This window comes from Mycoplasma phocimorsus (assembly GCF_030077875.1).
GTDB classification, from domain to species: domain Bacteria; phylum Bacillota_I; class Bacilli_A; order Mycoplasmatales; family Metamycoplasmataceae; genus Mycoplasma_H; species Mycoplasma_H phocimorsus.
In genome coordinates, this window is sequence record NZ_JASEJT010000010.1 from 57,672 (window position 1) to 115,342 (window position 57,671).

The following is a 57,671-nucleotide window of genomic DNA, read 5'->3' on the forward strand; positions in this document are numbered from 1 at the left end:
TTTAGCTAATCAAAATTTTTATTTAGTTAACGAAAAAAATATGCCTTTTTATGCGCTTTCAGAACAATTTTCAAGAAATAAAATTAGAAGTGTAAATTTCGAAAGTTATGGAAATGATATTCTTGGTATATTATTTTTAGAATTAACTATTTCTTATAAAATAGAAAATTCTTCTAAAGAATTCACAAAAAAATTTTTCTATCAAATAGAAGGATTTAAAAAATTTAAAGATGTTCAAAAAGGAAGTAATATTCAAAAAGAATTAGCAAGACAGGCTGATGAAATTGAAAAAATTGATTTAACTAGTGATGTATCTAAATATAAAAATATTAAAAATAACAAACAATTAGAAGAAAAATTAATCAATAAATCATTATTAGAAGATCAATTTACTGATTGAAGCGTTGATGATGTAAAAATTGTTGAAGATAAAATTATAATGAGTGTTACACCTAAACTAAATTATAAAAATTATTATTTAGTTAATAAAAAGTTAAAACATGCAATTGTTACATTTGTTGGCGCAACGCAAAAAATTGTTCTTGATTTTAAAAAATATGAATATTTAAAACAAATGTCACAATTTGCACCAAAAATAAAGCCAATTAATAAAGATATTAAAGAGTTTGAAAATACATTTTTTCAACCAAAATTTCAAAATATAAAAATTTATGATAATTATAAAGATGATTTTCCTAATAAAGACATTCAGCTTGAACTTGATCGTAATACGCTTTCTTCACTAGATATTAATTGAGAAAACATTAATAATTCTGAGCATAAAATAACTCAAAAATTTAAAAATTATAATAATGAATTTGGTTATGCGACATATGAAATTATAATTAAAAATGCAAAAAATTTTATTGCTAGTTTTGAAGTTAGATTCAATAATTTCAAAACGCTTCTTTCGAATGAATTAAATGAATTAAATGAAAAATATTCTAAAGACAAATCACTTTTAGCATTTAAATTTGTTAATGAAGGTAACTATAAAAAATACACTTTAAAACAATTAGTTAATAATGCAGATGAAAATGGCAAAGAAATTTATAATAAAGAATTTTTTAATATTAATGCATTTATAAAAGTAATTGATGCTAACATTAAGAGCCCAATTTTAAACCGCAATTATGATATACAAGTAAAAATTGTCGAAGATAGTTTTAAGCTTGAAAAGGGCGACAAAAATAAAGCTTCATTTAAAGTTAAATTTTACTTAAGAAATAATAAAGAGCGTTATTTTGAAATTGAATTTAATAATGTTGATATTATTTAAAATTATTTCAATAAAGCAAATTATTGTATATTCAAATAAAATACTAAATTGACAAGAAAATTAAATATAAAAAATTTCAAAGTTACATTTGAGATTTTTTTATTTGCAAATTTAAAAATAGAAAAATGATAATTTGAAACATTTTTATTTTTTTTACTAAAAGATATTTAAAATGTATGTTCAATATTTTAAAACTTTTTTAAAAATTCAAAAATAAATATTTTTGTAATATTTACATTTGAAATTAAGCTAAAATTAAAACATTTTTTTAGTTATTTTATTAATAATGTAATATTTAAATATTTTTAAAAAGATATATTTTTAAACTTTTTAATAAGATTTTTTATTATTAATTTTTTTAGAGATGCTTTATTATGGGTGGTAAATTTATTTGGAAGGATAATATGTTTAAAAAAAATAAATTAACACTTCTTTTTTCAAGTGTAATAGGATTATCGACTACTATTATTAGTTGTAATTCAAACATAAATAAAAAAGAAGTGCAAAAAGAAATTAGCAAGAAACTAATTAATCAAGAAAAAAATAAGTTTAAATTTAATAATAAGCAAGATTTAATTTTTGGTCTAATAAAAGATAATCAAGAATTAAATAATTTTCCAACCATTGATTCAAATTTAGTAGAAAAAAATAATTTTGAAAATATTGAAGAAGAAAAAGAAAAAAAATCTGATATTAATACAATTTTAAAATCTAAAAATATATTTACAACTTGAAAGAAAAAAGCAAAACAAACACTAAGAAAAAAAGAATTAGAAGCAGCTAATAAAAAGAAAAATGCTTATATTATAGCGGGTTCAACAATTTCAGCGCTTTTAGTAGCGGGAGGTGTTATTGGAGCCGGCATATATTTATTTAAGTATAATAGAGATCCATTACACAAAACTAAAGCTTATTTTACTGATCTTGCTTTTAAAACATATTTAAAATATAAAGGCATTGATGTAGATTTTGAAAATTCATTTAAAAATTTAATTTTTTATTTATATAAAGAAAATGATCAAGAAAATAAAAAACTTATTGATTTTTTATTTAAAAAAGCAAAAGAAATTATTTTTGATAAAAAAGATATTAAAAGTATTTTTAATAAAGAACAAATAAATAACTGAATTAAAGAGTTTAGCAAAAATGAAAACAATGCTAATACATCAATAAAAAATAATCCAATATCATATTTTATTAAAATACTTAAAGGCGATAATAGCGAAAAAATTTTAAAAGAATTTTTATGAATATTAAAAATAACGTTTAATGAAAAAGCAAAACTAGAAAATATTCCTGGCTTTAGTGGCATTAAATCTTTTTTTGAAAAACAAAAAAATGCAGAAGGAATTTTATCAAGTATAACATCAATTTTTGCAGGATTAAGTACAGTTAAAAATGGTGTAGAATTTATAATAACAAATGGTAAAGATTTTCTTGATGAAGAAAAAAAAGGGCTTTTAACAGTTTGAATTCAATTTATTGATGTTTTAAGAAAAATAATTAATGAAAATAATTTTAAAGAAAAACATAAAGAAGAACTCGAAACTTTATATAATTTATTTTATAATGTTATTAAGTTAATTTTTGAAGATAAAAATTTAAATATAACAAGCCAAAATAGAGAAGGGTTTTTTAGTTTGTTTAAATGAACAATTAGCAATTTAATTAAAAAAACGTTTAAAATTACAAATATTATCACGCCTAATACAATAAAAGAATGAATTGAAAATAATAATAAAATGAGCAAGTCTTAATTTTATATATATGTATATATAAAATTTTTATTTTTATTTTTTGAAATATATGAATTTTGCAAAATATTAAATTAGATAAAGTTATTTTATTAATTTCATTTTTAAAAAATAATTACAGCACATTTTTTGCTTTAAAATGTGCTGTATTTAAATATATAATTAAAAATATTTTATTATAAGCCTAAATATTAAATTTAATCTTAATTTATTAAAATTATTATATATATAATAAAACTTAAAATTTATTATAATTATTATCATTATGATATATGTAAATAATTTAAGGTTCAAATATAATAAAAAAGAACCATATGTTCTTGATGATGTAACTCTACATATTCCAAAAGGAAAATATATTGCTATTATGGGGCATAATGGAAGTGGAAAATCAACACTTTCAAAATTATTAGTAGCACTTTATAAACCAGAATCAGGAATTATTTCTATTGATGGAATTAAAATTTCAAAAGCTACTCTTAAAGATATTAGAAAAAAAATTGGAATTGTTTTTCAAAATCCTGATAATCAATTTATTGGAGCTAGTGTTGAAGATGATATTTCTTTTGGTCTTGAAAATAAAAGAATGAATCGCGAAGAAATGAGAAATATTATTTATGATTTGGCTCAAAAAGTAGGAATGAAAGACTATTTAGAAGTAGAACCTCACAATCTTTCAGGAGGGCAAAAGCAAAGAGTAGCTATTGCATCAGTTTTAGCTCTTTCGCCTGAAGTAATTATTTTTGATGAAATTACTTCAATGCTTGATCCTAAAGGAAAAAAAGAAGTTTTAGATTTAATTAAAGAAATTCAAGTTAGAGAAAATAAAACACTTATCTCCATTACACATGATATGGAAGAAGCTATTAATGCTAATTATTGTATTGTTCTTTCTGAAGGAAAATTATTAGCACAAGGAAAACCAGAAGATATTTTAAATAATAAAGAAATTGTAAGAATTGCTAAAATTGACTCTCCTTTTATTTATAGAATTAGTGAAAGATTAAATGGAATTAGCCCAACATATAAAGAAGAGGAGTTGTTAGAAGAAATATGCAAATAAAAATTGAAAAATTAAATTATATATACAATAAATCTACAATGATTGAAAAACATGCCATTAAAGATGTTGATGTAAGTTTTGAACAAGGCGAATTTATTGGCGTAATTGGTCCTACTGGTTCAGGAAAAACGACTTTCATTGAACAGTTAAATATTTTAACTACTCCTACTTCTGGAAAAATTACTTGAGTTTTCCAAAATCAAAGCAAATTAAGCAAAAAAATGGCTAAAAAATATAATGTTGAATATGTGAATCGCAATATTCAATATGAATATGAAGATACTCAAGTATTTTGTGCCCCTTTTAAAGATAAAAACCTTAATAAAAAATTAAATTTTGTTAAGGAGAAACCAAGATCATTCGCTGATATTAGAAGAAGAGTTGGTGTGGTTTTTCAATTTGCTGAGTACCAATTATTTGAAGAAACTATTTTAAAAGATGTTGCTTTTGGCGCAAAAATGTTTGGATTATCAAATCAACAAGCTGAGGAAAGAGCTAAAAAATACTTAAAATTAGTAGATTTACCAGAAAAATTATGAAATCATTCGCCCTTTGGTTTATCAGGTGGACAAAAAAGAAGAGTGGCATTAGCAGGAATTCTTGCAATGGAACCAGAATTTTTAGTTCTTGATGAGCCAACTGCTGGTCTTGACCCTGCTGGAGTAATTGACATTTTAAATATTTTTAAAAAACTTCATGATGAAGGCAAAACAGTTATTGTTATTACTCATGATTTAGATAATATTCTTGAGTTTTCAACAAGATGTTTAATGTTTAAAGATGGTAAAAAAATATATGACGGGGATACTTACGAATTGTTAAAAAATACTGAATTTCTTTATAAAAATGAAATGAAGCCGCCTCGCATTTTAGAGTTTGTAAGTAAACTTGAAGCAAGAGGAATTAATGTTCCTAAAATAACTAATGAAAATGAATTAGTTGAATTTCTTAATAAATATTTAGAGAATAAAAAGGAGATATAATGAAAGCAATGCTTGGTAGATACATGCCAGGAAAGTCAACAATCCATAGCTTAAACCCTATATTAAAAGTTTTATTTAATATTTTTTATATTGTTTCCGCTTTTCTCGCTAAAGATATTATTACTTTTTTTGTGCTTTTAATTCCTCTTTTTATTATGTATTTAATATCAATTAAAAGAGTAAGACCATTATTTAGAATGCTAAAAATTCCCTTCTTTATTGCCGCATTTCTTTTATTAATCAATTTTTGATTGTTAAAAAATGTTAATTTATATGAATCAATTAGAATTTTCCAAAATAATACTAATACATATAATATTGTTACTAATGTTAATGAAATTATTCAAAATAGCAAAGAGGTCGGAACTGCTGCCTTTAAAGATGCCATTAAAGGTGAATGATACCAATATTTTGTTTGATATTCAAATGAAAGTGTTGCCTTTTCATTATTTGCTGTTATCAGATCATTAGCAATCTTTTTAAGAATTTATATTATGATTCTTTCAACAACAATTCTTACATTAACAACCAAACCAATTATGCTTACAAAAGCGCTTGAAGATATTATCTGACCACTTAAACTTGTTGGCGTTTCAACACAAATTGTAGCAATAACAATATCAATTGCTCTTCGTTTTGTTCCAACTTTACTTGATGAAGCTTCAAGAATCATGAAAGCACAATCAAGCCGTGGTGTAGATTTTAAAAAAGCTAAACTTAAAGAAAAAGCAAAATCAATGATTACACTTGTTGTCCCTTTATTTGTATCTTCATTTGCAAAAGCAGAAGATTTAGCAAATGCAATGGAAACAAGAGGATATGATCCATATGCTAAACGTACAAGATACAGACAAATAGGATTTAATAAATATGATATTATGCTAGCTATTTTTTCTTTAATTATTTTTGCTGGAATTATAACGCTTAATACTTTTCACAACTATTATCCTGAGCAAATTTTTGAATCAGCAAGATGATATGCTTATTTAGTAACAAGGTATTAATATGATTAAAATAGGCTCACATATTACTTTTAAGGCGCCAAATTATCTTTTGGATGCAGGTAAAGAATCATTAAAAAATAATGCTAATACTTTAATGATTTATTTAGGAGCGCCACAAAATACTAAAAGAGTAGAAAAAGAAAAGTATAAATTACATGAGTTTGAGCAATTAGTTAAAAATAAGATTAATAATGAAGATATTATTGTTCATGCACCCTATATTGTTAACCCATCAAATCCTACTAAATCGCAATTTGCATGCAATTTTTTAATTAGTGAGATTAAGAGGATGAATTACATAAAAGCTAAATATTTAGTTTTACATCCTGGAGCATACACTTCTTTTGATGTTCAACAAGCATTAGATACTTTAATTAATAATCTTAAATTAATTCTTTCAAAAACTAAAGATGTTGTAATAGCCATAGAAACAATGGCTGGAAAAGGCACTGAAGTAGGAATTAATTTTGAACAAATTATGTATGTAATTAATAAAGTCAATTCAGAACGAATAAAAATTTGTTTAGATACATGCCATGTTTGAGATGCTGGTTATAATTTGAAAAATTTTGAAGAATTTATTGATTTTTTAAAAGAAAAAAACTATTTAAAATATATCAAAGTAATTCATTTAAATGATTCTAAAAATGATTTAGGATCTCATAAAGATCGTCATGAAAATATTGGAAAAGGTTTTATAGGGTTTGATACTCTAGCTAAATTTGTTCATTGTAAAGAGTTTGATAATATTCCTATCATATTAGAAACTCCATGAACAGATGAAGGACCTATTTATGATCAAGAAATCAAATTATTATTAAATGCAAAAAAAATAAAAAAATTTAAAATAATTATTTAACTTTATTTAAAATGAAGTAAAATATTTATATATGCAAATGTAGTTCAATGGTAGAACATTAGCTTGCCATGCTAAATACGGGAGTTCGATTCTCCTCATTTGCTCCAAATGTAATATCACCACAAAACAACATTATTAAATGTTGTTTTTTTATAAAAAAACATTGCAATTGCAATGTTTAATCTTTTTTAATTTTAAGATATACTTCATCTAATTGTTCTTCAGTTATTTCACTAGGAGAAGAAGTAAGAACATCTTGCCCATGTGAATTTTTAGGAAAAGCAATAACCTCTCTTATTGAATTTGAGCCTGTTAAAATCATAATTAAACGATCAATTCCAAAAGCCATACCTAAATGAGGAGGCAATCCATAATCAAATACATTCATAAAGAAACCAAATTTATTTTGAACTTCTTGTTGGCTTAAATTAATTAACTCAAACATTTTTTCTTGTGTTTCTTTATTAAAAATTCTTACACTACCACCAGCAACTTCATAACCATTTAAAACTAAGTCATATGCTTGTGATTTTGCACTTTTAGGATCTAAATTATCTAAATTTTTGCCTTGAAAGTTTGTAAATGGGTGATGAGCGGCAACATATTTATTATTTTCTTCATCATATTCAAACATTGGTCAATTTTCAATTCAAACAAACTTAAATTTTGAATCAGTAACCATTTTATATTCAAACATTTCTATCGCTTTTACTCTAACAGCGCCAAGCGCACTTGATGCTTTTTCATATGTATTCGCAACAATTAAAGCACAACCATTTTTGATATTATTAGTAATTTGTTTAAGTAATTTTTGTGTTGAATTTATATCTTTTGTAGCAAAGTTTGAAGTAGTAATTTCACTATTTTCAAAATTAAAATATCAAAGAATATTAGCTCCATTTTTCTTAGCAATTTCTTCTAGTTGAATAAATTCTTTTTTAGTAATAACATGTGGAAGTAATAACATTCTTTTACTTTCAGCATTTGCAATAATTTCAAAATTAGATTCATTAAAAAATTGGCATACAGAAGAAAGTTTTAAATCGTATCTTAAATCAGGCTTATCGCTTCCATATAAATTAAAAGCAACATCATAGTCCATTCTTTCAAACGGAATTTTAATATCAATTCCTAATTTTGTAAAAGTTGTTTGCATCATTTTTTCAATATGATTTTGAAATTTTGAAAGATCCATAAAGCTTACTTCAATATCAAACTGAGTAAATTCCGGTTGACGATCTTTTCTTGAGTCCTCATCTCTAAATACTTTTGCTACTTGAAAGTATCTTTCAAATCCAGAAGCCATTAGCATTTGCTTAAATAGCTGAGGAGATTGAGGAAGAGCAAAAAATTTTCCTCGATCTCTAGTTGCAACCAAATAATCTCTAGCACCTTCAGGAGTTGATTTGCCCAAAATTGGAGTTTCAATTTCAAGAAAATCATGATCTTCTAAATATCTTCTCATCGCACTAATCACTTTGGCTCTAGTAACAATATTAGAATGCATCTTAGGTCTTCTTAAATCTAAATAACGATATTGCATTCTTAAATCTTCATTAACATTAATATCATCCCTAATAACAAAAGGCAATTCTTTTGAAGTTGAAAGTATTTCATATGAATCGACAATAATTTCTATTTCACCTGATTCAAGCAAAATATTAGCTTCTTTTCTTAATTCAACTTTACCAGTTGCTTTAAGAACAGATTCTTTTGAAATATTTAAATCTATATTATTAAAAACTAGTTGAACAATTCCATAAGCATCTCTTAAATCAATAAAAGTAGTTTTTCCAAATCTTCTTTTATTTTGCACTCAACCATAAACAGTTATTTTATGATTCAATAATGTCTTATTAATTTCATTATTTTTTATATTCTTCATAATCAACTTCTTTCTTATCATTTTCTTCATTCATTAGAGCAATAAATTTTGATACTTTATCAACATGTCCAACAAATGTTATAGCGTCATTTTTCTTAAGAATTGTATTACCAGTAGGCAAGAAAGTAGAATTATCATCTTTTACAACAATGACATTAATCCCAACTTCATAAAAATTAAGATATCTTAATTTTTTATTTTCAAATCTTGAATTATTCACTTTAGTAGTTCCAATTACATACCCACTACCAATTTCCTGTAAATTTTTTGAGTAATTAATAAAGTTTTTATTTGTAGCAATAATTGCTGTTCTAATTCCCGATTCATATTCAGGGCGAACAATTAAATCTACACCAATTTGTTTAAGAACTCTAGCATGTCTTTTTGAGGTAGCGCGAGCAATAATATTCTCAACTTGCAATTCTAGCAATGCGGCTACCACTTCTAAATTATTTGGCATACAAACAATTACAGTTTCATAGTTTTTAATTCCTATTGAATTAAGCGCTCTCATATCAGCAGCATCCATAACATAAAGAGTATCAACAAGCTCTGAAACGGCCTGTAATCTTTTTTCATCATTATCAATTGCTACTATATTTTGATTCAATTTATTAAGCTGAGTAATAACTGCTTGACCATATCTACCAGCACCAATTACGCATATATTTTGTTTTACCTTCATTAATTCTCCTTTATTAAGAAAGAGCAATTTCTTATATATTTAATAATAAAAATTATAATAAATTAATTATTAATATAAAATAATTTTACTATGTTTAATAAATTTATAAGCAAGACAAATGAATTAAAAAACAGAAAAAAAACTTCAAAAATTAGATATATTTTTTTGATTTATTTTTTAATTATTTTATTTTCCTCTTTAATACTTTTCTTTCCTTGAGTAAAAAAAGTAACACCCGAAAATTGATGAAATTACAATAATTATATTGATTCACTTTTTACATCAGTAAGCGCATTTAGTGATACAGGATTAGTAACATTAGAAACACAAGCAACATGAAATATTTTTGGTCAAGCAGTAATTGCGACATTAATTTTTGTTGGTGGCACAGGTTTTTTTGCTCTTAAAATTTTTATTCTTAATTATCTATTTAGAAAAAAATTTTATAATATTGATAAAGAATTATTATTAGCTGAAAGAGGAGATATTAAAAATCAAACTTCAAATTTAGTAATTTCTAGTCTTAAATTTATTATTTCTATATTAATCATTTCTGGTTTTATTTTAACTTTTTATTTTTACTTAGCAATACCGACACCACCTTTAGGAGAAGAAATGAATGTGATTTTGCCTTCTTCTCCACAAGGCGATTGATCTTTATCATTTAGATTCGGATTTTTTCATGCTATTAGCGCACTTAATAATGCAGGATTTGATATCATGGGCGGAAAAAGTTTAATGCCTTATTATGGTAATTTTTGATTACAATTTATTATTGTTGTACTTTTTATAATTGGTGGAATAGGTTATCCAATTATTTATGATATTAATTCATGAATTAAATTTAAAATTAAATATCGTGATGAAAGAAAATATCATTGGTCATTAATTACAAAAATAAGTGTAACGACATATTTTGTTCTTTCAATTTTTGCTTTAGCTGTAATTATTCCGCTTGAAGTTTTTAGTAAAAATCCCACTTCATTTTGAAATCATATGATTGCTGGAAAATACAAATATGGCGGACCTCTTCAAAAAATTTGAACAGTACTTTTTACAGTTTTTTCTACTAGAAGCGCAGGTTTTGCAACAATTGATTTAAATTCATTTTCTTCTTCTACACTAATTATAATGACAATTTTAATGTTTATTGGTGCAGCGCCAGCCTCTACTGGCGGTGGAATTAGAACAACTACATTTGCTATTATATTTGTTGCACTTGCTTCAAGAATTTCTGGAAGCAAGACTACAAGAATGTTTAGAAGAAAAATTAGCTCTGATAAAGTAGTTATGGCTTCAAATGTATTTATTATAAGTATTATATTATTAATGCTAGGAACAATTATTCTTAATACTTCTGTACAAAATTACTCAGGCAATTTAAATAATAATACTAACAGTTTAACAATGCTTTTTGAAACATCTAGTGCTTTTGGAACAGCTGGACTTTCCTTAGGTATTACTCAGGATTTAAATTTAGGTTCGAAATTTATTTTAATATTTATAATGTTTATTGGACAATTTGGTATCTCTTCAACAATTATTGTTTGAAGAGATAAAATTACAAGATCAAATAGTTATGAATATATTGAGGAAGATGTATTAATAGGATAGTTAAATTTGAATTAATTATTATAAAATTTATACATTTAAATAAAAATATCAGAGCTTTTTCAGTTCTGATATTTTATTATTCCTCTATTTGAGCTGTATTAATAATACTATATGATTTCAAGAATTCATTTCCTTTAAGTTTAATTGCCTTAACGCCTTTAGCATTTCTGCTTACATCAGGTAATTGACTTATATGGGTTCTTAAAGTAATATTTTTATTATTAACTAAAAATAATTCATCATTTTTATTTACAAACGAACAACCAATTAAAGTGCCTGCTTTTTTAATATTCATCGCCAATACACCTCTGGCTCCACGTTTAGTTTCGCGGTACTGTTCCTTATTTGTTAGCTTAGCAAATCCTAAAGTTGACATAGATAATATTAATTCACCTTCTAAACTATGTGAAGCTGAAATTACATAAGCATCATTTTCTAATTTAATTGCAATAACACCAATTGCACTTCTACTCATATCGCGAATTTGAGAAATATTAAATTTAACTACATGTCCTGAAGAAGAAGCAATAATAATACTTTCATCTTCTTTAACAATCATTGCTCTAACTAATTCATCATCTTCTTTAAGTCCCATTGCTTTTTTTCCATTAGCATTAATTCTAATAAAGTTTTTAATTGAAGTTTTTTTAATAATACCTTTTTTGGTAATAGTTATCAAATATTCATTATCTTCATATGAATCAGTAGCAATCATTGAAATTACATTTTCATTCTCTTGTAAATCAAGTAAGTTTATAAAAGGTAATCCTTTTGATTGTCTTCCTTGATCAGGAATTTGTAGCGCTCTCATTCTATAAATTCTTCCTAATGAAGTAAATAGAAGTAAATCAATATGTGATGAAGTGACAATCAATTGTGAAAGATCATTACCTTCATAAATTTTCATTCCTTGCGTACCTACTCCACCACGTTTTTGTAATCTATATTCAGATAAATCCGTTCTTTTTACATAACCATTTGAACTAATGCTAATAACAATTTCACGTTGTTTTACTAAATCTTCATCAGAAATTGAGATAGAAGCATTTTCATTAATTATAGTACGACGTTCATCGCCATATTTATTCTTAATCTCTTCTAATTCATCAATAATTAATTGCGTTAATAGTTCTCTTGAGGCAAGAATTGCTTCAATTTTTGAAATCTCTGCCATAAGAAGCGCAATTTCTTCATTCATTTTCTCTATAGCAAGACCAGTTAATCTTCCTAATCTCATATCAACAATTGCTTTAGCTTGAACTTCAACTAAATTAAATGATTGTTTTAATCTTTCAATAGCATTAGCATCATTAGAAGAAGATTTTATAATTTTAATTACTTCATCAATATTATCAACTGCAATTTTTAAACCTTCTAAAATTAATAAACGATATTGCGCTTTTTCTAAATCAAATTTTAATCTTCTAGTTACAACCTCAAATTGATGCTGTAAATAAACTTCTAACATTTGTTTTAAATTTAATAATTTAGGTTCTCCATTAACGAGAGCGACCATATTGGCATTATAATTAGTTTGTAAAGGAGTTTGACGATAAAGTTGATTTAAAATAATAGCAGGGTCAAAATTCTTTTTAATAGAAATAACAATTCTAATTCCATCTTTATTAGATTCATCTCTTAAATCTGAAATTCCTTCAATAGCTTTATATTTAACTAATTCAGCTATTTTTTCAATAATAGTTATTTTTTTAAGTTCATAAGGAATTTCAGAAATAATAATTTTACTTTTTCCACTGATGCCAGTTTCTATTTTAGCTTTTGAACGAACAGAAATTGTCCCTTTACCAGTTAAATATGTATCAATAATTCCTTTTGTACCTAAAATTTCAGCACCAATAGGAAAATCAGGTCCTTTAATATGTTCCATTAATTGAGTAATAGTTATTTGTGGATTTAAAGCTAATGCTTTAACAGCATCAATTGTTTCTTTTAAATTATGTGGAGGAATGCTAGTTGCCATTCCTACCGCAATACCAGTAGCACCCATAATTAAAATATTTGGGAAACGAGAAGGAAGTACAACAGGCTCTTGCTCTGAAGCATCATAGTTAGCAATAAAATCTACAGTATTTTTATTAATACCATCTAACATCTCGCTAGCAATTTTACTCATTCTAGCTTCAGTATAACGCATAGCAGCAGCGGGATCACCATCAATACTCCCAAAATTACCATGGCCATCAATGAGAGGATATCTTAAAGAAAAATCCTGTGCTAATCTCACCATAGCTTCATAAACAGATGAATCACCATGTGGGTGGTACTTCCCTAAAACATCTCCGACAATTCTTGCTGATTTTTTATGCGCTGATGAATGCGTAATACCCAATTCATTCATTCCAAATAAAATCCGACGATGTACAGGTTTCAATCCATCGCGTACATCTGGTAACGCTCTAGAAACAATAACACTCATAGCATACTCAAGAAATGAATCTTTCATCTCTTTTCGTATTTCTTGCGGATATAATCCGCCAGTAGGAGCATCAATTATTTTTGATTCTACAATATAACCTTCTTTATTTTGAGGAATATATTCATCTTCATCTTCTTCTATTACTTCCTCTTCATTAAAAATAGTATTAACACTTTCATAATCATCTTCAAAATCTTCTTGCTCTACTTTTAATTGTTCTTTTTCTTTATCTTCATCAAAAAATAACATTTTTCTCCTTTATTAAAATTAATAATTATTTAAATTATAATTTAAAAGGCAAAATTAATGCACATTTACACCGATATTTTGAAACATGTCTTTATTTTATGTTTAAATATCTTTTAACATTACTTTTTTAGTTTTGGTGTATTATATTATGTAGTATTTTAAATAGAAATTTATACTTAAAATTTCCCAATTTATATTTATTTAAATAATGTAAATAATTTTATTTATATTATTATTTTTAATTTATAATTAGGTAACTTTAATTAAAGAAATAAGGAGGAATTATGGCTATAGTACCAAAGAGAAAAACATCCAAACAACGTAAACATAAAAGAAGAACGCATGATTCTTTAACAGCACTTGCAACACGTTCATGTACAAACTGCTCAAAACAAATTGAACCGCATGTAGTTTGTCGTTTCTGTGGATTTTATAAAGGTAAAAAAGTTAACGGTTATAAACCCTCAAATACTAAATAATTCTACTTATTAATGCCGAAAGGCATTTTTTTTATTTTTTAAGAAAAAACGCTTCTTTTTCTCATTTTTGTTCTTATTTTTATATTTTTTTAATTTTTTAAATAATTGCATAATGGAGGAAACAATGAAAGTATATCAATTTGGAAAAGTTGTTTATAAAGCAAAAAATTATATTATTCTTGAAAGTAATTTTACTGGTTATATGATTTATGTAGCCAATGTTGAACGTTTTACTGAAAATAAAAATAGTAAAATTTTTGTTTATGAACATAAAAATGAATATGGTGAATCAATGTATGGATTTACTAGCTTTAAAGAAAAAATTTTATTTGAAGATTTAATTTCTTTAAATGGAATTGGTCCTAAAACGGCAATTGAAATGTTAAATAAAGATTGGAAAAATATTGCTAAAGCAATTAGTGACGGCAATAGTTCTTATTTATCGGATTTTAAATATATAGGAAATAAACTTTCTAGACAAATTATTTTTGAATTTCAAGAAAAATACACTAAATTGCTAGAAGGCGTTAATGTTGAAATTAATATTTCAAGCAAGCAAGAAGTTATTGAAACATTAAAACTTCTTGGCTTTAAAAATAAAGAAATTAATAGTGTGATTAATTTAATTAAAGAGCAAAACGATACTGAAGCTATGGTTGAAGAAGCTATTGAAATAATTACACAAAAACCACAACTTTATGCTGAAAATAACTAATTTTGATTCGTATATTGGCCAAAATAATATTAAAAAAACTATAAATATGATGATTAAGTCATCAGAAATTCAAAATAAAACACTAGACCATATTTTAATTTGTGGTTTAGCTGGAACTGGAAAAACAACTTTAGCTAAAATTATAGGTAATATGCAAAATAAAAAAACGCATTTTGCTCAAGGATCATTATTAGAGAAAAAAAGTGATATTGTAACACTATTTAGCAATATTCAGGAAGGAGATATTATTTTTATTGATGAAATTCATTCTATCAATAAAAATGTAGAAGAATTACTTTATACAATTATGGAAGAATTTAAAATTGATGTAATGTTAGGTAGTGGAACTAATTCTAAAATTATTAGAATTAAAGTAAAGCCTTTTACATTAATTGGCGCCACAACAAAAGTTTATAATTTATCAAATCCACTTAAAGAGCGTTTTGGTTTTATAGCTAAAATGCAAGCATATACATTAGAAAATATTAAAGATATTATTAAAATGCACGCATATAATTTACAACAAAATGTAACTGAAAATGTTCTTGAATTTATTGCTCAATTTTCAAGGTTAAATCCAAGAATAATTATTAACTTATTTAACAGAATTGTTGATTTTTCAATAGTAAAATCACAGAATGAAATTACTATTGATTTAGTTAAAAAGGCTTTAAAAACAATGGGTATTCATAAATATGGCTTTAGTGAAGAACATATTGAATATTTAAAATGTTTTAAAGGTTTTGGCAATTCTCGTTTTATGTCTTTAGATTTTATATCAGGAATCACAAACTTTAATAAGGAAGATATTTTAAGCGAAATAGAACCAATTCTTCTTTCGTATAACTTAATACAAAAAACTTCTAAAGGAAGAAAAATAACTCAATTAGGAGAAAGATATTTACTCGAGTGTAATAATTATTAATTATTAATAAACTTTATTATGTTAAAATTAAATTTATGAATAAAGTAAAATTTTTCTTTAAATCGCTATTTAATATGAAAAATTGAAAAAGATGATTAATTATTTCAATAACTTTCATCTTAACAATTCTATCAATTGTATTTGGTAGCGTTTTTTCTGTTTCTAAAAACATTAATAAATCGATTGAATATGGAGGCGGTATCAGTGTTACTGTTCAAGTTAGAAATGAAGATGGTTCCGAACTTGATCCTAAAAATGAAAGCAATAAAGAGCTTGTTCAAACCATTTCTAGATCATTACAAAATCGTTTAACTGGCGGAATTGGACTTAATGGTATTACAACAACTGTTGATGGTAATGATAAAATTACTGTTCAAAAAAGTGGTGTATTAACTTCACAACAAATTTCGGAATTTAAAAAAGAAATAAGTAAAAAACCAATTCTTACAGTAACTGATATTAATTTAAGACCAATATTTGTTAATGGAAAATTTAATGATGATTTTATTAATAATACTGATTATAATTCTTTATTAAATGAAAAAAATTATTCTAGATTATCAGAATTTGTTCCGCCCCTTGAAGCTAACCAAGCTAGAGCAAATATAGAAGCAGGTTCTCAAAGAAATATTGTTGATATTCAGTTAATTTCTGATGATAATCATATATATGAAAAAGAATGAACGAAAGCAACAAAATTTCTTGCTGAAAATCATTTGCCAATTTTAATGTGATTGAATCTTGATGAGTTAAGAGAAATAGCAATTACAAAATATAAAAGAGAATGAGAAAATGCTCAAATGAATCCATATAGATTTGTGTATGTTAATGAGCAACCTAATCCCAATACAAATGATCCAAACTCTCAAAATTCATTTTTAAGTGGTGAGTTAAAGAAAAATGTTTTTGACGCTGAATTATATTTAATTTCTGTTGCTAGCGTTTCACAACCGTTAACAGGAAATAGATTTAATATAAGTGGTAATTTTACTCAAGATCAAGCAAAAAAATTAGCCCTTGATATTAATTATGGTGTTGCTCCTTATAAATTAGAAGCAAGATCAGAACATTTAATACCAGCAGGAGCTCAAACAAATTTTGATTCAGCTATTTATGCAGGGTTAATTGTATTTTTATTAATTTCATTATTTATGATTTTTAATTATGGTTTATTTGGATTATTAAGTGCTCTTTCAATCGGATTATATATTTTCTTCACATTATTAATTTTTCAACAATTAGGCGGTGAATATTCACCTGCTACAATTGCTTCATTAATAATTGGTATTGGTCTTAGTGTAGATGCTAATATTATTACTTATGAACGATTTAAATCTGAAATTAAAAATGGAGAAAGCATTGTAAAATCAAATAAAAATGCTTACAAATTTTCTCTTTCTTCAATTTTAGATGCAAATATTACAACATTAATTGTTTCATTTATTTTGTTCTTTTTTGGTTCTATTACAATTAAAAGTTTTTCTATATCTTTAATTTTATCAATTACATTTACTCTTTTAGTAATGTTATTATTTAATAAATTTTTAGCAACTTTACTAGCCGGAATTACAACATTACAGAATAAAAAATGATTATTTGGAATTTATTGATTATCAAAACCTAAAGAAAAAATACTTTTAAATAGAACAAAACGATTTATTAATTATTTTAAACTGGGTAAAGTAATGTTCTTTTTATCATTTGGATTTATTTTTGTAATGCTATTTGTTTATATGGGTTTTGCAATTTATAGTAAATCATTTGGTGGGCCATTTAGTTTATCGCTTGAATTTACAGGAGGAACAGAATTATTTATAGAAAAAAGTAAAGAATCATTTGAATTACTTTCATTTGAACAAGCTCAAGTATTACAACAAGATATAATTAATCGTTTTGCAAATGATTTTGTATTAAATGCTTCTAATTTTCGGATAACAGAAAATGGATCTACTGATAATTATGCACTTATTCTTAGAACCGTAAATATAATTCCCGATAGTTATATTCAGTATTTAAGAGGTAGTGGTTTTGTACCTAATAATCATACTATTTCGCCATTTGAAGCAAGTGAATTAGTTAAAAATGCTATTTTAGCTATTAGTCTTTCATTTATTGGAATTATTATTTATACATTATTTAGGATGAGATGAACATATTCAATTGGAGCTATTATCGCTTTAATTCATGATTCTTTATTCGTACTTGCATGTATTTTAATGATTCAAGTGCAAGTAAGCCCAATTATTATTGCTGCCATACTTTCAATTGTTGCTTTTTCTATTAATGATACTATTGTAATTTTTGATAGAATTAGAGAAGTTATTGAAAATGAATATTCAAATATACAGTATACAAAAGAAGATTTAAGAAAAATCATCAATACTTCAGTAGCTCAAACTATTAAAAGGTCTATCCTCACATCATTAACAACAATTTTATCAGTAGTAATTCTTCTTATTTTTAAAAATGCTTCAAATTTCTCATTTAATATTATTATGTTATTTGGATTAACAGTTGGAACATATTCTTCAATTTTCATTGCGACACAAGTTTGATATTTATTTGAAAAAATAAGAATAAATAAATCACAAAAAAGAATGCGTGACAATTATTGAAAAACATCAGATATTGCTGAGCAAGTATTTCCAACAATTAATGATTTCAAACAATAAATAACACCTTTATGGTGTTTTTTTCTTTTATAAAAAATATTAATAATTTGTAATTGATTGTTAAAATAATAAATATATTTTTAAACCGATATATTCTAAGGATGGTAAAAATGATAAATAATAATTTAAAAATTATTTCCTTAAATTTTAAAGAAAATACATTTTATTTTTCAGTTTTTATGCCTTTTATTAAATTAGAGAATTACGAAAAAGCCCAGCTATTTGAAATACATTCTCTTGAATATAAAATTTCCCAAAATTTTTTTAATAATTTTCTTTTAAATATTAAAAAGAAAGATTTTTTAAATTATAAATTGCCAAAAGAAAAAACAAAAAAACAATTAAATGAATTAAAAACAAATATTAGCATATTTTTTGGTAAAGTTTGAGCAAAATTAGAACCTATTAAACCAGTTTTGTTAAGTGTATTTTACAATACTCTTGCCCCTGGTGTTAACTTTCAAATTTACAGTTTAAATCATAAAAAAATAAGCAACAAACAAGAAAGAACAAATTTAATTAATAAAAACACTAAACATATAAACAATAAAAATAACACTAAATTGTAAGCCTGGCACTTTTTTTAAAAATTTAATTTATTTTGGCAGTAAAAAATATAAATATGTCAAAATTAATAAATATAAAACAAAAGTATTATTAATATTATATTTTCAACTTATGTAGGTAAATTAAATATAAAAAACCAAATACAAAAATTACAAAGTTTGTATTTGGTTTTTTAATAATATTATGAAAAGTTGAAAAAGCAAAAAATAACTTTTATAACTCATTGCCTTGTTTTATTAGTTCTAAAGCAATATTATTTTCTCATTGACTATGTGCAGCTTTTTTAACTAATATTAACTTTGAATTTTGAAGTTTTTGATGTAATTCATAAGCACCAATTGGAAGGCAATCAATATCATATTCACCATGAATAATAGTAATTGGTAGATGAGTAATTTTTTGTATATTTTTCAGAATAAAATTTTCTTCCATAAAACAATTATTTTTAAAATAAAAATTTTCAAAAAAAGCAAGTTGAATAATATTTTTTTTATTATTCTTATCTAATTTAAGTATAGATTTAGTTTTATTAATACTTACTAATGAATTTTCTCAGTTATATCATCTTAAAGCAGCTTTTTCAATTTTGCTTTGATTATTAGAATTAAAAATTTGATAATACTGTTGTACGATATCGCCTTCTTGATCGATATTTTCCACAAAAGAAGAAAATTCAATAGGTTTTAAAAATCTCGCTCCATAACAAAATCAATTAATGTCAAATATTCTTGCTAAAAATATTCCTCTTAATAACATTTTGCTAATATTTTCAGGATATTTAATAGCATAATAAAGTGCTAGAGTTGTACCTCAGCTGCCACCAAATATATTAATTTTGTCAAGATTATTTATTTTTCTTATTTCCTCAATATCTTGTGCTAAATCTTCAATTGTATTATTATTAGTTTCAAGTCAAGGTGTAGATTTGCCGCATCCTCTTTGATCTATTAAAACAAACATATACTTTTCTGGATTAAAAAATCTTGTTGATTTATTATTATTTCCGCCGCCAGGGCCACCATGAATAATAAATAGCGGTTTACCATTTGGATTACCTAGTATTTGATAATATATATTATGATTATCACGTTTTAAAAAACTTTCTTTTATTAAATTGGCAGTTTTATACAAATATTTTTTATTAATCATAAATAAATTATAACAATTAAATAATTAAGCAATTTACAATAAAAAGCACTTTTTTGCATATAATATCAATATGAAATTAAAAGAAATTATATTTAAAGATAAACGTGTTATTGAAGAATTAAGTAGAATTAAAGCTAGTTATAAAGAAGTAGAAATTTATTGAGAAGAAGTTGTTGCATATTTTAATCAATTACAAGCGAATGACATTTACGATTCAGGAATTATCCCCTCTTTAAAAAGAAGAGCAGATAACTCTATTTATTATTTATTTAATTTTTCTTCAAGTGATGATGTTTTAAAACAATATAAATCAATTAATTTTATTTACAATTTTTTAAGCCCAATGTTTAATAATCCTGCTTATAATAAAGCTAATATTTTTCAAGTAATGAAAAATGCAACAAGTTGAGAACTTGAAAATAAGGATAATATAGAAAGATTTTTAAGTTCATTTTTTATTAATAATAATTTTAATAAGGATTTGTTTATATTTGGAGAATTTGGTTCTGGCAAAACATATTTTTCAAGCGCAATTGTAAATGAGCTGGTAGCAAAAAATAAAAGAGTGGCATTTATCAATACAATTAAAGCGTGTCAATATTTAAGACAAGATCGTAGTAAAGAAAGTGAATTTATTGAGGATTTAATTGATATTGATTTACTTATTATTGATGATTTAGGTAAAGAACCAACTAATAAATATTATTCATGATTTTCTTTAGAAGTTATTTATTCAATTTTAATTGGTCGTCAAATTAGTGGAAAAAAAACACTTATTAATTCAAATCTTACTATAGATAAATATCTTTCATTAATTCAACAAACTGAAGTATTATCAAATTCATATGGTATTGTTGATCGCATGAGAGAATATTTTAAAAATAATACTATTAGTATAATAGCCAATGGGAACATTAGAAAAGAACAATAAAAAAAGCAAATTAATGATTTGCTTTTTTTCTTCTTATTATTCAATTTTTAATTAATGTCGATAACTCAAAAATTATAAAAACAGCAATTAAAGGCACAAATGATATTTCAACTAATTTAATATTTGTTAAAATTTCATCACTAAGCTTGAATATTCTTGCTAAAGCAGGTATAAAAAGAACTAGTAAAAATCAAAACATTGAAAAAATAACTGAAATATAAACAAGTTTGTGTTTAAGTGGATTTGAAGTAATGATATTTTTACTTGACATTAAATTTAATGAAGAAAGCACTGCTGATATTCCCAAAATAACAAACGCTGCAGTAGAACCATACTCACTAACTTTTTGCGGCATATTTAAATCAATTGCTAATTTAGCAGCAAAATAGTATGCTATTAATGAAATTAAACCAATAATAATACCATATATTAAAACTTCAATGCCCATACCTCTTGCAAAAATATTTTCATTTTTATTAATAGGTTTTTGATTCATATAATTAATATTATTTTTTTGCAATCCTAGAGCTATGGCGGGAAAACCGTGTGTAAATAAATTGATTCATAATAGCTGTGTTGCCGAAAGAATATAAAACTCTGTTTTAAGATTCGCTATTTGTTCTTTAAAAATGATGTTAAATATTATTAAACCAAAAAATACAAGAATAATTTCTGCTAATGAAGTGATTAAAAGATTTTTAATAACTGTTCTAATTGTTTCATAAACACTTCTACCTTTAGATACCGCTTTTACTATAGTAGCAAAATTATCATCAACTAAGATCATATCGCTTGCTTCTTTCGATACTTCAGTACCAGTTATACCCATGGCACATCCAATATCAGCTGCTTTAAGTGCTGGAGCATCATTAACTCCATCACCTGTCATGGCTACAACATTTTCTTTTTTTTGCAGTATTTTAACAATTCTTATTTTATCTTGTGGAGCCACTCTAGCAAAAACTGAACAATGGTCAATTTTACTTGATAATTCTTCATCAGTCATTTTTGCTAATTCAAAACCTTGAATAGCAAAATCACCATTTTTAAATATTCCTAATTGTTTAGCAATAGCTACAGCTGTAGTTGCACTATCTCCTGTTATCATAATTGTTTTTATTCCTGCTTTTTTACAAAGAGCAATCGCCTCTTTAGATGATTCGCGAGGCGGGTCAATCATTCCGATTAATCCAACAAAATTTAAATTTCTTTCAAGCTCCTCTTGCGTTTTGTTTAATTCTTGTTTTTCTAATTTTTTAAAGGAGATTGCCAAAGTTCTTAAAGCTTGATTTGCTCAAGAAGATACTAATTCAAAATCCTCTTGCATAGCATTATGAGATTTTTTTAAAATTATTTCAGGAGCTCCTTTAGTAATAAGATAATAATCATCATTAATTAAATTAATTGTTGACATCATTTTTCTTTCAGAATCAAAAGGAAATGTAGCTATTCTTTTGTATTGTTTTTCTAAATCGCTTTTTGTTTTATAAATATTATTTTTAATACCATAATCAATAAATGCTAATTCAGTAGGATCTCCAATATATTGAAGTTGATCATTATGTTTCTCTATATGCGCTTCAGAACATAAGCTACCATAAATAATTAACTGTTCCAAAGTGATATTTTTAACGCTTTTATTTGTAATAGTCATTTTGTTTTGTGTTAATGTGCCAGTTTTATCTGAACAAATAACACTAGTTGAACCTAAAGTTTCAACAGCCATTAAATTTTTTACTATGGCTTTTTCTTTAGTCATTTGTTTAACACTAAGTGCAAGTATTATTGTTGAAAAGGTTACTAAACCTTCAGGAATAGCTGCTACCGCTAAAGATATGCTATTCATAATATTTTCGCCCCAAATTTTTGGCATTTTTAAATCTGCATTATTAATTACTTGAAAAATAACTTGAACAATAAATGTTAAGGCAAATAATACAAGCCCAGTATATCCAAAAATTTTTCCTAATTTATTAATTCTTTTTTGTAATGGTGTTTCTTTATTTTTTTCATTAGCAAGCAAAGAAGAAATTTTTCCTATTTCAGTTTCTTTAGCTATTTGAGTAATTTTTATATAAGCACTACCATTTACTACTTGCGAAGAAGAAAATACTTTAAATTCTTGTTCACTAATAGGTAAAGAAAAATTAATATTTTTGTTAAATTTTTTTTCTACAGGCATTGATTCTCCTGTTAGTGATGATTCAATAACTTTAAAATTTGAACTTGAAATTATAATACCATCAGCAGGCACAATATCACCTGCTTCAAGAAGAACGATATCATCAATAGTGAGAAATTCAGAATAAATTTCAGTTAATTTATTATTTCTTAAAACTTTAACCATTAATGGATTAAGTTTTGAAAGTGATTCTACGGCTTTAGAAGATTTAATTTCTTGAATAAGCCCAATAATTGCATTAATAATTACAACTATCAAAATAATACAAGGCTCTACAAATGAAATTATTAATTCAGATTTAGATATTTCCTTGAAACTAATCATTCGATAAATCGCCATTGAAAATGAAAATATTGTTGCAATTAAAAGAAGAATCACCATTAAGTCTTTAAATTGTTCAAAAAAGATTAGCAATAAACTCTTTTTTTTCTTTTTTTCTAATGTATTTAAACCATAAATTTTTTGATTTTCTTCTACTTGTTTTGTTGTTAAATTTTTAATCATGTCTTTTTTATTATATAAAAATGCTTACAAATTGATTTTTATAGTGTTATATATTTTTAATATGTGTTTTTAGTATGTGTTAATATTTATATGTTATGAAAAAAAGATTAAATGAGAGGCAGTTCACATTACTTGCTATAAATTACATTATTGGGTTTGGATTTGTCTCTACAATTCTAAGTGTTGTTCAAATAGGTTATTGAAGTTTTGTTGTTATGTTTTTGGCAGCATTAGTTTCGCTTGGAACTATGCTTTCAGCTTCAAAACTGGTAAAATCATACCCAAATGAAATTGGCGGTACAGTTGCTTATGCTGAAAAAACCGGTAATAAAGAATTAACATTTTTTGCTGCAATGCACCAATATATTCAAGTACCACTTTTTTCAGCATCAGGACCATTATTTCTTGTTTCTATTGCTGAAATTTATACAAATAATTCATTAATTTTATGAATGACAAGAGGCGTAAGTCTACTTATATTTTTTGTGCTTGTTCTTATTTCTATTAGAGGATTTAATTTATCTAAATTTGTTATTTTAGAAATGTCCTTAATTAAATGAGCAGTTTTAATTTTAGGCTTTATATTAGTTGCTTATTACTCATTTAGTGAATTTAAATTTCATGATAATATTATGAAATATCATAAATCAGTATCAGCTGCTAATATTTTAAATTTAACATTACTTTTTACTTTAGCTTTTGGTGGAATTGAAACATTGCCAAATATGACTAGAGAAGTAAAATTTAAAAATATTAGAAAAGTTCTTTTAGTTGTTTTTGCTGTAATTTTTACAATTTATGTTCTTATTTATTTTTTATTTTTAGGAACAAACTTAAATGAAATTAAAGGGTTTGTAAATATTTATGATCGTTTTATTGGGCCAATTGGTGTCGTAATTTTTGGTTTATATTTAATTTCTTATAATATATCTTCATATTTAACTTCTACTAATTTATATTCTAATTTAGTAGCATCAATATCACATAGAGGCTTTTTTCCTGAAACATTAGGAAAGAAAGATAATAATGGTGAATATAAAAATGCAATTATTTTTAATACATTAGTTATTTTAGTTTCAATGACTTTCTTCACCTTATTACCAGCATTTATTCCGCAACTTAAAAATTTTTTTAATAATGTTATTGCATTAGGAATTACGGCAACTCTTGTTCAATATTTAACTAATTTTGTTGTTTGCTTTATTTTAGAAAAACAAAGAAAAATTCCAAAAATTCATATTATTGAAAAAATATTTTATATTGTAATATCAATAGTCATATTAATAATTATTATTGCTACATTATTTCCCGTGGTATTTAATGAACCATGAACTGTTGCTAATACTGTTCAAGTAGTTTCTTATTTTTCATTAATATTAATAAGTTATACAATATGAATTTCTATTTCTATAGTTAGGAAAAAGAGAAATCAAAATAAAAATAATAAAAAAGCTAGCTAAACAAACATAGCTAACTTTTTTATTACATATAATTTTGCATTACTTTTCGAATTTTATTTCTAGTTTCTTCTTCGATTAATTTTGCTCTTTTATCAAATTTTTTAAGACCTCTTGCCAATGCAATTTCAAATTTAATTTTTCCATGTTTTCAATATACAGTTTTAACAATAATTGTTAATTGTTTTTTTTCTGCATCACCTTTTAATTTTTTGATTTCATTTTTATGTAATAATAATTTTCTTCTTCTTGTTGTATCACTTTTTTCAAGCATATATTCTTTAATATAACACTCATCAACATATAGCTCATTTTTATAAATAGTACAATAACTATTTTTAAGATCAATATGTCCAGCTCTAATTGATTTTACTTCAGAACCATTTAAAACTATTCCAGCTTCATAAGTATTTAAAATCTCATAATTACGAATTTGAGATTTATTATTTGCTATCATATTAACCTTCATTTCTTAATTTATTTATTAGTAATATTTATTTATTTAATTATAATATATATTAATTATTTAGATATATAAATAGCAACAGGAGGAAAAATGAGTTATATTGAATATAATGAAGTATTAAATAATGAAAAGAACAAGCTTTTTTATTCAAAAAAAACATTAATTTTTAGAGTTTTATTACTTTTTACATTTATAGGTGCATTAGTATTTTTAGGTAATATATCTTCAAATATGAATGTAAAAAACATGAATAAAAGTATTGAACTTCCTATTTGAGTTTATATTACTTTTGCAATATTTATGCTATTATTTATCGCAATTGCAAGTGCATTTTTTGCTTTAAATATTATTGTTACAAAAAATTTAAATAAACAATTTTTTGCTAATAAACATTTTAAATCATATTCAGCATATGATAATATGGTTAAAATAGCAGGCAAAGAATATGACAATAAAATAATCAGTGTTATTACATATTGTTTAATAACAGGCTTTATAATTAATGGAATTACAATGTTTATTTATTCAGCAATTAAAATGAATTTTAAAGACTCAATTACGGTTGGATTAGGTGTTATTTTCATTGTTATTGCAGCTATTATTGGAATTATTTATTTTATTAATAGAAGTAAATATGTTCAAACAATTTTAAGTAAAAATTGAGAAAAATTAAAAGTATAATTATACTTTTTATTTTTTATTTATTAAAAGGAGAAATTAATGATAGATATTATAAATTTATCAAAAGTATTTTCAGATAAAAAATTATTTGAGAATGTGAATTTAAAATTTGTTGAAGGTGAAACATACGGAATTATTGGGGCAAATGGTGCTGGAAAATCAACATTTTTAAAAATTATTGCTGGTGAAGTAGAATCTTCTAGTGGACAAATTATTATTGAAAAGAATAAAAGAATTTCAGTTCTTTCACAAGATCATAATGCATACGATGAAATGATTGTTAATGAAGTTGTTATTTCAGGTAATCAAAAATTAATTGAAATTGAACAAATGAAAAATGCTATTTATATGGATCCTGAAGCAACCGAGGAAGATTATACTAGAGCGGCTGAATTAGAAGAACAATTTGGAGAGTTAGGTGGATATGAAGCGGAAAGTAGTGCTAATGAACTACTTTCAAACTTAGGAATTGAAAAAGAAAAATGATTTGTTCCTATGCATGAATTAAAAGCTAATGAAAAAGTTAAGGTTTTGCTTGCTAAAGCTTTATTTGGTAATCCAGATATTTTAATTTTAGATGAGCCCACTAACCACCTTGACTTAAGAGCTATTAAATGACTTGAAAACTTTTTAAGTGAATATACAAATATTGTTATTGTAGTTTCTCATGATAGCGACTTTTTAGATTCAATTTGTACTTCAGTTGTTGATATTGACTTTAATGAAGCAAGAATGTTTAGAGGAAATTATTCATTTTGAAAAGAATCTTCACAATTAGCTCTTGAAATGCAAAAAGCTGCTAATGTAAAAAAAGAAGCTCAAGTTGAAAAATTGAAACAATTTATTGCTCGTTTTAGCGCTAATGCTTCTAAATCAGCTCAAGCTACAAGTAGAAAAAAATTACTTGAAAAAATTACTATTGATGAAATTAAGCCTTCAAATAGAAAATATCCATTTATTAGATGAGATTTATTTAGAGAGCCTGGTAAGCAAATTTTAACTGTTGAAAATTTAACATATGTTAATGAAAAAGGAGAAACATTATTTGAAAATGTTTCATTCTCGTTAAATGCAAAAGAAAAATTAGTAATTTTAGGTAATGATGATATTGCTAAAACAAGATTTTTACAAATTTTAAATGGTGATATTCAACCTACAGCAGGTAGTGTTAAATGAGGACAAACTATTAAAAAAACTTATTTCCCTAATGATAATTCTGCATATTTTAAAAATAGTGATGATAATATTCTTGAATGAATTAGCCAATGACCTCTTAATAATGAAATTAAAGAGAATGCTGATAATTCTGATCATAGAATGAGACAGTTTTTAGGAAGAATGTTGTTTTCAAATGATTCAGTATTTAAAAAAGTAAGTATTACTTCTGGTGGAGAAAAAGCAAGATTAATGTTTTCAAGAATGATGTTGCTTGAATCTAATTTCTTATTATTAGATCAACCACTTGATCATCTTGATACTGAAAGTATTGATTCAGTTATTGAGGGTCTTGAAGCTTATAAAAGTGGGTGCATATTTACAACATATAATAGAGCATTTGTAAAAAAAGTTGCTAATGTAATTTTAGAAATTAAGCCTAATGAGTCATTTTTATTTAGAGGAAATCTTGAACAATACGAAGAAAGAATGGGGTATTAATGGATATTATTAAGGATCTTAAAGCCAGAGGCATTTTAAAAGATGTTTCAAACATTGAAAAGTTTAAATCCCTTGAAAAAAATAGTGCTATTTATATAGGTTTTGATCCAACAGCTACTTCATTACATTTAGGAAATTATATTCAAATCGCAATTTTGAAGCGATTTGAATCTTATGGGTTTAAGCCTTATGCAATTTTAGGCGGCGCCACTGGAATGATTGGTGACCCATCATTTAAAAATGCTGAAAGAAAATTATTAGATGAAAAAGCTATTAATTTAAATAAACAAAAAATAAAAAAACAACTGGAATTTTTTGGCCTTGAAGTAATTGATAATTATGATTGATATAAAGATATGTCAATTATTGATTTTTTAAGAAACATTGGTAAACTTGTTAATATTTCCTATTTATTAGCTAAAGATTCAATTAAGTCAAGAATTGAAAAAGGACTCAGTTTTACAGAATTTTCATACTCTCTTTTACAAGGTTATGATTTTTTACATCTTTTTAGAACGAAAAATATTAAAATACAATTTGGGGGGAGCGATCAATGAGGTAATCTCACCACTGGACTCGAGATGATCTCTAAAAATGTTAACAAGGACCATGATGCTATAATCATGACAGGTAATTTATTAACCGATCAAAACGGTAATAAAATCGGTAAGTCTCAAGGCGGTGGAGGTCTTTGAATAGATAAAGAAATGAACCCCCCATTTAATTTGTATCAGTATTTTATAAACTTGGATGATGCTATTGTAGAAAAATTTTATAAATGGTTTTCTTTTAAACCACTTGATGAAATTGATCAAATCATTAGTGAATGAAAGAAAGCTTCATTCAAAAAAACAGCACAAAAAATGTTGGCTTTTGAAGTAATTGAAAATATTTACTCAAAAAATGATGCTCAAAAAGCTGTAGAAATTACAACAGCATTATTTGAAAATCAAGAAAAACTTCTTGATTTAAGTGCTAAAGATATAGCACAATTAACAAATAGTTTACCTACTTATTCTTCATGTCAAACTTCTATTAAAGAAGTTTTACTACAAAATAAAATCGTTTCTTCAAATCGTGAATTAAACGAATTTATAAATTCTAATTCTATTTCTATAAATAGTCAAAAAATCACTGATTCCTCAAATATTATTAATTTTTATTATGACAATAAATTTGCTTTAGTAAAAATTGGTAAAAGAAAATACTATATTATAAAAAATGAAATATCTTATTAAAAAAGTTCTACAAGTTTGTTAATTATGCTCACTTTCTTTACATCTTGTATAATTTATTAAAACTTTTTTATTTAATTATTTTTATTATTATTTTATTATTGCTAAGTAAAGTTTTTATTATATATCTATAAAAATATTAAATTTTGCAAGTTTCAAATCTTTTGAAATTTTGTAATTGTTATATATTTACGCTTAAATATTTAAAATTTTTAAATAGTTATATTTTTTTTAAATTTTGTAATTATTTTATTTTGTTATAAATTTTTATATAAGCCTTATCTATAGTTATTTTTTTATAATATTTTAAGCATTTATCTATTAGTCTTTTTTCTTATACATGCTGTCTAATAGATTTAATCATTAATAATTATTTCTAAAACAAGAGGTTTTTTGCTTCTTGTTTTTTCATATTTTTTTATTTATTAACTATATAATTTTTTTATTAATTTATTAGATTGTTAGAAAGGAATAAAATGGAAGGATTTTTAAAAATTTGAGATTATTCAATATTAGGTAAAATTGGGGTAATTTCAGGACTTATTTCTTTAGTTATAACTGTATTTTTAGGGCTGCCACAATTGATAAAAGTAATTAGAGAAAAACAAACGAAAAATGTTAATTTTGTTTCATTTTGAATATTTAATATAGGGTTGCTTCTTTGAATTGTTTATGCTACATTATTACCAGGCAGTTTACTCCCTGTAGTAATAGCTAATTTACTTTCAGTAATAATTTACTGTGTTATGATCTTCTTTTTATATTTTTATAAATCATGAAAAACAAATGCTTCTAAAATGCTTGGAATGATAAGTATTAGTATTGTACTAATAATAATGTGTTTAATTTCAAGTATTTTAACTATTATTTGGTTAATTGATCAAACACGCACAATTGATGAGCATATATTAATTACTATTAATACGCCTTGAATGCAAATTTTACTTTCAAGTATCATACCAGCATTTACATGCTTATCATTCATTCCTCAATTAATATCAAGCTTTAAAAGAAAATCGTTTGCTGGTGTAAGTGTAGTTTTTAGTTTTATTCTTATGTTAAATAATATTACTTGATGACTTTACTGATTTACTGTTGCTAAATACTATGATCCAGCTTTCCCAATTTCATTTATTTTAACATTAAGTTGACAAGCATTAAGTGTTATTATTTATTTAATACAATTAACAGCAGTATTAGCTTTTAATTTTAAAGAAAAAAATATAAAAAAACAAGAAGATAAAATCTAAGCTTCTTGTTTTTATTTATAGACAATATAAGTTCCAGAATTTATTTTCTCATAGTGAAGATTTTCGCTTTTAAAAATGTTTTCAATAGCTAGAGATAAAACTCCGCTTCCTATTCCAGTGATAAATTTCATTTTACCATATGAAGAAAGTGAAAATAATTTTGTTAGTACAAAGCCAGTCATTCTCGCTTCATCCATACCATGAAGATCATATGTTGGCATAAACTCATGTTCATAATCTTGATAACCATAAAAAGAGTTTAAACTTTTTTTATATTTTTTTAAGATTTTTTTACTTGACATTTTGGACAAATGAAAGATTTTTCTGAACCTTGTTTAACAATCTGAATAGGTGTTTGACAAATGTTACACAATAATCCTTCGCGATTATAAACATTTAATTGTTTTTTATACATACCAATTTCTGTATTAGGATCAATTTTTGATATATTTTCTGCTCCCATATCTATTTCTGATTGAGCCAAAATTTCTTGAGCAGTTAAAACAATTTTTCTTGCTTCTTCTTTAGAAATAAATTTACATAAAGTAAAAGGATGAAGCCCAGCCTTAAATAAGATTTCATCAGAATAAATATCACCAATTCCAATGATATAATTTCCTGATTTAAGAGCCCATTTTAGTGTTTTATTTTTTTTGTAAATTGCATTAAATAAATCTTCATAATTTTTATTAATTGCAGTTACACCTTTTGTTAAAATTGGTGATTTTAAAGTATAAGTTTGGTGTGATCTTAAATGAAAACACCCTTGTTGATCAGGATCAACAAAATGTAACTCACTTTCATCTTTAAATTTAAAAATGATTAGTGTGTTTTTAACTGGTTTTGTACTTTGTTTATAATAAAAGAAGTTACCATTTTGTTTAGGGTTTGAAACAATTGCCTTATTTTTAGTTAACATTCAAACAAGACAAGCATTTTTTTCTTTAACTTCAGTTATTGTTTCGTTTTTAACAGTCCTTTCAAAATCTGTCATTTCAATATTTTTAATTACTGTTGCTTTTCTAATTTCAACAGAAGCAATTACTTTGTTTTTTATAACATTATTCATTGCTCTTTTGATAGTTATTATTTCTGGTAGTTCAGGCATGCTTTTATTATATCAAATAAATAATCATTATTTTAACAATATAAATAATATAATAATTAATATGTATATAGGTCAGAACATAAAGGTTATAATAAAAAAAGTAAATCATAATTCGCTGCTTGTTGAATATAAACATGCTAAAAGCATTATTGAATATGATGATATTTTAGATTATAAAAATTACAATTTAAAAGATATCTTCAGTGTAAATGAAATAATAAATGTTAAAGTTATTAACATTATTGATGCTAACAACTTTAATGCCTCTTTTAAAGTTTTACACCGCAATTTTTCTAAATTACAAACAAAATTTTTTATTAAAGAAACACCAGGCGGCTTTAATAAACTTAAACGTTATATAACAAAGGAATATAATGAGTAAAATTAAAATTAATTACAATTATATAGATATTGAAAGAGCACTTAAGAATTTTTCTTCAAAAACATTTGAAGTAGTTAAAGAAATTAATAATTATAGTGTTAAAGATTTTGAATATTTTAACTATAAAGATACAATTTACGGCTATAACATTAAAACCTTTGAAAAAATCTTTCAACAAGTTAATGAAATATATGCTTCTGATATTGAATACTGTTTAGTTATTTGTCCTAAAACTGTTTCATTACAAATTGAAATGATAATTAAATTTTTAATTAATAAATATTTAGATAATCGAAAATATATTCAAATCAAATTTGTTTCTCCAGATGATGTAACTTCTAAAATTGATTTTTTAAAGCATAAATTTTATGAAAAGAAATTTATTTTAGTTAACTATATTTTTAAAGATAATAAATCACAAAATTATTTATTTGAAATTTTTAAAACAATTTTAATTAAAAATATTGGTTTTTATAATGCAAAAAAATTAATTTATTATGGTATTAAAACTTCTGATTTACAAAATTTATATTTTGCTAAATATGAGGGTTATAAAACATTAATAATTAATGAAAAATTATCAGAAGAATTTTCAATTTATTCTATTCCTTCACTTTTTATTCTTGCTCTTAGCGGTGTAGATTCTAAACAATTAGTTGATGCCGCTATTGAAGCGTTTGATGAATTTGACTATGAAGATATTAAACTTAACGTATTTCTTGAATATGTTACAATTCTTTTAAGTTTAGATTTTGATTTTTTAACGCTTAGTTCATTTGATCCTGCAACTGATATAGTTGCTGAATTTGTAAAAGAATATCTTTTTATTATTTCTAATTCTATTGTTCGTACTTCGAGTTTTCCAAATACATATTTTGCTAATTGAACTTCTAAATTTAACATAAAATGTTTACAACATTTTATATGAATTAAAGAAAAAAGATTTGATTATGAAATTTATGATGATGTTAATGATGAAGATCATCTTTCTCATTTAGATGTTTTAAACATTAACAAGATGCAAGATACTCTTTATAATATGTCCAAAGATATTCAAGGCGAATATGGATATCGCCCATTAATAGAATTAATTTTAACTGATCGAAGCGAAATATCAATTAGTCAATTTATTATTTTTATTCAAAAAGTTTCATTATTGCTTAAATATTTAAGATCTAAAAAACATAAATAATAGCAGGCTAAAGCCTGTTTTATTTTGATATTATTTGACTTAAAAAACTATTTGTAATTGTTGAAAAAGAGCTATTTTTATCAATTTGTTTAGAAATGGTTGAAAAAATATCAATAGCTTCACGTGTTTTATTAAATGTACTACTAGAAATAGAAATAGTTGTTGTTAATAAATCTATTACTCCCCGAGCAATTTTCATACTTTTTGGTATTTGATTTTTAAGTAAAATCATGCTCGATTCAATAGTATCTAATATAGGATCAACAATTAAGGTTAATGTTGAAATAGCTTGAGATGATGTAATTTCTTTAGTTATTGTTGTAATAATTACATCGATAATAGTTTTAAGCGCACCTTCTTTTTTAGTTTTATTTTTATTATCACCAATTAAAGCTTTTAATAATTTTGAAATAGCTTTAATTTTATCTTGCGAAATTTCTTTAGAAATTTTAGCTTTAATCATCACATCATTAATAGTTTTTATAACACTATAACTAGAATCAGCTATAAATGATAATATTGAATATATTACATCTTTAATAACTATATAAGGTAATTCACTATTATTTCAATCTTCAATAAGTTCATGTTTAATTATTCCATTTTTAAAAGTATTTAATATATGAATAATTCCTGAATTTAAAATACTTAAAGCGCTATTAATTCCTGAACGTATTATCTTTGCTTTTTCGTTTAATTCAGGGTAAATATATTTACATTTAGCATAATCCCATTTAAGAAATAATCCTTTTTCATCTTCTGCTTCTCAAGCAAATTTTTTTCAGTTTCATTCTCATATATGTTTGCCATCATTAGCTGCTGGTATTAATGAAATAATAACACTAGCCGCACTATCTTTAAGTCTTATCATATATTCACTTAATTCATCAAAGCTCATTTTTCCACCTAATGAGCCATTGATAATTAAATAAATAGTATCAAAAAGAAAATTAAACATTGGAACTAATTCTCGAGCTTCAGTTCAAGAAAGAGCGTAAATGCCAATTTTGCTAAATATTTTTTTTATTGAACTGTCTTTTTCTTGGGATTTTTCTATTTCATTTTTGATTAATTCATCATCTTCTAAAATGCCAATTAGCATTCTTTGAATACTTTTTAAAGATGAAAGAGCTGCACAACGTTGGGAATAAAATCTTTTATATCTAGTTAGCTTGGGATTAGCACTAATTATTACAGGTTTTTGTGTATCATTTGAAAGTTTTATTTTTGAAAATTGACCATCAAAAGCAATTTCTTGATTTTGAAATTTTCATTTTAAGCTATCAGTAATAAAATCTTCAGGCTCATACTTATTTCCTAAATCCTTTTTTGAAAGATCATTAATTGTTAATAATGAATTAATATTAATTGTTCCATCTTCTTCAAGATATGTATTTTTTTGAATTAATTTATCAAAAATTTTAAACTTTACTTCAACAAGTTTTTTAAGTTTTAAAATTAATTCAATATTTGAATTAGATTTTTTAATCAATAATTTTTTATCTAATTCAAATGCTTCATTATTTTTAATCTGCAATAAGTCTTGTTTAGTTAGTTGCTGAATTTCATGATTATTTTTAAGTCAAATTTCTTTAACTTTATAACCTTCAAAGCATCGCTGATTTAGCTCTGAAATAATTTCTGAATTTTTTAATCGCTCAAACTCTTTTAATTGAAATGGTATTTTAAGAATGATTTCATTTTTTTTAGCAATAAAATTATTTTCAATTTGATTTATTTTTTCTAATTCAAATTTAGATTCATCATTAATTTCTCTTATAATATTTTCATAATTATTTTCTTGTTTTGATAAATTGTTATTATTTAATTGCAATAAAAAATTATTTTCAATTTGTTCTTGTTTTAATTTGTTTAATTCATAATTTAATTTATTTAATTTATCTTTATTTATGACTTGTATTTGACAACTAATACTAGTTAGTGCAATAAAAGGGAATATTAAGAATATTCCCCATTTTTTTATATTTTTAATAATTTCTCCAATCTGTCATTTTAATGACAAAATTAATAAATAAAAATAATAAAAATATTTAAAAAAAAGAAATAATTAAGAAAAATGTTTAATTTTTCACATTTTTACCTGTTGAGTATTGTGCTGATAAGAGCACTATATATACAACTTATAATGTTTATGTTAATTTATAAAGAATAATTAATTAGTATTAATTAAAGAGGTATTTCATGGGATCGAAAAATAAATTATTAAAAATTAATTTAGCATTAATAGCTTTGCCTATTTCAATTGGCACAACAGTTATTTCTTGTAGTTTTAATAAATACAATATTATATTTGAAGATGATAATAATGTAATTGCATTAAATGAAAACGCTGATTATTATTTATCTAAATATGGAATGTATTTAAAAGAACCGATGTTAAAAGACGGTTATGAGTTTAAGGGATGAAAACTTAATGGTAAATATGTAAATAAAATTAAAAAGGGACATAGTGGAGATGTACTTATTTCTGTTGAGTATCAGAAAGTTAATTCCGAATATGATAAATATAAAAATAAGTATGATACTTTACTTTCTATTTCTGATGATATATTAAAGGGTAAAGAGCTTTTTAATAAAAATGAATTTAAACAATTACTTAGTGAATTTTCTACTAAAAAATCTTTAGTAATAAGAAAAATAGAAGCATTAGAAAGAGATATTAAAGAGCAGGTTAAATCTGAATTTAATAATTATATTACAAGAAAAATTTCACAAACTTCCAAATACTCTAATTCTCATAAAGAACTTAATTTAAAAATTGATCAAGAAATGAAAGAATTTACTAAAGAGCTTGATAAATTTTTTTCTTCAGGTAGTTTTAGTAAACAAACTTTAGACACATATAAAGAAGAAATTAAAAACAAGTTTTTAAAATATGAGTTTGATAATATTAAGCTTGAAGATTCAATATCAAATGAAAAGCAATCTTCAATTAATCAGTTTATTACTAAAAACTTTAATGTTATTTTCAACTTTAATTCAAAAGCATCTTGAAAAGAATATGTTTCTAAATATAAAAGAGGTCTTGCTCTTTTAAAAGAAGTTAAACGCGAAAGTGAAAAAGAACAATTATTTGAAATATTTGAACAAAAAATTAAAGAATACAATATTAGTTTATTTGCTAATTTTGAAAACCAAATTAACGCTAATTTTGATAGTATAGACTTATTAAAAATACCAGTTGAATATATTAGCGTGTTTGATAATGAAATTCGTGAACAATTTATCTTTTTACAAGAACAAAGCATAATTAATGCTCTTGATCTTCAAATGATTGAACTTAAAAATGAATTCTCAAGTAACTTTACCATTGAAAAAGGTAAAGCAATGATTGAAAAATTTTACAAACTTACAAGCAAAGCGTTAGCATATATTTTTTCTCCAGATAAATATCAAGAAATTAAATTAAGAGAAAAATACTTTTTAGCTCAAGAAGCTGTTGAAGAATTTTTAAATAATTTTAATATATCAAAAGGATTTGTTGATAGTTTACTTGAACAAGTTATTAATAATGATATTGCAAATGAAGATATAAAAAATGCTGTATATGATCTTAAAAAATTAGTAAATGACTATTTTTTAAGTGGTAAAAGAAAAAAATTAAGCACTTCTGATATCACAAAAATTGCAGGTTCAATTATTGCTGGAGCAGGCGGAGTAGCTGGTGGTGCTTATTTAATTAGCAAAGGTCTTGAACTTAAAAAAGCTAATGATAATTTATTTTTAACTAAAGTAGGGTTAATTGACACTATTTCTAAACTTGAAATTAAAAATAATAAACATCATGATGTTACACCTTATTCTGCTGATACTAAAAGTTTACAAATGCTTTTTGATAAAGAAATAAGAAATGCTTTAATTAAGGAAGAATTAAAAAATCAATTTCCTGAAGTAAAAGGAACTGAAAATAAAGTTTCATGAAGACTAAAAGATCGAGGAACTACAGAAAGTGGAAAGCTTAAAGATACTAAAATTGAAGTTTGATATGGTTATTCAGATCCAAAAGTTATTACTATCAATGAAATTAAGGGATTTAAAACGGACGCTGAAATTTTAGAAGATATTGCTAATATAGAAACAGCTGAATTTAGAAATAAATCTTCCATTTTAGCTACTGAAGCATTTAATGGACCTAAACAGGTTATGGAAGAAGAATTGTCATCAACTGAAGAAGCAAGTCAGACAACAAATGAATATTTTCAAAAACATGTTTACAATTTAAATTTACCTTTAGGTGTTAAATGAAAAGTTGTTGAACCTGGAACTGTTTCAAATTCAGGCAGAAAAATAGGTGAATCTATTATTGAGTTATATTTCCGTGAAAATGATAATGAAACTTCAAAGAAAAAAGTTTATCTTAATGGATTTTCTGGATTTAAAAAAGATAATAATGATACAGAGTTATTAAAAAGTATTAAGTTTTATTACAGAGTTAAAAAAGAAGAAGATAAAAAATCAAAAGCTGAATATTGAGGAATGCATCTTTGAGGCGATGGTTGAAAAGGTGGTAATATTAATTGAAATGAAAATCCTAAAAAATTTAATATTAGTGCAAATGAAGATGGATTTTATTATGTAGAAATTAATAATATAGATTCTGCAAAAGATCTTTGATATATTGTTCATGACATGAATCATAAAAATAATGAAGCTGCTATTCTTGATACTTCTCATGATGAAGTATGATTCAATGAGGGCGATCCTAATCCCCATTATAAAAAACCTACTTATTGATTAGATAGATTTGAAAGAGTTGCTTATGATGAATTAGAAATTGATATTATTGCAAATAATGATATTAATGATTTTCAGTTAAAACTTAAATTATTCAATACTTTAGATAAATATAACTCTCTTGTACCTATTAATTCAAATAATTATGAAATTACTAAAATAGGTAATAATGATATGTCTGGGTTAGATAATGGTAAAAAAAGAACAAAATTAAAAATTAAATTTAAACCTGAATATTTAAAAAAACCAAGTAAACATTATGACAAAATAGATTTAGGCGATATTTTCACTGCAAGTTATGATGGTGAGAATTTAGGTGCAGCAACTTATGCTAGAAGATTGTTTGAAGGTGAAGAATATACATATGATACAGATTATATGTGATATTGAACACCTGATTTAGGTGCTAACATGATTAGTTCAACCGAAGTAGAAGTTAAGTTATGAGCACCAGCTTCAAAAACAGTCCATATTCAACTTTATGATAAAAATAATCATAATAAAAAAGTTGGTAAACCAATAGCACTTACTCAAGGTGATAAAAAAAATGAAAGAATTTGAAGCGCCAAAATTCATACCCAAATGCCTGAACTATATTGAGAATTTCCGTATTTTGCATCTTTAGATGGTTATTATTATGAATATATTTTAAATATGAATACTAAATATGAAAAAATAGTATTAGACCCATATGCAAAATCTATGGCAGCACATAAACCAGGTGAAGTAGGTAAAGGTGCATTTGTAGATATGAATTCTTCAAGAGCGGGAATTTATAACCTTTCAAAATCGCAAGGTATATTTTCAGGTGGTCTTGAAGGTAAACTAAATAAAATGATCGGTTATGAAGTTCATGTTAGAGATTATACAATCTCTAGAGATGATGTTGCTTATAAAGGAACATTTAGGGGTATGGCAAATTGAGATGCTGGAATTGAGTATCTTAAAGATTTAGGTATTACACATGTTCAGTTTCTTCCATTGCAAAATTATTCTTCCGTTGATGAAACTTCACAGGGTTGAACTAATGGAAATGGTGAAGTAAAAAAAGAAGGAGAAAAAGAAGTATATACTAGAACTAAAGCTCCTAATTATAATTGAGGTTATGATCCTCATAACTACTTTACAATTGAAGGATGACTTTCTTCAGATCCAAAAGATCCATATTCAAGAATTTCTGAATTAAGAGCGCTTATTAAGAAATTACATGATAACGGAATTGGAGTTATTGCCGATGTTGTTTATAACCATATGGCTGAAAATTGATTTTTAGATAATATTGTTCCTAACCATTATTTCAGAAGACCAGGAGGACCTACGCCTGTTGGTGGTCCTGCTTTAGCTTCTGAAAATAAAATGGCTAGAAAAATTATTATTGAAAGCGCTAAATGATTGGTTGATCAATATGGTGTAGATGGTTTTAGATTTGACTTAATGGGATTTATTGATAAAGAAACTATTAGACTAATTAAAGATAAAGTTAAAACTCCTGATGGCCATGATTTGATTATGTATGGAGAGTCTTGAGACTTTTCTGATTTGCCTCCATCACAACGTCTTGTGAAAGGTGAAACTAAAGCTCTTCAAGGTGGAGTTCCTGGAGTTGGTTATTTTAATGATACTATTAGAGATATTATTAAAGGACAAGTAGGAGATCATGAAGGTACTAAAAAAGGTTGAGTGCATAACACTGAAGAAGATAATGGATATAAAAAAACTAAACAATTAAGATCTGCTTTACTTGCTGGTATTACTAAACAGGCACAAAATAATAAAGATACTGGCAATAATTATGCTGATATCTTTACTAAAGACAATAATCCAGATAATGAATATCAAAACAAAAAAAGTTTGACCAATAAAGAGGACTATGTAACATTTACAAATGAACCTAATGAAGCAATTCAATATCAAACTATTCATGATGGTTATACATTATGGGATAAGCTAAACATAGCTAGTCCCAAGTTGAAAGATAGTGATGGTAAAGATCTATCTGATGAACAACTTCAAATTAAACACAAAATTAAATTAGCAAAACAATCTCTAGGATTAATGTTTGCCGGGCAAGGAAGAATTGTTTTACAAGGAGGAGATGAAATCGGTAGAACTAAACCGCTTTCATTAGGAGATGCTAACCCTGAACGTGCTGAAGGCAGCACTAATGCCATTAGAAAAGAAGCTTTACCGGATATTTTACATAAAGAAACAGGTAGAGCAAGAGTTATTGTAGATTATAAATATCATGATAATTCATATAATGCTTCTGATTGAGCTAACTCATATAAGTGAAAACGTTTTGATAAAAACTTTGCTGGTGGTGCATTTGTTGATTTACATAAATATGTAAAAGATGTTATTAAACTAAGAAAAGAAAACTATGAATTCAGATTTGAAACAGCTCAAGAAATAGTAGATAATTTTAGATTTATAGGTGGTAAAAATAATAATCATAATAATCAAGGACCATATTCTAAATTAGATGATTTAGGTGATGAATTTACATTAGTATTTTTTAATGCTCCTGAAAGTGCTAGAAATAAAACATGATATTTAGCTGGTGAATTTTGTGGTAAGGACAATTTAAGTAAAGCACCAATTAAAAATGAAAATATTCATAGTAAAGTTTATATTGATAAAGATGGTAAGGGAGTTGTAAAAATTAATGGCGCAGATCTAAAACACCTTAAAACTGGAATACATTCTGAATGAGGCGGAAATGATAAAGAAAAAGAAATAATTAATTTTAAATTAGTTGATGGAAGTGGCCAATGAACTGCAGTTGATGGCGCTAATTCTGAAACTGGAAATACAAAAATTCCTTTAACATCATTTAATAGAGATAAAACAGCATATATAAATTTAAAAGTTATGGATGAAAATGTTTCTCTTCTAAATAATGTTAAACCATATAATAATGATGAAGATACTGATAAAGTTATTCAATATAGAATACAAGCATCTGCCAATAAAAATTATTCCCAATTTATTGTAATTTCTAATCCATTTGATGATGCGATTCTTGTTAATGAACAAATTGATGAATCTTGAGAATTATTAATAAGCGAAAATGGTAAGCCCGAATTAATTACTGAACTTGATAAAGATAGAGGCTATGTAGCAGGTACACCTATAACACCTGCACATAGTACAATAGTACTTGGTAAAAGAAGAAAAATTAATTCTAAAACTCTTGAAAAACTAGAGCCTAAGGTTAGAGAAGAATCCATTAATGCTATTTTTAAAAAAGAAGTTGAAAACTTATCATTTAGTGAGATTACAGATATTAATAATGAACAATTTAAAGATAAAATAGAGTTTAATAATATTCCTGAAGGATATGAGCCTGAAATAACAGAAGTTAAAAAAGAAGACATGAAGCCTGAAGGACAAACTAAAGGTATTCTTATAAAATACAAAGTTAAACCTAAAGAATCTGCAAGAAAAAAAAGATCAATTGATTCACAATCTATTGAAAAACAACTTTGAATACCAGAATACTCATTTAAAAACAAATTAACCAATTTAGCTGAAAATGTTGAAGTTAAATTAAATGATAAATTATTAAATCTTACTTGAGATGAAGTAAAAAGACGCAATCCCGATTTTATTAAGAAAAATTTAATATTCACTAATATTAAAGAACAAAAATTATTCTTTAATAACTTAGAAGTTAAAATAGAAGATAATCAAATTAGAGTTAATTTTGATATATATAATGATGAAACTTATAATAGGTCTAATTCACATAGAGTGAATAGAAACATTTCTAAAATGTTATTTAAAAATGAAGCTATTTATTTAGATTATTTAATTCTTAATTTTGATCAAGAATCAGGTGATTGAGGTCTCCACGTTTGAGAAGATGGATTTAAATATGCTTATAGAACTACTGAAAATAGTTTTACAGAAACTAATAAAAATCCATCTAATAATAAAGAGCAATCATTCGGCTCATTACCAGAATGAAATGAAAATAATTGAAAATTCAAAAATAAAAAAATTGTCTTTAAAAATATAAATATTAAACAAATTAGCGAATTTGTAATTCATAAAGAAAATGGCAACAGTGAAAAATCATTTAACGGCGGTAATTTAAAATGACCAATTAATGATATGTTAAAAATCGTTAATAAAGGTGGAGCTACAATAGCTGAATACTGAGTTAAAAAAGGCGATTATAAAGTGTATGCAGATAAAGATTATAAAAAAGCAGTTAATTAATAATTAAGAATTTAAAAATATATTTCTTTTATTTATATAATATAATAATTTTTAAACATTTATTTTGCAATAAATGTTTTTTTATAAAGGGGAGTTGTAAATGAAATTGAAGAATGTATTATCTGGAATAAACGGAACCATAGGATTAATGGCCATATTATTAATAAGTGCTTCAGTAAATAATTCTAGCGTTGAAAAAGAAGAGTTAATTACTGATAAGAAAAAGCAACAATTAAAAAAAGACATTAACAAAAAAAATCATAATTTTTTCTTTAAAGAAAATAATGACATTACTAATAAATTAATGTCCCCTCTTTCAGCTCTCAAATCAATTCCTACCCCTATACTATCTTCACCTAAAATTCCTTCAGCCCAGAGTATTATTTGAAATGCACTTAAAGATTGATGAAAAAATTGAATTAGTCCAATATTTTATGGATTAATTGGCGTTAGTTCTTCAATTGGTCTAGGTTATGTTTTATATACAGAATATTGAAAAAATAAAAGAAATTTTAAGCTTGAAGATAAACAAAATTTAAAGATAACATTGGAACTTTATCCTAAAGATGATAAAAACAAAAATAATTGATATGGTTTATTTTATAATAATAATTCAACTTTATATACTGAATGTTCTTGCCAAAGAAGATTTAAAAATGGGAGTAATACTTTTCTTTCAGTTTCATATATTTTAAGAAATGGCCCAAATAATCCAGGTTTAATTTTATATAAAGAAGATAAAACAGATTCAAAAAAAACAGAAGTAGAAACACCATGATTTCCAATTATCGATTATTATCCAGGAGCTAATAAAGTTCCATTTTATAAATATGGTAGTAAAAATGAAAAATTAGGTGACCTAGTTATAAAAAGAGAAATAATAAATGATGATAAATTATGCGACACGTATAAAAAAATGATTAATGAAACAGATTATAAATGTGAATTTTCATGTTGTGTAGCTATTGAAAAGAAAAAATGTGATAAACAACAATGTACTAGTAATTCTGCTAATTGTATTTGTAAAAATAATATGTCAAAATAAATTATATTTATATAGAAATAAAAAATAATGGATATTTCTACTATTTTTTAGTTAATCATATTTAAAAAAGTGACTGCCAACATAAACAAGAAATAACAAAAAACGATTTAAAATAATTTGAGATTAATATAAAACTAAAATTTAAATATATTTAATAAAAAGAAAAGTTAAATTATGTTTATTTTTGGTTTTATAATAAAAATAGATTTTGAGACGATTTTCAATTAAAAATGACTTAAAGTATATTATTAATTTTGTTTGCAACTTTTAATAATTTAAATTTAATGATTAGATTGAAATTATATTTTTTTAAATGTTTTTTCATTAGGCCATTTCAGTTTTTATTAGAACTTCTTTGGAATAATGCATATAACTCCGCCTTATATATTATTACTTTTAATCATTTTGTTAATATACTTTTTTTGAATTTTATTCCAATATCAATTATTATTAATTTAATAACGAGATTATAATTTGTAATAAATTGTTTTAATTTTTGAATTAATTTCATGTGGTGATTTTAAGTTAACGAAAGTTGTAAATCTTACTTTTGTTTTTTCTATTAGTGTTAACACATTTCTATATCCCGATATTCTTTTGCCAAGCACTAAAACACCTTTTCAATAACCATATTTTATTCCTAAATCTATTTTTTTAGGTTTTGTTCAGATAAGAAATACAAAATCAGCGTTTGTAACCAGTCTTTTAGATCTGAAGCATGTCATTTATACCTTTTTTAATAACTTATTAATCTATTTTTTTGTTAAAACTTAAAAAATTATTTTTAAAAATAGTTTTTATATCTGATACTTTTTTGTTTCCATTATATTTTGTTTTAATTCTAAAATAATTTTTTATCACATTTGTTCTTAAATAGTTTACTAAAATATTTAAATTTGAAAATAACTGAAAAGCAAAATAATTACTTATGAAAGTATAACTTAGCAGTTTTTTTATTTGCTATATCAAATTGATAATTACCAAAATTAGCAAAAATTTCTTTTAATTTTTTTAGATATTGTTGAAGGACTTTTGCCTATTTTTGAAAATTATATGTATACTTGTATTATTTTTCAATTACTTTTTAATAAAAAAAATTTTCTTCATTTGTTAAATAATGATATTTTTTTGTTATAAAAATTTATATAAATTTTCTAAGTGTTAAATGTAAGGAAATTTTTTTTATTCTTTAAAATATGAAAAACTTCAAGTGTTACATATTTATTTTATATAAAAATAAATGCGCTGCATTTGGACTCGTAATGTAGGATTTTATTTATATAAATAAAATTTTTGGAAAATAATAATTTTTGTAAATATGTATATTGTTATTATTATTAAATAAGGCGGCAATATGAAGGTAAAAAATATGATAAAGTGAATAAGTTCAACTGTAGGGATAACATCAAGTTTTTTAATTAGTGCATCAGTTAGCAACTCTCATATTTATGAAATACAATATGTAAATACTGTTAATATTGATGTTAATAATTTAACTAGAAAATACAATTCAAATGTAGATACAAAATTAATTAAAGCAAAGGCAAAAAATGGATTTATATTTTCAGGTTGAAAATTAAAAGATGAAACAATAATAGATACGATAGCAGTTGGCACTCAAGAAAATATTATATTATCACCAGTTTTAATAAATGAATATCCAAATTACTCTTTTATTAAGAATTTATTTATTGATAGTTCGTCAAAAATTAATTTTGATATTAGAGTAATTAAAATTAAACAATTAATTACTAAAGAAGAATTAGCTTTTGGTAATGAAAAGTATCAATTACAAAAATTAATTGTTGAAGCAATTAATAATTTTGATAATAAATTAATGCAAGACACTATGAATGGTATTCATTTTGTGAGTGGCAGTCATATTTCTAATGAAGTAAGAGCCATGAGAATTAAGACATCTGTTTCTATATCAAATTCTGAAACTACTTCAGTTTGAGGATTACTTTGGAAAGAAGTAAAAAGTTGATGAAACAATTGACTGGGTACAGCATTTTATGGTTTAATTGGAGTAGGTGCAACAATAGGAATTGGCTATTCAGCATATACATCTTATTGAAAAAATAAGAGAAATTTTAAACTTGGAAAAGATGAAAATTTGAAAATAACATTAGAACTTTATCCTGAAAAAGAAAATAATAAGAATAATGGACATTGATATGGGCGTTTTTATAATGTCGACTCTTCAATAGAAACAAAATGTGAATGCCAAAGAAGATTTAAAAAGTGCAATAACGGGAATAATAATGCACCATTTTCGATTTCTTATATATTAACTAATGGGCCTACAAAGCCTAGTTTATTTTTATATAATTTAGATGATAAAAATAATGAACAATTTTATATGAAATATAGGTTTCCAATTAAAGATTATTATCCAGGAAGTAATAAAATTTCAATTTTTGGATATAAAAATGGTAGTAGTGCAAAAGAAAAATTAGGTGATTTAATTATAACTAGAGAAATAGTAACAGATAATTATATTAATAAATGTTGTGTTGTTACAACAACTCAGCCACAATGTAAACATAATTCGGAATGCTGTAATAAAGAAAATGATAAAAAACAATGTTGCATAGCTGTAGAAGTTAAAAAAACTAGCAATTAAATAATTTTTAAATAGTAAGTAAAGCTTTTTGCATTTTAATCAATAATTATTAAATGCGCGCTTATAACTTTGAAGCTTAGGAAAAGATATAATAAAAAATTATCAAATGCATAAGTTTTATAATTGGCAATTATTTTGAGGAAATTATATTTGTATAAATAAAATTTTTGTAAATATGTATATTGTTATTATTATTAAATAAGGCGGCAATATGAAGGTAAAAAATATGATAAAGATAATAAGTTCGACTGTAGGGGGATAACATCAAGTTTTTTAATTAGTGCATCAGTTAGTAATTCTCATATTTATGAAATACAATATGTAAATACTGTTAATATTGATGTTAATAATTTAACTAGAAAATACAATTCAAATGTAGAGACGAAATTAGTTAAAGCAAAAGCAAAAAATGGATTTATATTTTTAGGTTGAAAATTAAAAGATGAAACAATAATAGATACGATAGCAGTTGGCACTCAAGAAAATATTATATTATCACCAGTTTTAATAAATGAATATCCAAATTACTCTTCTATCAAGAATTTATTTATTAATAGTTCATCAAAAATTAATTTTGATATTAGAGTAATTAAAATTAAACAATTAATTACTAAAGAAGAATTAACTTTTGGTAATGAAAAGTATCAATTACAAAAATTAATTGTTGAAGCAATTAATAATTTTGATAATAAATTAATGCAAAAAACTATACTGGATTCTCATTTTGTAAGTGGCAGTCATGCTTCTAATAATGTAAATACTATAAGAAGTAAAACTTCTGTTTCTATATCAAATTCTGAAACTGCTTCAGTTTGAGGATTACTTTGGAAAGAAGTAAAAAGTTGATGAAATAATTGATTGGGCACAGCATTTTATAGTCTAATTGGAGTAGGTGCAACAATAGGAATTAGCTATTCAGCATATACATCTTATTGAAAAAATAAAAGAAATTTTAAACTGAAAAATGGAGAAAACTTAAAAATAACATTAGAACTTCATCCTAATAATGGAGATAATAATGATCATTGATATGGACGTTTTTATAATGATGGTTCTTCAATAGATGTTGAATGTTCTTGTCAAAGAAAATTCAAAAAAAATTCTTCAAACAATTTATTAAGTGTTACATATGTGTTGACAAATATTTTAAAAAAACCAGGTTTGCTTTTATATAGTTTAGATAAGGAGGGTAAAGAAGGAAAAACAATTTCTGAAACAGATTGATTTCCAATTGTTGATTATTATCCTGGTTATAATACAGTTTCAATTTATAAATATAAAAGCAAAAAAGAAAAAATAGGCAATTTAGTTATAAAAAGAGAAATAATAACTGATGAACAATTATGTAAAATGTGTAAAGAAATAATAAATTGTACACAATGTGAATGTAAATCTTCAAGTTGTATAACTGCTAATGGAGTTAATAAATGTTGTGTTGCAATAGAAAAGAAAAAATGTTGTATTTGTAAAAATAAACAAGATAAATTAAAATGTGAATGTAAAGCGCTATGTTGTAAAAATTGTGATGAAAAATTAAAAATTGCAAAAATATAACATTTAATTGTATGTGTAAAAAAGAAGAAACAAAAAAATAAGCTAAATTTATTTTTACATTTTATAAAATAAACTAATTTTAATTTAAAATAAAAAAATAGTAGACATAGACTAGAACAAAAAAATGGCACTCTTTTATAGAGTGTCTTTTTGTGTCACCTGTATGTTATAGGAGAGAAAAATGTCTAGACACTTTACTAAAGAAGAGAATGAAATTATTTTTAAAGAGTATGAGCGATTGGGAATGGAAAGAGCTATAAAGGTAGCTATTAACATCTCGCACAAATTAGCTTTTATCAAAAAATGCCACCTTACCAAAAGAATTATAAGGATTGTTTCATATTATATAATAAAGGAATGCAAGATTTATTAGTTGAAGATAAGCGGGGCATAAATAGAAGACCAGGTAGTAAAGCACCTGGAAAGAAGAAATTGAGAATTAAGAGTACATTGAAAGAAATGAACCCTATTAAAGTTGATAGGTTACTTTCAATCTTTGAAGAAAATGTTGTTTTTATTAAAGAACAAAAGAAATTAATAGTAAGAGAATATAAAGGAAAACTATCAATAAATGAATTAGCAAAGCTATTTAATGTTTTTAAAAGAACACTATTTAAATAAAAAAAGTTAGAAAATGTTGTGAAAACTAAAGAATATGACAACATTCTCATAGATGCATTTGCTTCACACAAAAAAGTTTATAAAAGAATGCGTTTAAGTCAATTTATTGCTAAAAAGCACAATATTCATATAAATTCACGTACTTTAGGTCGTGATATGAACCATTTACGTTTAATTCTTATATTGCATTTAAGATTAAGTTATATCTGCCTAAAGTGCGATAATTTATTAAAATTGAGTACTTTTAAGTCAAATATTGGCTTAATTTAACTATTCCATATATATTTTTCATTGCTATTAAATACTTTTATAATTAATTCATCTTATTTATTTTATACTAAATTAATTAGTAAGTTTATTATTAACTTTTTCTAATATTTTTATATTTTTTGAAATTATTTGCCTTGTTATGTCTAGTATTTTCGATAACATTACTATTCTTATTTTTACTATTTTTGACTCACTCTTTTTTATTCGATGTGGTTCATTTTTTACAATTTCAAAATATCTTTTAGCTATTTTCTTCAACTCTTAAATTTTAAATTCATCTCAATTTGGTTCAAGAAAATCACGAAGTTTTTTAGAGGTCTGCCAGAGTCTGGCTTTCTGTTTATTCCTCTTTTTCCATCAACTAATAAATCTTGCATTCCTTTATTATAATAAGAAACTATTCTTCTAATTTTTATTTTTATGTTATTAATCTTTAAATTAATTGTTTCAGGTGATAATTTATTCACAATATCAACTGTCTTTCTATAACCACCCTTAACATATGATTGGAAAATAATTTCATTTTCTTCTTTTGTAAAATATCTTGACATGTAAAACTCTTTTTAATAAAAATTATTTAAAAACATCCGCGTTAGCAGATGTTAAATTTTATTGCCCCAACATACAACACTCTACTTTTTTATTGTTTTAATTAATATAAACTAAATCTTAAAAATAAAAAAAATAGCCTAAGCTATCATTGTTGAATTAACATATGGCGCGCCCGAGAGGAGTCGAACCCCTAACCTCTTGGGCCGTAACCAAGCACTCTGTCCTATTGAGCTACGGGCGCATAATTGGAGGCACCAACCGGATTCGAACCGGTAATCAGGGTGTTGCAGACCCGTGCCTTAGCCATTTAGCCATGGTGCCACTACCTGTGTTGCTACATAATTATAACATATTTATAATTTATACACAAAATTATAAAACATATTTTATTCCTATAATTATAAATTTTAAAATAATAATTTAGTTTTATGAAGTGATAATTTTATATATTAGAATTATATTAATAATATAAATTAAGCAAGGAGAACTAAAATGACATCAAAATTAACTAGTGTGGAACTATTTGCTGGTGCAGGCGGATTAGCATTAGGACTTGAGAAAGCTGGATTTAATCATATAGCGCTAATTGAAAAAGATAAGTATGCTTGTAGTACTTTAAGAAAAAATAGACCGAAATGAAATGTTATAGAAGATGATATTATTGAATTTTCAAAAAAAGATTTGGAAGTTGAATTAAAAATTAAAAAATATGATTTAGATCTTTTGAGCGGTGGTGCTCCTTGTCAAAGTTTTAGTTATGCAGGAAAAAAATTAGGTCTTGAAGATACACGTGGAACAATGTTTTATTACTATGCTACGTTTTTACAAAAACTAAAGCCTAAAGTTTTTCTATTTGAAAATGTTAAAGGTCTACTTACTCATGATCGAGGAAATACGTTTCAAACAATTATGAATGTATTTAAAAATATTGGTTATACATTAAAATACAAGGTTTTAAATGCTGTAAATTATGGTGTTGCTCAGAAAAGAGAACGATTAATTATTATAGGAATAAGAAGTGATTTAGAGGAAAAAATTATATTTAATTTTCCTAAAAAACAAAATAAAACCATAGTATTAAGAGATATATTAATGAATGTTCCAGATAGTGTAGGTATTAAATATTCAAAACAAAAAGAAGAAATATTCAAATTAGTACCAGCTGGAGGATATTGAAAAGATATACCACAAGATATTGCTAAAGAATATATGAAAGGATGTTGAAGTATGCAGGGGGGGAGAACGGGTATATTGAGAAAGTTAAGTTTAGATGAACCATCTTTAACCATTTTAACAACTGCACAAATGAAGCAAACGGAGCGTTGTCATCCTTTGGAAAATAGACCTTTTACTATTCGTGAATCAGCTAGAATTCAATCATTTCCAGATGAATGAGAGTTTATTGGTTCAGTATCTAATCAATATAAGCAAATCGGGAATGCTGTTCCTTGCAATTTAGCTAATGAAATAGGAAAAGAAATTAAAAAAGCATTAGAAGGGATGTAAAATGGAAGAGTATTATTTAGAATTTATAAAACAAGAAGATTTTGAACAACATGTTTTAAATACAATTAAACAATATAGTGAAACTTTAAAATCTATAAATTTAAAAAAATTTAATTCAAATATTATCGATCCAATCAAATTACTTTTTGATAAAAGTGTATTTAATAAAACTTTTGAAGAGATAATTAACTATGAGATCCAAAGACAAAGAGATAAAACTAATAATAATACTATAGGATATTTTCATCAAAATATATTTAAATATATTAAAGGTTGTAAAGTTCCAAATAAAGGCTGAGATGTTATTGTTAAAAAAGGAAATACAACATTATGTATAGAAATGAAGAATAAACATAATACAATGAATTCTTCTTCAATGAAACATACATATATAAAAATGCAAAATGCAATCTTACAAAATTATAATGATGACTTTAATTGTGCTTTAGTAGAAATTATATCTAAAAAATCAACCAATGATAAATGAGTTATAAATATAAAGGATAATATAAAAACATCAAATTACCGTTTAAAAAAAATGTCAATAGATAAATTTTATGAATATGTAACTGATGACAAATTAGCCTTTAAAAAATTGTGTATGCAGTTACCTATCACTATAAATAAAATATTAGATAAATATATGCCTAAATTATTAGAAGAAGATACTGTTTTTCAAGAATTAGCTTTAATAGACAAAAATATTTTTAAGTCACTTTTTAAATTAGCATTTCCGACATATGAAGGTTTCGATGACTTTTAAATAATTTTAAAATGGTGAATAAAATAACCAGTCAAATATTTTACTCACTCTTTTTGGAAAGCTTTTAGCATTTGAAAATATATAAAACAAAACATTATAAAATTTATGTTTTAACTATTAAAAATAGTAAAATATAAATAATTATAAAAAGGAGAAAAATGTATTTAACAGAAAAAAGAAGTAAACTAATTGTTACAATTGGTCCTTCAAGTGAAAAGAAAGAAGTTTTAAAACAATTAATTGAAAATGGGGCTTCTACAATAAGAGTTAACTTTTCTCACGGTGATCATGAAGAACAACGTAGAAAAATGGATTTAGCAAAAGAAATTAGAAATGAGCTAAACATTCCTGTTTCTATCTTATTAGATACAAAAGGTCCAGAAATTCGTGTTGGTGACATGAAGGATAAGGGACAAGAAATGAAAGCTGGCACAGTAGTAAGAATCCACTGTGCTGAAGGAGACTTTGAAAACGTTTTAGGAACAAGCGAAAAATTCTCAGTAAGTTATAACATGGCACAAGATTTAAGTATTGGTGATACTGTATTACTAGATGATGGTAAATTATTAACAAAAGTAGTAAGCGTAAATAAAGAAGAAAAATATGTTGATGTTGAAATTAAAAATACACATGTATTAAAAACAAGAAAAAGAATTAACCTTCCAGGTATAGATTTCTCATTACCATTTTTAGCACAAAAAGATATTGATGATGTTAAATTTGGTTTATCACAAGGTATTACACATATTGCTGCTTCATTTGTTAACTCAGCTGATAATGTAAGAGAATTGCGTAAACTAGTTAATGAAAATGGTGGAAAAAATGTATTATTAATTTCAAAAATAGAATCACAATTAGGTGTTGATAATATTGATGAAATTATTGAAGAATCAGATGGTATTATGGTTGCTCGTGGTGACTTGGGACTTGAAATTCCTTACTATGATGTACCTTATCATCAACAACGTATCATTGAAAAATGTCGTGCTAAAGGCAAAATTGTTATTGTAGCTACACAAATGTTAGACTCAATGGAAAATTCACCTCACCCAACACGTGCTGAAGTAACTGATGTTTATTTAGCAACACTTTCAGGTGCTGATGCAACAATGCTTTCAGGAGAATCTGCACAAGGAAATTACCCTGTATTAGCAGTTTCAACAATGTCAAAAATTAATATGAGAGCAGAAGAAGAAATGTTCTCTTCAGAAGTTTACAGAAAAAATATTCACACAATGGAAGATTATACAGCAGCTCATCCAGGCGAAAGAGAGCAAATTGCCAACATAATTAACCATGCTGCTAAATCAGGAGAATATAAATTTATTATTGTTCTTTCAAGAACGGGTGAATTATTAAAAACTGTTTCAAAATATAGACCAAATTCACAAGTTATTGGTTTAATTAAAGATGAAAGTTTAATTTACTCATTTGGTTTATATTTTGGTGTATTTATATCAATGGATTCTTCAAAATTATTTGATTTAGTAAAACAAGATAAAACACAAGCTTTCAAAGCTTTAACTCCATATCAACCAACTAAAGGTGATAAATTCTTAGTTGTTGAAAATGACAATATTACTAAATTTACATATTAAAATTTAAGAAACATAAAAATGTAAATTGCATGTCAATTTACATTTTTAATATATAATTTTAAAACTATATTGGAGTATTTATGATTAAAAATTTTAAGAAAATTATCTTTAGTTTAGCATTAATAGGAGTAGGACTTCCAACAGTTTCTTGCAATCCTTTAGCACAATTTTATAATCAACTTTCGCTAACAGAAACTAGTGAAGTTCCTTTTGAATTAGTTAATGATAAAGAAGTAAAAATTAATTCACTTAATCCTAATTACATTTTTAAAAACAAATTTATTAAAATTTTTGAACATAAAACCAATAAAGAATCATATGTAAATCTTGTTAATATCTTCCAACAATTACCACAGTTTTTTGATAAAGTTAGAGTAACAAGAAGCAGGAAAAATCCAGGCATTTTTATTCTTACAAATTCAGATTATAATTCACCAATTCTTTTTTCTATTAATGAAAATAGAATTTACTTTAATAACATGGATCATTTTGATTATTTAAAATATATTACACATAATCCTACTATTAAAAATAAGAAAATTAAAATAGAATATAAACAACGTCATATTACTAAAAATTATAAGTATTTTGATTTAAATGAGTATGGAATGAATATTTATGAAGTTGAAAAAAATATTTTTATGCCGTTTTCATTATTTAATCTTTTATTTATTTCTCCTAATTACTTATCGCTATACTACAACTCTAAGCAAATGTATTTATTAGATTTTCTTCTTACAGAAGAAAATAGACTTGAAGAAATTAATACAATTCTTGATCGTTACAATCCAATGAAACATCGTCAAACTATTAATGAACGTTTAAGTGTTTATAATCATCTTAAATTTGTTTTTGATAATTTATATGGAAATAGAAAAGAATTTTTAATAAAGGAAAATGTTAAATCATTTGAAGAGTTTTTTGTTAAAAGTGGATTAAAAGAGCGTATTCTTTCAACAGATCCAGTTATATATATGGAAGCATATATTGAATTTATTCATAAACATATTAACGATTTACATACAACTGTTAAACATGCTTCATACTTTAATGATAAAGATTATCGGATTTCAGGACCAGATATTAGTACTAAAAAGTTTTTATTTAGTTCTAAGTTATCAAAAAGCAATCATGCTAATAAACAAATATTAGAAAGTAAATTAAAAAATGGTCGTAGTTTCCATAAACAAGGCAGCTTAGAAATTGTTAATGGTGTAGCCTTTATAGATATTTCAACTTTTTCACTTGACACTAATAATACTATTTATGATATTATGCAAAAGAATATGAAAATAGTTAAAAAAAGAAATATTAAAAATGTAGTTCTTAATATTTCTGAAAATGGTGGAGGTAATGTTGCTGAAATGGAAACATTAGCCGGCTATCTTTCTAATGAAGAACAATATATTGATCGGTTTGATAATGTTACTCAGGAAATTATTAAAATAGGTATTAAAACTGATACTAATGAAGATTCAAAATTTGATGAAAATGATGGTTATTCAGATATTAACTGACATTTAATAGTTAGTGAATATACTTTTTCAGCAGGAAATTTATTAACAAAAATAGCAAAAAATAATAAAAATGTTAAAGTTATAGGTAAACAAACAGGTGGCGGAATGTATTCAATTATGCCAATTATTTTATCTGATGGAACTGGATTAATTATTTCAAGTAATAATGGTTATACATCTTCAAAACTTAAACAAGGTGATTTAAAATATGAGTATGATAATATAGAAAATGGCGTTATGGTTCATACTGATTATGATTATGCTGATTTTTTTAATTATGAAAAAATTTCAAATGAAATTAATGAGGGAAAAATCTAGAAATAGATTTTCCTTCTTTTCTTTTAAGTATTATTTTATTAATATTTAAATATTATAATTTTATTTGTAGTAATAAAAGGAGAAAATATGAAATTAAAAAAATGATTAACAGCTACAAACATTCTATCTATTTTGCCATTAACAGCAATTTCTTGCATTAAAGTTGATAAAGAAAAAATTGATAAATTAAATGATATTATTAATCTTCAAGATGAAAAATTAGCAACAAAAGAAACTGAAATTAATCAACTTAAAAAAGCACTAGAAGCAATTAATAAAGAAAAAGAAGTCATTTCACAAAAAATAAATTCAGCTTCAAATATTGCAACTAATTTATGAAACAGTTTTAGTGCTAATAAAGATGTTACAACTAAACAAGCATATGAAAATGCTAAAAGAATTTTTGATATCATGTTAAAACAAGAGGGTATTGATACTAAATTAGTTGATACAACAAAAGAAAAAGTTACTTTAAGAGCGGAAAATGATAAATTTATTCCTGTTGTATTTATGGATTTAGATGATACAGTATTAAATAATTTTAAAGTTCAAAACTATTTTGCACTAAATACAGGTTTTGATTTTAATACTTTTGAAGAATACATTAAAGATGCTTCATCTGATGAAGTATTAGGATCAATTGAATTTATTAAGTATGTTTGAAGTAAGGGCGGAATTGTAATGTTCAATTCTAATAGACTTCAAAAAACATCTGTAGATGGTTCTAGAAGAAATTTGATTAAATTAGGACTTGAAGAAAAATATGCGCCTGATTGAGTATTTTGAATGAAAGGTGTTGATTTAAATTCACCTATGCCTTGAAAAAATACCAGTGGTGGAAATAATAAAGAAGAAAGAATGAATGCTGTAAATACTAAAGAATGAGAAATTGATGGTGTTAAAGCTAAATTCAGAACTATTATGAGAATAGGTGATGATATAAATGATTTTAATGATAATTTCACAAAAAATAATAATGCTCAAAGTATTAAAGCTGAAGTAAAAGATAAACCATTTGGTAAATTATTTGGCAATTCAAATTTAGAAAATAAATCAATTTATTTTAATCCTACAACCAAATCTTGAGAAACAAAAAATTGATCAGAAAGTTATATTTTTATTTCAGGTAATGCTTCTTATGGTGGCTGAATTAAACAATTAGGATTTAAAAATCATGCTTATAGCGCACAAGAAGGATTTGATAAATTAAATGAATATCTTTGAGTACCTAAAGCCAAAAATAAAATTTAATAAAAAGTTAGTTGAAACAAGTCAACTAACTTTTTATTTTATTAATTTTTTTAAATAACAGCAAAAGTTCTTGGTTCTTTAATTAAGTATCTTTCGCCATTAACATGAATAGCTACTTCTTTATTTGAGGAAATAATAAATTCTTTTTCTTTAATAGAAACATTTACGATCGCTTCTCTAAAACTAAATGAATATTCTAATCCATCTCATTCTTTAGGAAGAATAGGATTAATATTAATGTGATTTCTAATAGGTTTTAATCCGCCATAACCAAAAACAATCATTTGGTAAATAGCAGCCAATGAACCAGCATGAATACCTTTATCTGATGAACTTAAATTGTCACCTAAATCAATATTAATAGCATATTTAAATAATTTGTAAGCATAATCCAATTTATGTCTTAATTCAATAGCACTTATAGCATATGTGCTTGGACTTAATGAAGAATCATGTGTTGTTACTTTTTCGTAATGATCTCAGTTAGCAATTGCCTGCTCTTTACTGATTTCTTCTGAAAATAAATAGTTTAATAATACAACATCAGCTTGTTTAACAAGTTGTCCACTAAGTTTAGAAATACCTTCTTGTGTATTAAATAGTTTTTTACCAGCATCACCAAGCATTTGAAATTTACTAATGTCATTTAATTGTAATGACAAGAATGTATCATTTTCACCAATTAATCCATTTTCATTAGGTTTTTGAATTTTAATTTTTTCAGAAACGTGAATCAATTTATCTAAACTATAGCTATATGGTAATTTTTTATTAATTTTATCAAGTAATATTGAATTATTAGCTTCAAGATCTTTAATGTATTCAATTGCTAAATCAATATTAAATTTAGCTATTCTATTAATATAAGCATTATTATCGATATTACCCTTATATTCATTTGGCCCCATAACATCAGTAATTACATATTGATCATTAAAGTTATCTCATTCAACTCTTTCACTTCATCAAATTGCTGTATCAATAATCATTTCATAACCATAATTATCCATAAATTCTTGATCATTAGTAATTTTGTAATATTGTTCAACAGCATAAGCAACATCACCAGAAACGTGAATTTCTTGTGCTCTAGAAGCAATAGGAACTTGTTGACCGGTTCTAATATCAGGTTGTCCTCAATAAGGTGTTACTTCACCTGAATCTGGAAGAGCAGTTTCTCAAGGATATTGAGCACCTTTTAATCTTCTTTCATTAGCCTTAGCTCTAGCACCATTAATTCCATGATATCTATACATAAGTAGCTGACGCGCTATTTTTGTATTATTTAAAGTATAAAGGGGAGTTACAAAAATATCAGTATCTCAATAATTATGTCCTTGATATCCTTCTCCTGAAAGACCTTTAGCTCCAACTGAATATTGGTCAGAATATTTAGGTACAAAAGTATTTAAATGATAAATTGAAAAGTTAAGAGCAATTCGATCATAAGCAGCTTGTTCTGAATCACCAATAATTTTAACATTTCATTGTTTATAAATATTTACTCACTCTTTAATGTTTTCTTCATGAATACGATCATAAGAAATTGCTTTTAATTGAGTTGAAAGTTCATTTGCTAGTGCTATTGCTGAATTAACTGATATTTTAGAAGGCAAATTATCTTGAGTAGAGTTAACACTCATTAATTTTTCAATAATAATTGGGTTATTTTGTGAAATTTTAAATTTTACTTTAACTCCAATTTGTC

The 57,671-nt window shown here is 24.6% G+C and carries 44 protein-coding genes and 3 tRNA genes (2 of these 47 cut by a window edge); 32 read left to right on the forward strand and 15 right to left on the reverse strand.

The window, feature by feature from the left end; all coding sequences use genetic code 4:
* The 7 genes from QMA87_RS02835 to QMA87_RS02865 all read left to right on the forward strand — a co-directional run.
* Positions 1-1,279 carry the 3' portion of an MAG1430 family protein gene (locus tag QMA87_RS02835; protein WP_283833826.1) on the forward strand. Its footprint begins 338 nt before the window's first position, so only the last 1,279 of its 1,617 coding nucleotides appear in the window; its start codon lies beyond the left edge, outside the window; it ends in the stop codon at positions 1,277-1,279.
* 404 nt (positions 1,280-1,683) lie between these two features.
* On the forward strand, positions 1,684-3,036 hold the full coding sequence (locus tag QMA87_RS02840) for a hypothetical protein (RefSeq protein ID WP_283833828.1): 1,353 nt from the start codon (positions 1,684-1,686) through the stop codon (positions 3,034-3,036).
* A 262-nt stretch (positions 3,037-3,298) separates the two neighbouring features.
* Positions 3,299-4,096, forward strand: a complete 798-nt coding sequence (locus tag QMA87_RS02845; RefSeq protein ID WP_283833829.1) for an energy-coupling factor transporter ATPase — start codon at positions 3,299-3,301, stop codon at positions 4,094-4,096.
* Entirely contained in the window at positions 4,087-5,079 is a 993-nt protein-coding gene (locus tag QMA87_RS02850) for an ATP-binding cassette domain-containing protein (protein WP_283824015.1), read from the forward strand. Before QMA87_RS02845 ends, QMA87_RS02850 begins: the two co-directional genes overlap by 10 nt.
* Positions 5,079-6,083, forward strand: coding sequence for an energy-coupling factor transporter transmembrane component T family protein (locus QMA87_RS02855; protein WP_283824014.1), 1,005 nt, complete (start codon positions 5,079-5,081; stop codon positions 6,081-6,083). Before QMA87_RS02850 ends, QMA87_RS02855 begins: the two co-directional genes overlap by 1 nt.
* A gap of 1 nt (position 6,084) precedes the next feature.
* The gene (locus QMA87_RS02860) at positions 6,085-6,942 is read left to right on the forward strand and encodes a deoxyribonuclease IV (protein WP_283833830.1); all 858 of its coding nucleotides are present in this window, start codon (positions 6,085-6,087) and stop codon (positions 6,940-6,942) included.
* A 33-nt stretch (positions 6,943-6,975) separates the two neighbouring features.
* Positions 6,976-7,049: transfer RNA gene (locus QMA87_RS02865), tRNA-Gly, on the forward strand.
* Between the two features lie 71 nt (positions 7,050-7,120).
* On the opposite strand, the gene aspS is transcribed toward QMA87_RS02865, so the two are convergent.
* Both aspS and QMA87_RS02875 read right to left on the reverse strand, forming a co-directional pair.
* Positions 7,121-8,827: an aspartate--tRNA ligase gene (aspS, locus tag QMA87_RS02870; RefSeq protein ID WP_283824012.1), complete on the reverse strand. Its 1,707-nt coding sequence runs from the start codon at positions 8,825-8,827 to the stop codon at positions 7,121-7,123.
* The gene (locus QMA87_RS02875) at positions 8,808-9,512 is read right to left on the reverse strand and encodes a potassium channel family protein (protein WP_283824011.1); all 705 of its coding nucleotides are present in this window, start codon (positions 9,510-9,512) and stop codon (positions 8,808-8,810) included. The genes aspS and QMA87_RS02875 overlap by 20 nt, the downstream gene beginning before the upstream one ends.
* 90 nt (positions 9,513-9,602) lie before the next feature.
* On the opposite strand from QMA87_RS02875, the gene QMA87_RS02880 reads away from it, so the two are divergent.
* Positions 9,603-11,126 carry a TrkH family potassium uptake protein gene (locus tag QMA87_RS02880; RefSeq protein WP_283824010.1) on the forward strand — a complete coding sequence of 508 codons (1,524 nt, stop codon included), beginning with the start codon at positions 9,603-9,605 and terminating at the stop codon, positions 11,124-11,126.
* A 76-nt stretch (positions 11,127-11,202) separates the two neighbouring features.
* Here the strand turns inward: QMA87_RS02880 and gyrA are convergent, their stop codons facing one another.
* Positions 11,203-13,812, reverse strand: a complete 2,610-nt coding sequence (gyrA, locus tag QMA87_RS02885) for a DNA gyrase subunit A (protein WP_283827300.1) — start codon at positions 13,810-13,812, stop codon at positions 11,203-11,205.
* Between the two features lie 284 nt (positions 13,813-14,096).
* On the opposite strand from gyrA, the gene rpmF reads away from it, so the two are divergent.
* From rpmF to QMA87_RS02910, 5 genes are all read left to right on the forward strand, one after another.
* Entirely contained in the window at positions 14,097-14,291 is a 195-nt protein-coding gene (gene rpmF, locus QMA87_RS02890; RefSeq protein WP_283824008.1) for a 50S ribosomal protein L32, read from the forward strand.
* 124 nt (positions 14,292-14,415) lie between these two features.
* Positions 14,416-15,006, forward strand: coding sequence for a Holliday junction branch migration protein RuvA (gene ruvA, locus QMA87_RS02895; protein ID WP_283824007.1), 591 nt, complete (start codon positions 14,416-14,418; stop codon positions 15,004-15,006).
* Positions 14,990-15,931, forward strand: coding sequence for a Holliday junction branch migration DNA helicase RuvB (gene ruvB, locus QMA87_RS02900; protein ID WP_283833831.1), 942 nt, complete (start codon positions 14,990-14,992; stop codon positions 15,929-15,931). The genes ruvA and ruvB overlap by 17 nt, the downstream gene beginning before the upstream one ends.
* Positions 15,932-15,966: 35 nt before the next feature.
* A complete protein-coding gene (secDF, locus tag QMA87_RS02905; protein ID WP_283833832.1) occupies positions 15,967-18,603 on the forward strand; it encodes a protein translocase subunit SecDF in 2,637 nt (878 codons plus the stop codon).
* Positions 18,604-18,713: 110 nt separating this feature from the next.
* A complete protein-coding gene (locus QMA87_RS02910; protein ID WP_283833833.1) occupies positions 18,714-19,172 on the forward strand; it encodes a hypothetical protein in 459 nt (152 codons plus the stop codon).
* 211 nt (positions 19,173-19,383) lie between these two features.
* On the opposite strand, the gene pip is transcribed toward QMA87_RS02910, so the two are convergent.
* Positions 19,384-20,319 carry a prolyl aminopeptidase gene (gene pip, locus QMA87_RS02915; protein ID WP_283824003.1) on the reverse strand — a complete coding sequence of 312 codons (936 nt, stop codon included), beginning with the start codon at positions 20,317-20,319 and terminating at the stop codon, positions 19,384-19,386.
* A 70-nt stretch (positions 20,320-20,389) separates the two neighbouring features.
* On the opposite strand from pip, the gene QMA87_RS02920 reads away from it, so the two are divergent.
* Positions 20,390-21,250: an ATP-binding protein gene (locus tag QMA87_RS02920; RefSeq protein ID WP_283824002.1), complete on the forward strand. Its 861-nt coding sequence runs from the start codon at positions 20,390-20,392 to the stop codon at positions 21,248-21,250.
* Positions 21,251-21,260: 10 nt separating this feature from the next.
* Here QMA87_RS02920 and QMA87_RS02925 read toward each other — a convergent pair whose 3' ends face one another.
* On the reverse strand, positions 21,261-23,936 hold the full coding sequence (locus QMA87_RS02925) for a cation-translocating P-type ATPase (RefSeq protein WP_283833834.1): 2,676 nt from the start codon (positions 23,934-23,936) through the stop codon (positions 21,261-21,263).
* Between the two features lie 95 nt (positions 23,937-24,031).
* Between QMA87_RS02925 and QMA87_RS02930 the strand changes: the two genes are divergently transcribed.
* Positions 24,032-25,396, forward strand: a complete 1,365-nt coding sequence (locus QMA87_RS02930; RefSeq protein WP_283824000.1) for an APC family permease — start codon at positions 24,032-24,034, stop codon at positions 25,394-25,396.
* A 22-nt stretch (positions 25,397-25,418) separates the two neighbouring features.
* On the opposite strand, the gene smpB is transcribed toward QMA87_RS02930, so the two are convergent.
* Positions 25,419-25,850 (reverse strand): SsrA-binding protein, encoded by a 432-nt coding sequence (gene smpB / locus QMA87_RS02935; RefSeq protein WP_283823999.1) that lies wholly within the window; start codon positions 25,848-25,850, stop codon positions 25,419-25,421.
* Positions 25,851-25,949: 99 nt separating this feature from the next.
* Between smpB and QMA87_RS02940 the strand changes: the two genes are divergently transcribed.
* The 4 genes from QMA87_RS02940 (at position 25,950) to QMA87_RS02955 (ending at position 30,681) form a co-directional block, all read left to right on the forward strand.
* Entirely contained in the window at positions 25,950-26,540 is a 591-nt protein-coding gene (locus QMA87_RS02940; RefSeq protein ID WP_283823998.1) for a hypothetical protein, read from the forward strand.
* A gap of 39 nt (positions 26,541-26,579) precedes the next feature.
* Positions 26,580-28,196 (forward strand): ABC-F family ATP-binding cassette domain-containing protein, encoded by a 1,617-nt coding sequence (locus QMA87_RS02945; RefSeq protein ID WP_283823997.1) that lies wholly within the window; start codon positions 26,580-26,582, stop codon positions 28,194-28,196.
* Positions 28,196-29,434 carry a tyrosine--tRNA ligase gene (tyrS, locus tag QMA87_RS02950; protein WP_283830370.1) on the forward strand — a complete coding sequence of 413 codons (1,239 nt, stop codon included), beginning with the start codon at positions 28,196-28,198 and terminating at the stop codon, positions 29,432-29,434. Before QMA87_RS02945 ends, tyrS begins: the two co-directional genes overlap by 1 nt.
* 473 nt (positions 29,435-29,907) lie before the next feature.
* Complete coding sequence (locus tag QMA87_RS02955) at positions 29,908-30,681, forward strand: SemiSWEET family transporter (RefSeq protein WP_283827311.1); 774 nt, start codon at positions 29,908-29,910, stop codon at positions 30,679-30,681.
* A gap of 11 nt (positions 30,682-30,692) precedes the next feature.
* Here the strand turns inward: QMA87_RS02955 and QMA87_RS02960 are convergent, their stop codons facing one another.
* Complete coding sequence (locus QMA87_RS02960; RefSeq protein WP_283823994.1) at positions 30,693-30,983, reverse strand: hypothetical protein; 291 nt, start codon at positions 30,981-30,983, stop codon at positions 30,693-30,695.
* On the reverse strand, positions 30,962-31,789 hold the full coding sequence (locus tag QMA87_RS02965) for a DNA-formamidopyrimidine glycosylase family protein (protein WP_283830368.1): 828 nt from the start codon (positions 31,787-31,789) through the stop codon (positions 30,962-30,964). The genes QMA87_RS02960 and QMA87_RS02965 overlap by 22 nt, the downstream gene beginning before the upstream one ends.
* Before the next feature lie 61 nt (positions 31,790-31,850).
* Between QMA87_RS02965 and QMA87_RS02970 the strand changes: the two genes are divergently transcribed.
* The gene (locus QMA87_RS02970) at positions 31,851-32,171 is read left to right on the forward strand and encodes a hypothetical protein (RefSeq protein WP_283830367.1); all 321 of its coding nucleotides are present in this window, start codon (positions 31,851-31,853) and stop codon (positions 32,169-32,171) included.
* Complete coding sequence (locus QMA87_RS02975; protein WP_283833835.1) at positions 32,164-33,363, forward strand: hypothetical protein; 1,200 nt, start codon at positions 32,164-32,166, stop codon at positions 33,361-33,363. Before QMA87_RS02970 ends, QMA87_RS02975 begins: the two co-directional genes overlap by 8 nt.
* 19 nt (positions 33,364-33,382) lie before the next feature.
* On the opposite strand, the gene QMA87_RS02980 is transcribed toward QMA87_RS02975, so the two are convergent.
* Complete coding sequence (locus tag QMA87_RS02980; protein ID WP_283833836.1) at positions 33,383-35,386, reverse strand: hypothetical protein; 2,004 nt, start codon at positions 35,384-35,386, stop codon at positions 33,383-33,385.
* 179 nt (positions 35,387-35,565) lie between these two features.
* On the opposite strand from QMA87_RS02980, the gene QMA87_RS02985 reads away from it, so the two are divergent.
* Complete coding sequence (locus QMA87_RS02985; RefSeq protein ID WP_283833837.1) at positions 35,566-42,342, forward strand: pullulanase-associated domain-containing protein; 6,777 nt, start codon at positions 35,566-35,568, stop codon at positions 42,340-42,342.
* A gap of 100 nt (positions 42,343-42,442) precedes the next feature.
* Positions 42,443-43,387, forward strand: coding sequence for a hypothetical protein (locus QMA87_RS02990; RefSeq protein ID WP_283833838.1), 945 nt, complete (start codon positions 42,443-42,445; stop codon positions 43,385-43,387).
* Between the two features lie 467 nt (positions 43,388-43,854).
* On the opposite strand, the gene QMA87_RS02995 is transcribed toward QMA87_RS02990, so the two are convergent.
* On the reverse strand, positions 43,855-44,112 hold the full coding sequence (locus QMA87_RS02995; RefSeq protein ID WP_283833839.1) for a hypothetical protein: 258 nt from the start codon (positions 44,110-44,112) through the stop codon (positions 43,855-43,857).
* 629 nt (positions 44,113-44,741) lie between these two features.
* On the opposite strand from QMA87_RS02995, the gene QMA87_RS03000 reads away from it, so the two are divergent.
* The 4 genes from QMA87_RS03000 to QMA87_RS03015 all read left to right on the forward strand — a co-directional run bounded on the left by QMA87_RS03000 (position 44,742) and on the right by QMA87_RS03015 (position 48,188).
* The gene (locus QMA87_RS03000; protein ID WP_283833840.1) at positions 44,742-46,013 is read left to right on the forward strand and encodes a hypothetical protein; all 1,272 of its coding nucleotides are present in this window, start codon (positions 44,742-44,744) and stop codon (positions 46,011-46,013) included.
* A 696-nt stretch (positions 46,014-46,709) separates the two neighbouring features.
* A complete protein-coding gene (locus QMA87_RS03005) occupies positions 46,710-47,567 on the forward strand; it encodes a hypothetical protein (RefSeq protein ID WP_283833841.1) in 858 nt (285 codons plus the stop codon).
* A 181-nt stretch (positions 47,568-47,748) separates the two neighbouring features.
* Positions 47,749-47,940: a hypothetical protein gene (locus QMA87_RS03010; protein WP_283833842.1), complete on the forward strand. Its 192-nt coding sequence runs from the start codon at positions 47,749-47,751 to the stop codon at positions 47,938-47,940.
* Entirely contained in the window at positions 47,925-48,188 is a 264-nt protein-coding gene (locus QMA87_RS03015) for a hypothetical protein (protein WP_283833843.1), read from the forward strand. Before QMA87_RS03010 ends, QMA87_RS03015 begins: the two co-directional genes overlap by 16 nt.
* 342 nt (positions 48,189-48,530) lie before the next feature.
* On the opposite strand, the gene QMA87_RS03020 is transcribed toward QMA87_RS03015, so the two are convergent.
* From QMA87_RS03020 to QMA87_RS03035, 4 genes are all read right to left on the reverse strand, one after another.
* Positions 48,531-48,716, reverse strand: a complete 186-nt coding sequence (locus tag QMA87_RS03020) for a hypothetical protein (RefSeq protein WP_283833844.1) — start codon at positions 48,714-48,716, stop codon at positions 48,531-48,533.
* Positions 48,704-49,009: a hypothetical protein gene (locus QMA87_RS03025; RefSeq protein WP_283833845.1), complete on the reverse strand. Its 306-nt coding sequence runs from the start codon at positions 49,007-49,009 to the stop codon at positions 48,704-48,706. The genes QMA87_RS03020 and QMA87_RS03025 overlap by 13 nt, the downstream gene beginning before the upstream one ends.
* Before the next feature lie 165 nt (positions 49,010-49,174).
* Positions 49,175-49,251: transfer RNA gene (locus QMA87_RS03030), tRNA-Arg, on the reverse strand.
* 5 nt (positions 49,252-49,256) lie between these two features.
* A tRNA-Cys gene (locus QMA87_RS03035) sits at positions 49,257-49,331 on the reverse strand.
* Between the two features lie 171 nt (positions 49,332-49,502).
* On the opposite strand from QMA87_RS03035, the gene QMA87_RS03040 reads away from it, so the two are divergent.
* The 5 genes from QMA87_RS03040 to QMA87_RS03060 all read left to right on the forward strand — a co-directional run bounded on the left by QMA87_RS03040 (position 49,503) and on the right by QMA87_RS03060 (position 55,963).
* Positions 49,503-50,516, forward strand: coding sequence for a DNA cytosine methyltransferase (locus QMA87_RS03040; protein WP_283833846.1), 1,014 nt, complete (start codon positions 49,503-49,505; stop codon positions 50,514-50,516).
* Between the two features lies 1 nt (position 50,517).
* A complete protein-coding gene (locus tag QMA87_RS03045) occupies positions 50,518-51,279 on the forward strand; it encodes an Eco47II family restriction endonuclease (protein WP_283833847.1) in 762 nt (253 codons plus the stop codon).
* Positions 51,280-51,437: 158 nt separating this feature from the next.
* Complete coding sequence (gene pyk, locus QMA87_RS03050; protein WP_283833848.1) at positions 51,438-52,877, forward strand: pyruvate kinase; 1,440 nt, start codon at positions 51,438-51,440, stop codon at positions 52,875-52,877.
* A gap of 80 nt (positions 52,878-52,957) precedes the next feature.
* Positions 52,958-54,712: a S41 family peptidase gene (locus QMA87_RS03055; protein WP_283833849.1), complete on the forward strand. Its 1,755-nt coding sequence runs from the start codon at positions 52,958-52,960 to the stop codon at positions 54,710-54,712.
* An 87-nt stretch (positions 54,713-54,799) separates the two neighbouring features.
* The gene (locus QMA87_RS03060) at positions 54,800-55,963 is read left to right on the forward strand and encodes an HAD family acid phosphatase (protein WP_283833850.1); all 1,164 of its coding nucleotides are present in this window, start codon (positions 54,800-54,802) and stop codon (positions 55,961-55,963) included.
* Positions 55,964-56,013: 50 nt separating this feature from the next.
* Here QMA87_RS03060 and QMA87_RS03065 read toward each other — a convergent pair whose 3' ends face one another.
* A protein-coding gene (locus QMA87_RS03065; protein ID WP_283833851.1) for a glycosyl hydrolase family 65 domain-containing protein crosses the window boundary here: on the reverse strand, positions 56,014-57,671 show its 3' portion. Its footprint extends 697 nt past the window's final position; 1,658 of the gene's 2,355 nt are visible here — the last part of the coding sequence; its start codon lies off the right edge, out of view — the gene reads right to left on this strand; its stop codon occupies positions 56,014-56,016.